58 protein-coding genes, 6 tRNA genes and 1 other RNA gene (2 of these 65 running past the window's edge) are annotated in these 57,671 nt (G+C 43.1%); 50 read left to right on the forward strand and 15 right to left on the reverse strand.

Translation table 11 applies throughout. The annotated features are described in order from the left end of the window. The 12 genes from IPM44_00560 to IPM44_00615 all read left to right on the forward strand — a co-directional run. Positions 1-601, forward strand: the 3' portion of a protein-coding gene (locus IPM44_00560; protein QQS27062.1) for a PilN domain-containing protein. The gene continues 26 nt to the left of window position 1, outside the view; 601 of the gene's 627 nt are visible here — the last part of the coding sequence; its start codon lies beyond the left edge, outside the window; it ends in the stop codon at positions 599-601. Continuing rightward, the gene (locus IPM44_00565) at positions 601-1,338 is read left to right on the forward strand and encodes a hypothetical protein (GenBank protein ID QQS27063.1); all 738 of its coding nucleotides are present in this window, start codon (positions 601-603) and stop codon (positions 1,336-1,338) included. The genes IPM44_00560 and IPM44_00565 overlap by 1 nt, the downstream gene beginning before the upstream one ends. Further along, complete coding sequence (locus IPM44_00570) at positions 1,335-1,586, forward strand: hypothetical protein (GenBank protein QQS27064.1); 252 nt, start codon at positions 1,335-1,337, stop codon at positions 1,584-1,586. The genes IPM44_00565 and IPM44_00570 overlap by 4 nt, the downstream gene beginning before the upstream one ends. Positions 1,587-1,610: 24 nt before the next feature. Further along, entirely contained in the window at positions 1,611-3,404 is a 1,794-nt protein-coding gene (locus tag IPM44_00575; GenBank protein QQS27065.1) for a type II/IV secretion system protein, read from the forward strand. Positions 3,405-3,611: 207 nt separating this feature from the next. After that, entirely contained in the window at positions 3,612-4,694 is a 1,083-nt protein-coding gene (locus IPM44_00580; protein QQS27362.1) for a type IV pilus twitching motility protein PilT, read from the forward strand. A 17-nt stretch (positions 4,695-4,711) separates the two neighbouring features. Further along, entirely contained in the window at positions 4,712-5,956 is a 1,245-nt protein-coding gene (locus tag IPM44_00585) for a type II secretion system F family protein (GenBank protein ID QQS27066.1), read from the forward strand. Between the two features lie 74 nt (positions 5,957-6,030). Then, positions 6,031-6,435 carry a type II secretion system protein gene (locus IPM44_00590; GenBank protein QQS27067.1) on the forward strand — a complete coding sequence of 135 codons (405 nt, stop codon included), beginning with the start codon at positions 6,031-6,033 and terminating at the stop codon, positions 6,433-6,435. A 79-nt stretch (positions 6,436-6,514) separates the two neighbouring features. Then, the gene (locus tag IPM44_00595) at positions 6,515-7,315 is read left to right on the forward strand and encodes a prepilin peptidase (protein ID QQS27068.1); all 801 of its coding nucleotides are present in this window, start codon (positions 6,515-6,517) and stop codon (positions 7,313-7,315) included. A gap of 53 nt (positions 7,316-7,368) precedes the next feature. Then, the gene (locus IPM44_00600) at positions 7,369-8,316 is read left to right on the forward strand and encodes a hypothetical protein (protein ID QQS27069.1); all 948 of its coding nucleotides are present in this window, start codon (positions 7,369-7,371) and stop codon (positions 8,314-8,316) included. 11 nt (positions 8,317-8,327) lie between these two features. After that, positions 8,328-8,924: a prepilin-type N-terminal cleavage/methylation domain-containing protein gene (locus tag IPM44_00605; protein QQS27070.1), complete on the forward strand. Its 597-nt coding sequence runs from the start codon at positions 8,328-8,330 to the stop codon at positions 8,922-8,924. Continuing rightward, the gene (locus tag IPM44_00610; protein ID QQS27071.1) at positions 8,925-9,578 is read left to right on the forward strand and encodes a hypothetical protein; all 654 of its coding nucleotides are present in this window, start codon (positions 8,925-8,927) and stop codon (positions 9,576-9,578) included. Between the two features lie 42 nt (positions 9,579-9,620). Beyond that, a complete protein-coding gene (locus IPM44_00615) occupies positions 9,621-10,949 on the forward strand; it encodes a hypothetical protein (GenBank protein ID QQS27072.1) in 1,329 nt (442 codons plus the stop codon). Positions 10,950-10,991: 42 nt separating this feature from the next. Here the strand turns inward: IPM44_00615 and IPM44_00620 are convergent, their stop codons facing one another. Next, positions 10,992-11,903, reverse strand: coding sequence for a tyrosine-type recombinase/integrase (locus tag IPM44_00620; protein QQS27073.1), 912 nt, complete (start codon positions 11,901-11,903; stop codon positions 10,992-10,994). Between the two features lie 81 nt (positions 11,904-11,984). On the opposite strand from IPM44_00620, the gene IPM44_00625 reads away from it, so the two are divergent. From IPM44_00625 to IPM44_00640, 4 genes are read left to right on the forward strand one after another with little or no spacing between them, the layout of a single operon-like run. Continuing rightward, positions 11,985-13,913, forward strand: a complete 1,929-nt coding sequence (locus tag IPM44_00625) for an O-antigen ligase family protein (protein ID QQS27074.1) — start codon at positions 11,985-11,987, stop codon at positions 13,911-13,913. Positions 13,914-13,959: 46 nt separating this feature from the next. Beyond that, positions 13,960-14,601 carry a DedA family protein gene (locus IPM44_00630; GenBank protein ID QQS27075.1) on the forward strand — a complete coding sequence of 214 codons (642 nt, stop codon included), beginning with the start codon at positions 13,960-13,962 and terminating at the stop codon, positions 14,599-14,601. After that, on the forward strand, positions 14,598-15,872 hold the full coding sequence (locus IPM44_00635; GenBank protein QQS27076.1) for an insulinase family protein: 1,275 nt from the start codon (positions 14,598-14,600) through the stop codon (positions 15,870-15,872). The genes IPM44_00630 and IPM44_00635 overlap by 4 nt, the downstream gene beginning before the upstream one ends. Before the next feature lie 8 nt (positions 15,873-15,880). Further along, entirely contained in the window at positions 15,881-16,498 is a 618-nt protein-coding gene (locus tag IPM44_00640) for a nucleoside-diphosphate kinase (protein QQS27077.1), read from the forward strand. A gap of 268 nt (positions 16,499-16,766) precedes the next feature. Here the strand turns inward: IPM44_00640 and IPM44_00645 are convergent. Continuing rightward, positions 16,767-16,842 (reverse strand) — tRNA-Arg (locus IPM44_00645). A 240-nt stretch (positions 16,843-17,082) separates the two neighbouring features. Between IPM44_00645 and IPM44_00650 the strand changes: the two genes are divergently transcribed. From IPM44_00650 to IPM44_00675, 6 genes are all read left to right on the forward strand, one after another. Beyond that, positions 17,083-17,418, forward strand: a complete 336-nt coding sequence (locus IPM44_00650) for a hypothetical protein (GenBank protein QQS27078.1) — start codon at positions 17,083-17,085, stop codon at positions 17,416-17,418. A gap of 71 nt (positions 17,419-17,489) precedes the next feature. Continuing rightward, entirely contained in the window at positions 17,490-18,029 is a 540-nt protein-coding gene (locus IPM44_00655) for a PH domain-containing protein (protein ID QQS27079.1), read from the forward strand. 54 nt (positions 18,030-18,083) lie between these two features. Continuing rightward, positions 18,084-19,223 carry a peptidylprolyl isomerase gene (locus IPM44_00660; GenBank protein QQS27080.1) on the forward strand — a complete coding sequence of 380 codons (1,140 nt, stop codon included), beginning with the start codon at positions 18,084-18,086 and terminating at the stop codon, positions 19,221-19,223. Positions 19,224-19,233: 10 nt separating this feature from the next. Continuing rightward, a complete protein-coding gene (locus tag IPM44_00665; GenBank protein ID QQS27081.1) occupies positions 19,234-20,019 on the forward strand; it encodes a hypothetical protein in 786 nt (261 codons plus the stop codon). Then, the gene (locus tag IPM44_00670) at positions 20,016-20,654 is read left to right on the forward strand and encodes a hypothetical protein (protein QQS27082.1); all 639 of its coding nucleotides are present in this window, start codon (positions 20,016-20,018) and stop codon (positions 20,652-20,654) included. Before IPM44_00665 ends, IPM44_00670 begins: the two co-directional genes overlap by 4 nt. Positions 20,655-20,964: 310 nt before the next feature. Further along, positions 20,965-21,711, forward strand: coding sequence for a hypothetical protein (locus tag IPM44_00675; protein QQS27083.1), 747 nt, complete (start codon positions 20,965-20,967; stop codon positions 21,709-21,711). A 114-nt stretch (positions 21,712-21,825) separates the two neighbouring features. Here IPM44_00675 and IPM44_00680 read toward each other — a convergent pair whose 3' ends face one another. The 3 genes from IPM44_00680 to IPM44_00690 all read right to left on the reverse strand — a co-directional run bounded on the left by IPM44_00680 (position 21,826) and on the right by IPM44_00690 (position 23,259). Next, positions 21,826-22,122 carry a hypothetical protein gene (locus IPM44_00680; protein QQS27084.1) on the reverse strand — a complete coding sequence of 99 codons (297 nt, stop codon included), beginning with the start codon at positions 22,120-22,122 and terminating at the stop codon, positions 21,826-21,828. Positions 22,123-22,366: 244 nt separating this feature from the next. After that, entirely contained in the window at positions 22,367-22,780 is a 414-nt protein-coding gene (locus tag IPM44_00685) for a hypothetical protein (GenBank protein QQS27085.1), read from the reverse strand. Between the two features lie 402 nt (positions 22,781-23,182). Then, positions 23,183-23,259 (reverse strand) — tRNA-Asp (locus tag IPM44_00690). Positions 23,260-23,605: 346 nt separating this feature from the next. On the opposite strand from IPM44_00690, the gene IPM44_00695 reads away from it, so the two are divergent. The 7 genes from IPM44_00695 to IPM44_00725 all read left to right on the forward strand — a co-directional run bounded on the left by IPM44_00695 (position 23,606) and on the right by IPM44_00725 (position 28,096). Then, positions 23,606-23,679 (forward strand) — tRNA-Gly (locus IPM44_00695). A 14-nt stretch (positions 23,680-23,693) separates the two neighbouring features. After that, positions 23,694-23,770 (forward strand) — tRNA-Thr (locus IPM44_00700). A gap of 82 nt (positions 23,771-23,852) precedes the next feature. Beyond that, positions 23,853-24,239 (forward strand): hypothetical protein, encoded by a 387-nt coding sequence (locus IPM44_00705; GenBank protein ID QQS27086.1) that lies wholly within the window; start codon positions 23,853-23,855, stop codon positions 24,237-24,239. Then, a complete protein-coding gene (locus IPM44_00710; GenBank protein ID QQS27087.1) occupies positions 24,223-25,914 on the forward strand; it encodes a hypothetical protein in 1,692 nt (563 codons plus the stop codon). Before IPM44_00705 ends, IPM44_00710 begins: the two co-directional genes overlap by 17 nt. After that, on the forward strand, positions 25,911-26,963 hold the full coding sequence (locus IPM44_00715) for an undecaprenyl/decaprenyl-phosphate alpha-N-acetylglucosaminyl 1-phosphate transferase (GenBank protein ID QQS27088.1): 1,053 nt from the start codon (positions 25,911-25,913) through the stop codon (positions 26,961-26,963). Before IPM44_00710 ends, IPM44_00715 begins: the two co-directional genes overlap by 4 nt. A 70-nt stretch (positions 26,964-27,033) precedes the next feature. Beyond that, positions 27,034-27,378 (forward strand): hypothetical protein, encoded by a 345-nt coding sequence (locus IPM44_00720; protein ID QQS27089.1) that lies wholly within the window; start codon positions 27,034-27,036, stop codon positions 27,376-27,378. 58 nt (positions 27,379-27,436) lie between these two features. Further along, positions 27,437-28,096 carry a 50S ribosomal protein L25 gene (locus IPM44_00725; protein ID QQS27090.1) on the forward strand — a complete coding sequence of 220 codons (660 nt, stop codon included), beginning with the start codon at positions 27,437-27,439 and terminating at the stop codon, positions 28,094-28,096. A gap of 112 nt (positions 28,097-28,208) precedes the next feature. On the opposite strand, the gene nrdR is transcribed toward IPM44_00725, so the two are convergent. Continuing rightward, complete coding sequence (gene nrdR / locus IPM44_00730; protein ID QQS27091.1) at positions 28,209-28,649, reverse strand: transcriptional repressor NrdR; 441 nt, start codon at positions 28,647-28,649, stop codon at positions 28,209-28,211. Positions 28,650-28,818: 169 nt separating this feature from the next. Here nrdR and IPM44_00735 point away from each other — a divergent pair, with 169 nt between their 5' ends. The 11 genes from IPM44_00735 (at position 28,819) to IPM44_00785 (ending at position 44,895) form a co-directional block, all read left to right on the forward strand. Further along, on the forward strand, positions 28,819-35,073 hold the full coding sequence (locus tag IPM44_00735; protein ID QQS27092.1) for a hypothetical protein: 6,255 nt from the start codon (positions 28,819-28,821) through the stop codon (positions 35,071-35,073). A 1-nt stretch (position 35,074) separates the two neighbouring features. Then, complete coding sequence (locus IPM44_00740) at positions 35,075-36,022, forward strand: ABC transporter ATP-binding protein (protein ID QQS27093.1); 948 nt, start codon at positions 35,075-35,077, stop codon at positions 36,020-36,022. Then, positions 36,019-37,284, forward strand: coding sequence for an ABC transporter permease (locus IPM44_00745; protein ID QQS27094.1), 1,266 nt, complete (start codon positions 36,019-36,021; stop codon positions 37,282-37,284). The genes IPM44_00740 and IPM44_00745 overlap by 4 nt, the downstream gene beginning before the upstream one ends. 117 nt (positions 37,285-37,401) lie before the next feature. Continuing rightward, positions 37,402-37,478 (forward strand) — tRNA-Val (locus IPM44_00750). A gap of 204 nt (positions 37,479-37,682) precedes the next feature. Then, on the forward strand, positions 37,683-39,485 hold the full coding sequence (gene thrS, locus IPM44_00755) for a threonine--tRNA ligase (GenBank protein ID QQS27095.1): 1,803 nt from the start codon (positions 37,683-37,685) through the stop codon (positions 39,483-39,485). Continuing rightward, positions 39,451-40,347: a tRNA (adenosine(37)-N6)-dimethylallyltransferase MiaA gene (gene miaA / locus IPM44_00760; GenBank protein ID QQS27096.1), complete on the forward strand. Its 897-nt coding sequence runs from the start codon at positions 39,451-39,453 to the stop codon at positions 40,345-40,347. The genes thrS and miaA overlap by 35 nt, the downstream gene beginning before the upstream one ends. A gap of 17 nt (positions 40,348-40,364) precedes the next feature. After that, a complete protein-coding gene (locus tag IPM44_00765) occupies positions 40,365-41,720 on the forward strand; it encodes a DUF1727 domain-containing protein (GenBank protein QQS27097.1) in 1,356 nt (451 codons plus the stop codon). Beyond that, on the forward strand, positions 41,717-42,427 hold the full coding sequence (locus tag IPM44_00770; protein ID QQS27098.1) for a glutamine amidotransferase: 711 nt from the start codon (positions 41,717-41,719) through the stop codon (positions 42,425-42,427). The genes IPM44_00765 and IPM44_00770 overlap by 4 nt, the downstream gene beginning before the upstream one ends. 129 nt (positions 42,428-42,556) lie before the next feature. Then, positions 42,557-43,267 (forward strand): winged helix-turn-helix transcriptional regulator, encoded by a 711-nt coding sequence (locus IPM44_00775; protein ID QQS27099.1) that lies wholly within the window; start codon positions 42,557-42,559, stop codon positions 43,265-43,267. Positions 43,268-43,269: 2 nt separating this feature from the next. Then, positions 43,270-44,337, forward strand: a complete 1,068-nt coding sequence (locus tag IPM44_00780) for an AI-2E family transporter (protein ID QQS27100.1) — start codon at positions 43,270-43,272, stop codon at positions 44,335-44,337. 18 nt (positions 44,338-44,355) lie between these two features. After that, positions 44,356-44,895 carry a hypothetical protein gene (locus IPM44_00785; protein ID QQS27101.1) on the forward strand — a complete coding sequence of 180 codons (540 nt, stop codon included), beginning with the start codon at positions 44,356-44,358 and terminating at the stop codon, positions 44,893-44,895. Between the two features lie 86 nt (positions 44,896-44,981). Here IPM44_00785 and rpmB read toward each other — a convergent pair whose 3' ends face one another. Beyond that, positions 44,982-45,185, reverse strand: coding sequence for a 50S ribosomal protein L28 (gene rpmB / locus IPM44_00790; protein ID QQS27102.1), 204 nt, complete (start codon positions 45,183-45,185; stop codon positions 44,982-44,984). An 84-nt stretch (positions 45,186-45,269) separates the two neighbouring features. Here rpmB and IPM44_00795 point away from each other — a divergent pair, with 84 nt between their 5' ends. After that, positions 45,270-45,890 carry a site-2 protease family protein gene (locus IPM44_00795; protein ID QQS27103.1) on the forward strand — a complete coding sequence of 207 codons (621 nt, stop codon included), beginning with the start codon at positions 45,270-45,272 and terminating at the stop codon, positions 45,888-45,890. 195 nt (positions 45,891-46,085) lie between these two features. On the opposite strand, the gene IPM44_00800 is transcribed toward IPM44_00795, so the two are convergent. After that, complete coding sequence (locus tag IPM44_00800) at positions 46,086-46,634, reverse strand: hypothetical protein (protein QQS27104.1); 549 nt, start codon at positions 46,632-46,634, stop codon at positions 46,086-46,088. Between the two features lie 75 nt (positions 46,635-46,709). Here IPM44_00800 and IPM44_00805 point away from each other — a divergent pair. The 8 genes from IPM44_00805 (at position 46,710) to IPM44_00840 (ending at position 52,962) form a co-directional block, all read left to right on the forward strand. Further along, positions 46,710-46,786, forward strand: a tRNA-Pro gene (locus IPM44_00805). Positions 46,787-46,945: 159 nt separating this feature from the next. Further along, on the forward strand, positions 46,946-47,359 hold the full coding sequence (locus IPM44_00810) for an HIT family protein (protein ID QQS27105.1): 414 nt from the start codon (positions 46,946-46,948) through the stop codon (positions 47,357-47,359). Further along, positions 47,356-48,135, forward strand: coding sequence for an undecaprenyl-diphosphate phosphatase (locus tag IPM44_00815; GenBank protein QQS27106.1), 780 nt, complete (start codon positions 47,356-47,358; stop codon positions 48,133-48,135). The genes IPM44_00810 and IPM44_00815 overlap by 4 nt, the downstream gene beginning before the upstream one ends. Continuing rightward, positions 48,132-48,536: a ribonuclease HI family protein gene (locus IPM44_00820; GenBank protein QQS27107.1), complete on the forward strand. Its 405-nt coding sequence runs from the start codon at positions 48,132-48,134 to the stop codon at positions 48,534-48,536. Before IPM44_00815 ends, IPM44_00820 begins: the two co-directional genes overlap by 4 nt. Positions 48,537-48,575: 39 nt before the next feature. Further along, an RNA gene (rnpB, locus tag IPM44_00825) (RNase P RNA component class A) lies at positions 48,576-48,964 on the forward strand. Between the two features lie 57 nt (positions 48,965-49,021). Next, positions 49,022-50,434 carry a sugar transferase gene (locus IPM44_00830; GenBank protein ID QQS27108.1) on the forward strand — a complete coding sequence of 471 codons (1,413 nt, stop codon included), beginning with the start codon at positions 49,022-49,024 and terminating at the stop codon, positions 50,432-50,434. A 1-nt stretch (position 50,435) separates the two neighbouring features. Then, positions 50,436-51,584, forward strand: a complete 1,149-nt coding sequence (locus tag IPM44_00835; GenBank protein QQS27109.1) for a glycosyltransferase — start codon at positions 50,436-50,438, stop codon at positions 51,582-51,584. Continuing rightward, positions 51,538-52,962 (forward strand): DUF4012 domain-containing protein, encoded by a 1,425-nt coding sequence (locus IPM44_00840; GenBank protein ID QQS27110.1) that lies wholly within the window; start codon positions 51,538-51,540, stop codon positions 52,960-52,962. The genes IPM44_00835 and IPM44_00840 overlap by 47 nt, the downstream gene beginning before the upstream one ends. Before the next feature lie 43 nt (positions 52,963-53,005). Here the strand turns inward: IPM44_00840 and rplT are convergent, their stop codons facing one another. From rplT to IPM44_00870, 6 genes are read right to left on the reverse strand one after another with little or no spacing between them, the layout of a single operon-like run. Further along, entirely contained in the window at positions 53,006-53,359 is a 354-nt protein-coding gene (gene rplT, locus IPM44_00845; protein QQS27363.1) for a 50S ribosomal protein L20, read from the reverse strand. Further along, on the reverse strand, positions 53,356-53,553 hold the full coding sequence (rpmI, locus tag IPM44_00850; protein ID QQS27111.1) for a 50S ribosomal protein L35: 198 nt from the start codon (positions 53,551-53,553) through the stop codon (positions 53,356-53,358). The genes rplT and rpmI overlap by 4 nt, the downstream gene beginning before the upstream one ends. Next, positions 53,540-54,064 (reverse strand): translation initiation factor IF-3, encoded by a 525-nt coding sequence (locus IPM44_00855; protein ID QQS27364.1) that lies wholly within the window; start codon positions 54,062-54,064, stop codon positions 53,540-53,542. Before IPM44_00855 ends, rpmI begins: the two co-directional genes overlap by 14 nt. 57 nt (positions 54,065-54,121) lie before the next feature. Continuing rightward, positions 54,122-54,970, reverse strand: a complete 849-nt coding sequence (locus IPM44_00860) for a hypothetical protein (GenBank protein QQS27112.1) — start codon at positions 54,968-54,970, stop codon at positions 54,122-54,124. Beyond that, positions 54,963-55,337, reverse strand: coding sequence for a polymer-forming cytoskeletal protein (locus IPM44_00865; GenBank protein ID QQS27113.1), 375 nt, complete (start codon positions 55,335-55,337; stop codon positions 54,963-54,965). The genes IPM44_00860 and IPM44_00865 overlap by 8 nt, the downstream gene beginning before the upstream one ends. Then, a complete protein-coding gene (locus IPM44_00870; protein QQS27114.1) occupies positions 55,327-55,806 on the reverse strand; it encodes a DUF4446 family protein in 480 nt (159 codons plus the stop codon). The genes IPM44_00865 and IPM44_00870 overlap by 11 nt, the downstream gene beginning before the upstream one ends. A 105-nt stretch (positions 55,807-55,911) precedes the next feature. Here IPM44_00870 and IPM44_00875 point away from each other — a divergent pair, with 105 nt between their 5' ends. Beyond that, positions 55,912-56,244, forward strand: a complete 333-nt coding sequence (locus IPM44_00875) for a hypothetical protein (GenBank protein ID QQS27115.1) — start codon at positions 55,912-55,914, stop codon at positions 56,242-56,244. Here IPM44_00875 and IPM44_00880 read toward each other — a convergent pair. Further along, on the reverse strand, positions 56,225-57,671 hold the 3' portion of the coding sequence (locus tag IPM44_00880; protein ID QQS27116.1) for a YifB family Mg chelatase-like AAA ATPase. The gene runs 92 nt beyond the window's last position; only the last 1,447 of its 1,539 coding nucleotides appear in the window; the start codon falls outside the window, past its right edge; the stop codon is at positions 56,225-56,227. The genes IPM44_00875 and IPM44_00880 overlap by 20 nt on opposite strands.

Genomic DNA, 57,671 nt, shown 5'->3' on the forward strand with positions numbered 1-57,671 from the left:
CGAAGCCCGTATGATAAAGCTGAAAAATCAGCAAACCAAACGCTTGGTTACGGTGGTTTGCTTGGTTCTTTGCAGTAGTGTAGGGATTGTCTTAGTGGTATTACTCCTGCTTTTGGGTGCACGCAATATTCAGTTTGCTACTAACAAGGGAAATATCGAAGAGCTGAATAAAAAGATTGCTGCTAAAGCTGGTGTAGAGCAAGATGTGGCATGGTTTAATGGAGCTCTTACCGAAGCTGATTCACTTTCTAATAATCGAATTCTCATCTCGCAGCTTTTTGGTCAACTAGCTAATGCTGCACCTCCTGGCATTAAGATTGCAAGTCTATCGGTGGATCCAGAGTATAAGGTCAAAGCATCGGTTGAGGCGACTGACTTTAATAATGTGGCACTCTTTATGAATGCCTTAAAGACTTATAATGTTGAGTTTAATCCGATTGCTGGTTTTGATAGGGTGCCAGTTTTTACCGATGTTGATGTTCAGGCTGTTACCAAGCGTAAGCAGACTGATAATGCCAACTTTGAAGTAAGCTTTAAAGTTGATGAGAAGCTAGTAAAGAAATTCCGTGAAGACAGTAAGGCGAATGAGGAGAATAAATAATGGCACCCACTAAGAAGCCAGCCACTCCTGTTGCTAGCAAAAAAAAGCTGGTTCCACCGCAAACTCCAGGTACGGAGGCTGCCATGCAGGGAATTCGCAATTATCTTATCATTGCGATTGGTGTTACGGTGCTGGTTGTTTTAGTTGGGGGTTATTTTATATATACTCTGGCGCAATCTAATGTTAAGAAAGCCCTGGAAGTTCGAGCTCAGGAATATCAAATTAAGCTTTCGGAGAATAAAATTGCCAAACTCGATGAAGCTGAACCTGAGATCCTAAAACTTAAACAAGCAGATGGCGATAAGCCATCAAGATTTGATTTTATTACTCAACGCACATTGCCAGAAAATGAAGATTTTGAAGCTATTTTAACTATCTTTAACCGTCTCCAAAAAGACTATCAAGTAGATATTGAGTCTATTACTAAACCGGGCACCGCTACTGCTGGAGTTGCAACTACAGCAAGGAGCACACCAAACACAACTGGTGCTGGCAAATCTCAGTCTAGTTTAATTGCAATTAAGGCCACTGGATCGCAAGAAGCAGTAATTAGCTTCTTACAAGCGCTAGAATCATCATCACGTATCTTTGACTTTTCAACAATGAAGATTTCGAGTGAACAGGGTAGCTTTTCATTGGATATGCAGTACAAAATTTATGCCATGCCAAAACCTTCAATCAATAGCACAGATGTAAAAATTGATGAATACGAAGCTGATAAAGGAAAATACGAATGAAAAAACGAGATATTATAGGGCTGGTAATAGCGGTTGCGCTAATTGCGATTACTGGAGTACTACTATATACACAATTAGCCCCCGCTCCAAAAGATACTGGTATATCGGTTAGCGTACCAGCTAAGGTGGCTGTGCCATTATCCGATCCAAAAGATCAAGAAAAATTAACTGAGTTGGAGCGTTACGAGGACTTCTCAAAGCCACAGCAGTGTACGAACGAGACTTGTGGACGAGAGAACCCATTGTAGCCCTAGCGAGGTAGATACTATAAAATGCTGACGTTAGAAAATCAAAAGATCATCGAAAATATGATTGTGCAGGGCGATATTGTCCCGCACGATGTGTTGGAGATTGCAAAATTGCGGTCCGCCAAAGAGAGCAAAGGACTTTTACAGGTATTATTAGATATGAAGGCTTTATCTGAGGATGATTCAGTTAAGCTAATTGCTATTTCAAAAAAGATTCCCTTTGTTGATTTGATGCATCTGGATCGCCCTGTTGATCAAAAGGTTCTGGAGATGGTACCACTTGAAATTGCCAAAACCTACATGGCCGTACCGTTTGGGGTGTCTAATAGCTCGTTAAATGTTGCATTGCTTGACCCAACTAATTTGCAGGCGATCGATTTTATATCGCGTAAAACTGGCTACACTATTAATCCATATATTGCTTCTCAGGCCGGTATTGATTTTGTGCTGGGGATGTATAAAGAGAAGTTTTCTCAAGAAGTATCAGAGGTTTTAAAGAATATTGCTTCGGCTCAAAAAGAAGAAGTTGAGGCTGAAAAAAAGACTGTTCAAGATCAGAAAAAGATCAACGACATTGTTCAGGATGCACCAATTACTCGAGCCCTCAATACTATTTTAGAGTATGCAATTAACTCACGAGCATCAGATATTCATGTTGAACCCCGTCAAAAAGAGCTGAAGATTCGGTTTCGTGTCGATGGTATTTTGCAGGAAGTGATGACGTTACCAAAAACCACCGAAGCAGCCCTTATCTCTCGTATTAAAATTATGTCTAATCTCAAGATTGATGAGCACCGTATTCCTCAAGACGGGCAAGCGGTATATATTTTTGCTGGTCGCGAAGTTGATTTGCGTATTGCGATTGCGCCAATTAGCTATGGGGAACAAGTGGTAATTCGTATTTTGGATAAGAACGCCCAAAATATTACTCTGGATACGCTAGGCTTTAGGGGGCGTAGTTTACGCCTTATTACATCTGGTATGCATAAGCCACACGGTATGATTCTATCAACTGGCCCAACTGGTTCAGGTAAATCCACTACTCTGTATGCGGTGGTGGGGGCAATTAAATCGGTGGCAATCAATATTGTGACGCTTGAAGACCCGGTGGAATATAAAATGGAGGGTATTAACCAAATTCAGGTTAATACGGCGGTGGGGCTAACCTTTGCTAATGGTTTACGGTCTATTTTGCGTCAGGACCCTAATGTGGTGCTAGTGGGGGAGATTCGTGATGCCGAAACGGCCGATCTAGCCGTGCAGGCAGCGTTGACTGGACACACAGTACTTTCCACACTCCACACCAACTCCGCAGCTGGTGTTTTACCACGTATGCTAGATATGAAGATTGAGCCATTTTTGATTGCCTCAACCGTCAACACTGTAATTGGCCAGCGCCTAGTGCGTCGCGTTTGTCAAAAGTGTAAGCAAGCTTATGCGGCGCCGGGCACAGCGGTGGAGCTAATTAATAAGATTATAGGTTCATTTTTACCTAAAACTCAGGCCGAAGTGCAGGCTAAAGAGCAAGAATATGGATACGAGGGTTTGCCACTCTATAGTCAAAACGCTTATACTTTATATAGGGGGGTAGGCTGCGACGAATGTAAAGATGGTTACTCTGGTCGTATTGGTATCTTTGAGGTGTTTGAGATGAATCCAGCGATGGAAAAGCTCTTGCTCAGTAGGGCAACCACCAACGATATTCAGAACCAGGCAATCAAAGATGGCATGCTGACTATGCAACAAGATGGCTATCTAAAGGCATTAACAGGTGTGACCACCGTAGAAGAAGTGGCACGTGTGGCAACCGATCATTAGTAATTATATTTAAGAGGAATTATTATGCAGCCAACAGATCCAAACAGCCCAGCCCAGCCCAGCGGAATTCCTATTGATGGAGTAAGTGGGGTAGTTTCTAGTGTACCGCCAGCAGCCCAAACTCAAACTCCGGCTCCGGTAGCTCCAAGCCAAAGCCCCGCACCGGCTCCAGCTGCAGAAGTAAGTGCGGCCGATCAAGTGCACCAGATGGATTCGAGTCAACATGCCGGCAAGCTTTCCATCGAGCCGTATTTGGAGGAAGTTATCCGTCGAGATGCTTCAGATATCCATATTCAGGTTGGCTTACCACCAATGTTGCGCGTTGACGGGGCATTGGAACCAATTAAAGATGTGGAACCACTGACTGCCGAAGGTATTGATGATATTATTTTTAGCCTCCTCGATGATGATCAACGCGAAGTGTACCTGAAAGATAAAGAAATTGACTTTTCTTTTGCGTATGGCGATTTGGGTCGTTTTCGTGTTAATGCCTTCCACGAAAAGGGTAACCCAGCTGGTGCGTTTCGACTTATTCCAAACAAAATTCGGACCGTAGAAGATCTTGGTTTACCGCCGATTATGAATAAGCTAACCGAATTTCCGCGTGGCTTGGTGCTGGTTACTGGCCCAACTGGTTCGGGTAAATCTACTACCTTGGCTGGTATGCTCGATAAAGTGAATCGTGAGCGGGCGGTGCATATCATCACCATTGAAGATCCTATCGAATATCAGCATCATCATAAGAAATCTATTGTGGTTCAGCGCGAAGTACACTTTGATACCAAGAGCTTCTCCTCCGCACTTCGCTCCAGCTTGCGGGAAGATCCCAACGTAGTGCTTATCGGTGAGATGCGCGACCTAGAAACTATCTCCACCGCCATTACGGTGGCAGAAACTGGCCACTTGGTGTTTGCCACACTTCACACTAACTCGGCAGCTCAGTCGATTGACCGTATGGTAGATGTTTTCCCACCCCACCAACAGCAGCAAATCCGTATTCAGTTATCTAGCGTATTGCAAGGGATTGTGGCGCAACGACTCATTCCGATGATTGGTGGTGGCCGTATGGCGGTGGCAGAAATTCTAGTGGTTACTCCAGCTGTACGTAATATTATTCGTGAAGGCAAAACCCACCAGCTCGATGCTGTTATTCAAACTGGTGCCGAATACGGCATGCAGTCCATGGACGCTACACTTGCACATCACATTCACGAGGGTAAGATTAGCTATGAAGAGGCCAAGAATTATGCTGTTAACTTAGAGGAGTTAGATCGCTTAATGCGACACTAAGTGGGCAATAAAAAACGATGCTAGATTTTCAATATAAAGCTAAAGACAAATCGACAGGCCGAATCATAGTTGGTTCTATTCAGGCCGATAATGAAATGGCTGCCGGTAAATTGCTTTTAAAGCAAGAGCTTTATCCGATCGAGATGAAGCCCAAAAAAGCCTCAGCTTTCTCGACTAGCAATGCTCACGCTAAAGCTAAAACCAAGCATAAGGTTGTATTTACTCGCCAGCTAGCTACACTCATTAAGGCTGGTCTACCGGTAGCGGCAGCTCTAAACTCTTCAATGAGCCAGGTGGATGACAAGACTATGAAGTCGGTCATCTTCAAGCTGACTAAATCAGTGGAAGGTGGTACCCAGCTCTCCCAAGCTCTAGCCGAGTATCCAGAAAACTTTAATACCATCTACATTTCTATGGTGCAGGCTGGTGAGGCCAGTGGTAATCTAGAAATTACCCTAGAGCGCCTAGCCACCCAATTGGAAAAAGAGGCTGAAATTACTGCCAAAATTCGTGGCGCGATGATTTATCCGGCTATCGTACTGGTGGTAATTCTTTTGGTGATGGGCTTTATGATGACCAGCGTGGTACCACAAATTGCCGAGTTGTATAAGAGTTTTAATAAGTCTCTGCCTTGGATAACTCAAATAATGATGTTTGGTTCGGATATGATTACCAAGTGGTGGTTTATTACATTTCCATTTATTGGAGCGGTTATTTTTGGTATCTTTAAATACCTCAAAACTCCTATGGGTCAGCATAATATGGCTCGGACAAAGCTCACTATGCCACCGTTTAATCAGCTCTTTTTAAAGATGTATATGGCTCGGTTTTCACGTACGCTAGGAAGCTTGGTAGCTAGTGGCATACCAATTTTAGAATCACTCAAGCTGGTTTCAGAAAGCTTAAATAATGATATTTTAAAAGCCGAAGTTGAGATAATGGCGGATGAAGTAAAATCTGGCCGAGCCCTGTCTGAAGCTCTGCATAAATCTGAGTATTTTTTACCGCTAGTGAGTCAGATGATAAAAGTTGGGGAAGATTCTGGGACAATGAGCGATATGCTCGACCGCCTTGCCACTTTTTATGAAAATGAAGTAGATCAGGCTGTAAAAAATATTTCTACCATTATTGAGCCAGTACTGATAGTGGTTATGGGTGGGTTAGTCGTACTGATGATAATTGGCGTCCTGTATCCAGTTTATAATTTAGTAGGGCAAGATTTAAGTGGCGGCGGTGGTGCTACTACAACTAGCGGGCAGTAGTTGACGCCAGCTCACAGTTTGCTATTATAAGCATAAGCGTTATAAAAATACGTGAATATTATAAGGAGGTCTTTATGACAGATAAAAAAATGAAAAAAGGGTTTACCCTGATTGAAATTGTAATTGTACTGGCAATTGCGGCTTTGATTATGGTGGTTGTATTCTTTGCCGTGCAGGGTGCTCAGCGCGAACAACGTAATACTACTCGCAAGGATGTAGCTAACCGTGTTAAAGCCGCTATGGTGACTGCACGCGGTAATAATAATGGCGGTACTGTCACTGATGCAGTATTAGCAACCTATGTACCTGCTGCAGAGCGTGCTATGGGGGCAACAACTATCGGTGTTGCTACTGGTGTTGTCTTTGCGGCCGGCTGTACTGTTAATAATACAGTTAATGTGCAGTGGGCTACTCCAGATACGGCATCTATTTGTCTCGAAACAGGTGGTGCTACAGGTGTACCATATTTAGCTCGTTAGTGAATCTACCAACACCAAACGAGCCCCCGCATGGGGGCTTTTTGGTTATTGGTAATGCTTTCGCATATAATAAGCTTATATGAATGGTGAGTGGTCAGGATTTCTTATATTTTTAGTTGGTATTTATGGCCTGCTCGTCGGCTCATTTCTAAATGCCTGGGTGTGGCGGGTGCATACGCATCGCAAGGTGTCTAAGGGGCGCAGTATGTGCCCCCATTGCAAGACAACGCTACATTGGTATGAGCTTTTACCAGTTCTATCCTGGTTGGGCCTAAAAGGCAAATGTCGAACCTGCCACAAGCTAATATCTTGGCAGTATCCAGCCGTGGAGCTCGCTAATGCCGGCTTGTGGGTGGCACTTCTACTATTTTTTGCTCCGGCTAGCCCACTGGCTTGGTTACAGCTTGGGCTATGGTGTGTGTTGGCCTCCTTGCTGTTGGCAGCCCTAGTTTACGATACCCGCTGGATGCTCTTACCAGATGCTTTTGTAATGCCAGCTACGGCCGTAGCACTGGTGCTGGCTGGCTTGTCGGCCATGCAGGCTGGATCGCTGGCTGAGCTGTGGCCTAAATTGCTAGCTGCCACTATCTTTGCCGGAGTATTTTTCCTTATCTGGCTTGTTTCTGGCGGTAGCTGGATAGGAGATGGTGATATTTGGCTAGCTGGCATTATGGGCTTGGTTCTTTCTGGTACGCAACTGGTGGTGGCGATATTTGTAGCATTTAATTTGGGCGCAATTGTTGGGCTGGCGCTAATTGTAATTCATAAAAAAACACGCAAAAGCATGATTGCGTTTGGGCCGTTTTTAATAATTGGCTTATTTGCTGGGCTGTTTTTTGGCGAGGCATTATTAAATTGGTACATGGGGATATTCGTCTAGCCAACCATAAGTGGTATACTTGAGACTAAGCATGCTAAAGTTTTTATCCTTGTATGAAGAAAATCTCTAAAAGAAATTTACGTTTTAAGTATCTGCTACGGAGCAGGCCTGGTATTTCTTTGGTGGAAGTCATTATGGTGCTGGGGATTTCCAGTATGTTGATTGCTGGCTCGTTTGCTTGGTTTGATTCACGTAAGAGTAGTGATTTTTATGACCAGGTGCGTCAAATAGAGTCAAAAATTCGTGAAGTTCAGAGTGAGAATACCTCGAGCTTGGTGCCTGGTTTTACCAGTGATAGTAGATGTTCGCCGGTTGTGACTACAACTTGCCCACTACTTGCCCGTGGTGAAGAGGTATTTGGCACGGCTGTATCAATGGCTGTACCAAATACTGGTGATACGACAAAACTCAGGATTGGCTATTTTAAGAGAGGCCCTAAACTTGGATCACCACCAGTTCAGGCTTTGTCTGTGCAGGATTATGAACGTAGCGAAATTGAGTTGCCAGCTACAATTAAGCTGGAGGGTTTTACGGTGTTTGGAGATGCTACCTGTACATCTGGTGCATACAATAATTGGCGCGAACTACCGAATACCGGAGGTAGTGATGCTGGCTATCAGGATTTTAATAGTCCGGGAAATAAATCGATGATTGTGTTTAGGCGTACTACTGGTGGGTATAATGCTTTTTGGCCAAGCTGGCCGGCAGGTGGTAGCACAGACATTTTGCCCGTCAATGTAAATGGTATTAGGCCGGCTTGGGGTAGCCCGGCATCATCTAGCGCACCGGGTTGGTTGGGTAGTTATGATGATAGCTCATTTATATACCAGACTACCCCTACTGGACCGGCGGCAACCAACCGTTTGCAGAGTCAACCCTGTGCCGTACTGTGGCGACTTGGCTCGGTGGAGCGCAGTGCCACCGATAACACCAAACCGAGATTTACAGCTGAGATAAACTTTAATCTGGTGGATGGCACCACAACCATACAGACGAGGTAAAGATGAAGCGCATGAAAAGAACATCACACGGCATGACTCTAATAGAAATAATCTTTGCGCTTGCAATTGTGGGTACGCTATTAACTCTATCTTATGCGGCTGCTTTAGGGGCCTGGCGTAATGCTACGGCCGCTAACCAGCGCACCCAGGCTCAATATATGATTCAGCAGACTATGGAAGCCCTTAAGGCTTATCGGGAAAGTGATGATTTTGACTGGGGTGCGTTTAGGGATGAGGTAAATTTAGCTGGTGCTCTGATGTATATTGGGTTACAACAGGCTGATGGATCGATAACTACAAATAATTTCTCTTGCCAACCAGCTCCAATCCCACCAGCTACGTGTAAATTCGAATTGCAGTCTGGAGTAGCAACGATAACTCCGGTAGGGTCGAATGTGAATGTGGCGAGCAGTACTCCATTTACAGTAGAGATTAAGCCAATTCGATACTTTACCGAGAATACACTTGACGGGACAGAGATCACTGCACCACCAAGTCTGCCAAATAATACTACGGCTATTACTTTCTTAGTTACGGCTCGCTGGGATGATGCAAATGGCATAGCTAGTAACGCTGCGGCTAGTACAATAATTACGGAGCCACGTTAGATGAAGCGATTATTACCAATGCGGAGCAAGCGGGGTTATACATTGCTGGAATTAACACTGTCGATTGCTTTTTTTACAGTGATAATTACCATTGCCTTAGTTGGGTTTATTGGTATTTTTGGAATTTATAATAAAGCCCAGAGCTTAACGCGTACACAGGAAGAGGCTAGAAAGGCCATGGATCAGCTAACTCGTGATTTACGCCAAACTAAGCGCCTACAAGATCCGGGGTTACCATCTGGAGTTGATTATGGTGGTCGGACGGTGCTAGCACGCCACTGTCTAGACACCGGTGGGCAGAATGTGGCCTATGGCTTGGTGTTTATAACGAGCCGTAATCATTATGTGCTAGCCCGCTCGACTGAATGTCGAAACTTTGCTAATGCTGAGCTCGTTACAAGCTCGGATGTGTGGTCGGAAAAGGACCCACCATGGCCCGATACAAACGGAGATGATGGCACTGCCCCGGATACGGCTCCATTTAAGATAGTTCCTGTGGCCACCACCGGTGGAGTAGGCCCAATTGTATGGCAGGCTCGGATTGGAGTATTTCGTGGTCAAACTGCTCCGTCTAAAAATGCCGCCGCTGCTATTTCTGATCAATTTGGCGCGGGTACAATGTTGCAATCAATTATAATTTCGCGTAGTCGGTAGATGTTGCATTTATTAGCATAAGCGGGTAGCATAAAAATAGTTATGGTTTATCGGGTGAGAAAAATCTGGCAACGTCAACAGCAGGGCTCGGCCGCTCTGATTACTACCATTGCGGTTTCGGCAATACTGGTGGTGTTGTTTGTTGGTATTACTACGATTGCTACCAGGGAAATTCGCCAGTCAATTAACTCTGATAATGCCAATAGAGCGCTATATGCAGCCGAGGCTGGTGTGGAGGACGCTGTCCGGCGACTGGGGGATGACCCCAAGTTTAGAGAGCCAACCTGTAACTCTACAAGTGGTAGCGCAGAAGTAGCGGTTTCGGCAGGTTCTAATGATATTGGTGTGGCTTGGACGTGCCGTACGGTAACGGTGGTGCAAGAAGAGCTGACCGGGCAACTAGATAAGGATGAGAGCTTGAGCCTGAACCTTGGCCGTGGTCGGTCTGGCCCTGAAGAGACTGATCCATATCTTCAGGCTCGCTACATGTCGATTGAATGGAACGACCCACGTGACTCAGCTGATGCACCAGCAGCTAATGTGGTGATGAATAAGGTGTCAAGTTGGTTGCCGGCCTATGATGTAGCAACTCCCGTTTGGACCGGACCCGCCGCCCTGGAGCTAACTAGTACGTGGTTTGGGGCTACTGGTGGAGCAACGGCTACAGTTACAAGTAATACTATTAATAAGTCTGGACTGGAGGGTGTTTTCCCGGTTCGAACAGTAATAGCTTCGCCAGCCTGTACAGGTGGTGGTTGTTCGTACACGGATTTTTCACCGTGGAATAGTGCAGGTTATCCAGACTCAGCTTATCTAGACACTAGTGGCATACCTGCCGGCACACTGCAGAGCTTTGTCCAAACTGATTGTACGAATAGCCCTACCGTGGAGTATAGCTGTCAACTTCATAGGCAGGGTGGCACGCGATATGATTTGGCTGATCTAACAAAAACTGAAATAAATAATGGCACAAGTAATGTGCTCTATGATAGCTCTGTTAGTTTTAGCAATACTACAATGTTTTTACGCATTCGCCCGCGTTATAACTCGGCCAGTTATCGGATTAAGTTTTATGCTTCTGATGGAGTTACACAGGTCTTTATGCCAGATGGTAATGCCACAATCGACGTAACGGCTCGATCTGGTAACTATTTCCGCCGAGTGTTAGCTAAAAAGCAACTAATTCCAACAGTCTATGATGGAGTATTTGATAATGCTATCTTTTCGGGAGCAGATATTTGTAAGAACATGCGTGTCTACCGTGATTATCGTGGCGCACCAGATTATAATTGGGATACTGTAACATCTACTAAAACACCCAATACAGCGGCTGGGCGCAATAGCTGTAGTCCTGGCGACCCAAATGTTTAATAAGCTGTAAATGTATTAAAAAATAGCTCTTTAAAAAAGGAGCTATTTTTGGTTATCAGAGTGGAATTTTTGATGAACTTCTTTAAGTTTTGGGTTGGTGATGTGAGTGTAAACCTGAGTGGTGGCGACATTAGCGTGCCCCAGTAGCTCTTGTACGCTACGTAAGTCAGCTCCGTGCGAGAGGAGATCGGTGGCAAAAGAATGCCGGAGGGTGTGAGGTGTGACACGCTTGGTGATACCGGCCGATATTCGACCGCGCTCGATGATGCGCTGAACACTGCGTGGTGTTAGGCGGGCGGTAGCGGGGGATTCCTCGGCTTTTTTATGGGCTAGGTGGATAAATAGGGCATCATCTTTGTCGGTGCGGGCAGACAGATAGTCGTTTAAGGCCGCCGCCGCTAACTCAGATAGAAAAACTGGCCGATCTTTCTGACCTTTACCACGAATAGTAAACTCACCCCGGGCGGTGTTAACGTCATCACGATTTAAATTAACTAGTTCCGAAACTCGCAAACCACCCGAAAAGAGGAGTAGAACGATTGCTCGATCGCGTTTACCAGCTAAATCCTTATTAGATACGGCCTCCACTAGTCGAGCTACTTCTTCGGCATCTAAGAAGGCTACTTGAGGCCGAACGGCTTTTGCTAGCTCAATCCGCTCGGGTGGGAGGGACTCAATATCTTGGCGAGCTAGGTACTTTAAAAATGACCGCATAGCGATGAGGTGGTAGTTAATAGTGGTAATGCTAACACTCCGGCCGTCATCGAGCTGGAGTCGATTAAGCCACTTACGCCAGCCAGCAATAGTTTTATCGGTAATTTTTGCTACCTGAATATCGCCAGCATACTCATAGAAGCGATTGAGATAGTGACTATAATTTTCGATAGTCTTTAAGCTACGGCCCCGCTCGAGCTCCATGGCATCAAGAAATTCAGCAAGATAATCAGAAAACATAACACTAGCATAAGGTTTTATGGGTTGACTGCCAAGTTTTTAAGAGTGGACAAGTCTGTCTTAAAGAGTAGAATAATAAGCATGTTTGGGGGATTAGCTAAAAAACGGCTAGAATTATCGCGTGAGTTGGTGCTACCGGTGATATTTTTATCACTTCTGATGGTGCCATGGTTCTTGGGGGGTCGCGATCCTTTTGCTCTGGTGGTTCAGTCTGGTTTGAGTCTATTGCTATTGGTGAGCTGGGTGTTGCTATCGAGAGATCGGGCACTATCGGTTAGCTTGCATCCACGCGGTGTGTTGGTTCCAGGGCTAGTTTTAATCGGGACGGCTTTTTTAAGTTTGATTTGGTCGGTTAGTCGGTTTGAGTCATTGGTGACACTCACAACTCTCTTGAGTGCCGCGGTTGTGTTTGTGGTGGCGCGTGATGTGTTTCGGAACGCTAGGGCGCGGGGATTTTTAGTAAAAATCTTTTTATTAACCGCTGCCATTGTTAGCGCAATTGGTCTTGGGATGTATGTGACGGGTGATTATGAGCGCGCCACCTCATTATTTTTCTGGCCCAACCCATTTGCAACTTTCCTTTTAGCAACTCTACCATTTAGTTTAGATTTGGCTATTCGTACTAGTAAAGATCGTCCCAGTGTGTGGGTGTATCTTTCTTTATTGTTGGGGACGGCATTTGTAGTAACTTATTCACGGGCAGCTTGGTTGATTGCTTTGGTATTACTGGGGTTAGTCTGGTGGCGGGCTCAGGATAAAAAGAAAGCTAATGTGGTTATCTTGGGGGTTGCCGCTGCTTCGATAGCTTTTGGTTTGGCTGTAACAGGGATGCGGACTAATCTGGCAAAGCCAGTGGTTGGTGTGGCTGGTAGATTAACTGAATCGGTTAATTCGCAAAGCGTAGTTGATCGGCTAGATTTTTGGCGTGAGGGTAGTGCGATGTTTGCTGAGAAGCCCCTGTTGGGCTGGGGAGTGGGAACTTATAAGGAAGTGCATCCAGCCTTCCAGAAGAGTGCTATTACTGCTACCAATAACCCCCATTCTTTGCCAGTCCAGATAATGGTGGAGCTTGGTGTGGTTGGCCTTGTGGCGTTTATTGTTATGGCCTTGGGGCTTGTGGCGTATCTATGGAAAGAACGACGCGTCAAGCGCTCACCAACTGTATGGTCGGCTAGAATCGCCCTTATTGCAGTTGTGCTACATAGCTTTGTCGACCTAGTGACAAACTATCCAACATTAATTCTGATATTATTTGTTCTTTTAGCACTTTCACTACCAATAACGCAAGAGCATGGCGAATTTCGGCTAAGAAATCGACAGGCAATGCTTGGTTTTGGTTTGGCAGTACTAGCAACACTGTTTGCCACATGGTTTAATTATCAACTATATTTAGCGCGGATTGATCAAGCTTTTATAGACGCAATAGCACCTTTGGATATGAGAGATGCTGGAGAGCGCTACGATGCTTTGGTGCAGGAGTCTGTGGTGCCTCCAGATACCCTTTCGCAGGCGGCTCTCTTCTGGATAGATATGTATGACATGCAAGAAACACCACAAATTAAGTATGCCCAGCGGGCTGCACAATTGGCTACAGAGGCTACCGCGCGAGAGCCACGTGATGCCAAACATTGGTATGCGCTCGGTAATGCCAATGAACGACTCGGTAAGACCACTGAGGCCTTATCAGCGTATCGTCGGGCGGTAGAACTAGATCCACATAATAACCCACAATACCAGGTGAGTTATGCCCAGGCTTTGGCACGAGAAGGCTTCACCCGGGAAGCACTTGTAGTATTGCAGTCTATCACGCAGGAATACACCGATGCAGTGATTGCTAATCGAAATTTTGTACGGATCGCTGATCGTATTGCTATTGCCCTGACGCTACAGGCTAAGTTGCAGCTTGAAGCAGGGGATAAGGTGTCGGCAGCTCAGTCTCTAGCTCGAGCTCGATTGCTTTCGCCAGATTATCAGCCAGCCATAGAGTTTCAAAAGCAGTTGCAGGACTAAAACTATCGGCAGTAGCCATAAGAGTACGGTACAATAGTAGCTACGTATGAGTATTTCAGCCTATTTTCTTGAGCTTGCTATAAGTATTATTAATCAGATCGGCTATTTAGGGATTAGTATTATCTTAATTTTAGATAATGCCGGCGCGCCAATTCCATCGGAGGCTGTATTGGCATTATCTGGAGCAGCGGCAAAGTCTGGTGATTTAAATATTGTTTTTGTATTCATCCTGGGGGTTGTCATGCAGACAATTGGCTCCAGCCTAGCTTATTGGGTGGGGGCTACTGGTGGAGAAACGGTTGTGCGTAAATATGGTAAATATCTTTTTATATCCATGCATGACTATCAAAAAACTCAAGCTTGGTTTGATAAAAATGGTGCAAAAGCCATATTTATTTCGCGTATTACGCCAGTGGTTCGAACCTATATGGGGTTTGTAGCGGGGGCAGCTAAAATGTCATTTTCAAGCTTTCTCACCCAAACTCTCATTGGTTCTTTTGTGTGGACAATAATTTGGGTTGGATTTGGCTATTGGGTGGGTGAAGAGTGGCGTAAATACTACGAATATTTGCATTACCTAGACTATATTATTGTGGCGGTAATACTATTTTTAGGCTGGCGATTTGTGCATAAAAAATTAGTACAACGTAAGGATCAGAGGCAGACTTTAGAGGGTAAGTCTAAGTGACAAATCCTGAGTATATACGTGAGTTAGATAATGGTCTGCGTTTGGTGCATCGCCATATGCCAGATACAGATAGCGTAACTTTGCAGATTTTTTTTGGGGCAGGGGGTCGATATGAGGATATGCAACGCGAATATGGGGTGTCGCATTTTCTGGAGCATCTACTTTTTCAGGGGAGTAAAAAATATCCATCTGCAAAAATATTATCCGAGACTGTGGATGGCGTGGGAGGATATATGAACGCCTACACGACCGCTGAACTAACTTCGTATTACGCTAAAATTCCATCAGAAAAATTTAATGATATTGCTGATTTATTGGCTGACTTAACGATGCATCCGCTGTTTGATCCAACACAAATAGATAGAGAGCGAGGCGTGATCATTGAGGAGATGAATGTCTATCGAGATGATCCGGGTCAGTATATTTTTGATCTGATTGGTGATGTGTTGTGGCCTCAGGATGTTTTGCGTAGTAATATTCTTGGTACTGAAGAAACTATCCGCTCTCTGCCACGCGAGATAATCACTGGCTACCATGCCTCACAATACATACCGTCTAATGCGGTGATGGCGATTGCTGGCAATGTTACGCTAGCGGAGGCGGAAGATGTTATTGCGCCGTTATTTCAGGCGCCACATATGGCTGCTCCACGCCCGTTTGCTCCGGCTTATGGACCATTGGCCACGGAAAAAGTTCGCATTTTCCATCAAAACACCAGTCAAACCCACTTGGTTTTAGCTGGTCGTGGTTTGCCTTTGCGTCACCATAATGAAGCAGCTTTTCGAGTTCTTGGTGCATTGATGGGCGGGGGGCCGAGCTCACGTTTATATCACACAATTCGAGAAGAAAAGGGCCTTGCTTATGTGGTTTATATGGGTATGACGGGCTATGCCGACACTGGTAAATGGGAAGTCTATGCTGGGGTTAGTAACGACAAGGTAGAGGAAGCTGTTGAAGCTATTGTGCAGGAGTTGGAGCTGATTCGGACTCGTGTTGCAAGCGTGGAAGAGCTTAGTCGAGTAAAGCAACAGCTGAGAGGGCGGATTATTATGAGTCAAGAGACTAATGGTGCGGTGGCCGACCGGCTAGGAGCTGAATTGCTCTTAACTGGTGAAGTACGGTCGGTGGATGATATGCTACAAAGTATTGAGGCAGTACAGGCTGACGAGATCATGGCACTTGCCCAGAAGTATTTAGATCCAAATAGCATGCGTATGGCGCTGATCGGTCCACATGATAATGCGCCGCAGCTAGCAAAAATAATAAGTTAGGGGAGAGTATGGTAAAAACATTAGCTGATGATAAGAAACTAAAAGAGTTGCGCAATAGTAGGACTTTAGTGCTTTTAAAGCCAGATGCGGTAAAGCGACAGATTGTTGGTGAGCTAATAACACGCTTTGAACGTAAGGGGCTTAAGCTGTGCGGCTTAAAAATGGTGATGCCTACAGAAGATTTGGCTGGCCAGCATTATACTGATAGCGAAGAGTGGCTGAAGGAAAGCGGTGAGCGGACTTATAACTCATATTTAGAAAAAGGCTTGGAGCCGCCAATGAGTGCTCGTGATCTAGCACTGAATACTCGCCGTAAGCTTATGAGTGGCCTAACGGCTGGACCATTAGTGGCTTTGGTTTTGCAGGGAGCACATGTAATTGAAATTGTCCGTAAAATGCGTGGAGCAACTAGTCCTCAGTCGGCGGATGTGGGCACGATTGGTTTTGATTATTCAGTCGATTCGTATGAATTGGCAGATGCTGGTGACTGGCCAATTCGCAATATTATCCATGCTAGTGATAGTGCCGAAAATGCCGAACGAGAAATAAAAATATGGTTTGATAAAGATGAAGTACTCGAGTATACAAGTGCAGTTGAGCATATTTTGTACTCAAAAGAATGGTAGTTATAAACTGCTGACTATGAGGTTGATCAGCCATAGACACCCACTTAGTGCAAGGTAGATGAGGCCAGATTTTAAAAGCATAATGCCTAAACCCAGTAAGCCACTCACCTTGGTTCTACGTTGTTTGTAGTCTTCAATAAGAATTTGTCGGAGCTTTATTGTCTGGAAAGACCAATACACACAACATAAACCCTACCAATACGAGCTGGAATAAGCCAATATATAAGAAGAAATTAGAGATTATTGTAGACATTATATTTCTGATACATGGTACCCCCGGAGAGAATCGAACTCCCGACGCCCTCCTTAGGACGGAGGCGCTCTATCCACTGAGCTACGGGGGCAGAGATAGCGCTTTTAATTATAGCAGTAGCTAGAGGCAGAATAGATAGAGCGCCTTAGGTTTTATAGCTCGCTGACGTTCAACATCCACTTGAGCTACGGGGTAGATCAGTGTCTTTTTCTAGAATAAGCCCATTCATACCAAAAAGCATAAATACTATTGCTTACCATAAACAAAAATACATATACTAGAAAATGTCCTTGTACCCCAAAAACAAAGGTGTTTTATGGAACCCTCAGGCATGAAACCGCACCAGCAGTCAACCATCTGCATTGATATCACAGATAAGAATACTGGCCACACACTGCCAGTAGAGGTACCAGCCGAGATGCTTGTGGCAGCGTTGCAAAGGGACAATTCGGCTGCTCGTCATACGGCCTGTGGCGAAATCTGTCGTGCCTTCGGGAGTCAGCTCCAGGCTGTACACGGTGAAGACCCGCATTTGTTGATTTGGTCCGATATTCAGGGCTCGATCACGACCGATCTCTCACTGCGCCAACTATCACTCAATCTGGCATTTGGTGAGCCGGTCGAGGAGCATCCCAGCCTCTTTGATCACTTGCCATCGACAGCCTAGAGTGTTACCAGCCGCCTTCTTTATATGGAGGGCGGATTTTTTTATTCTGATTATGTTAATATACTAAGTATATGCGTAAGAGAGAGCGCTCAGAATCTCGAGCCCCCGAGCATCACATAGATGAGTATGTGGAGCCAGAGGTTATATTTGTAGAGCGACAGTTTCCAATTGTATTGCGTTGGCCACTAATTTGGGGGATGGTGTTTATCCTGGTTGGTATGGTGCCATGGTCTATTTCGACTGCAAATGTTTATGACTGGCAACCGCTGGCGGTTAATTGGATGGCTATTGTCGGCGTAGCATTACTAGTTTATTGGGGATATAACTTTATTGGTTGGTATTTTACTGTAGTGATTCTAACAGATCAGGATATTACGCTAGTGCACCAAAGAGGCCTTTTTCACAGGAAAGTCTCAAGTTTAACCCTTAATAATATACAGAGCGTGAATTATAAAATTCCCGGCATGCAAGCGGCCCTATTTAAGTTTGGCGATATTTACATAGAGACACTTTCTGGTACGGGCAATATGCGCTTAAAGACTTATCATAAGCCGGCACGTCTACAAGAGGAGATTTTAGACGCCATGGAAAACTATGCCGGAGAGGCTTAAGTAGTGTATGATATGTCTAAGAATTAAGAATACAGTGAGATTATAAGGAGAAATATGGCCGACACTGATAAGGATAAGAAAAAAACTGCTAAGCCAGTTGCAAAAAAGACATCCACCCACTCCGATCGTCTGAAGAAAATAGCCAGCAAGAAGCCTGCCGATGATAAGGCTACAGAGCCTAAGAAGGTTGCGGATAAGGCAGATAAGAAAGCTGATGCTAAGTCGACTGGAAAAGACAAGAAAGATTCTAAATTCCAGAACAAGCTATCAAAGCTAGGTGTTAAGACCAAGCCCAATCGTAAATTATTTGTAATAGCTGGAGTGTCGGCGCTGGTTGCAATATTAGTGACATTAATTACGTTTGGTGTGCTTATTTATAAGTATAAGAGTGACTCTAAGCCAGTGCAGGTAGTAGCAAAGATTGTGCCATATCCAGTTTTGAGCGTGAATGGTAACCCACTATGGAATACTGCAACATATAGCGAGTATCTATTTGAGCTAGCTAGTATTAAGAAATTCTATCAATCACAGGGTCAAGATTTGAATTCCGATGAGGGTAAGCAGCGTCTAGCTGATCTTAAGCAGGAATTGATGAAGCAGCTGGAAGATAATCAGCTTATTAAGCAGGAAGCTGCAAAGGAGCGTATTGTAGTTTCATCAAAAGAAGTTGATGAAGAATACAATAAGCTTGTTGAAAATGCTGGTGGGCCAGATAAAGTGAAAGAAACCTTGCAGAATCTTTATGGCTGGACAATTGCCGATTTTAAAGAAAAAGTACGATTTAGCTTAGTACAGAAAAAACTAGCCGATAAGATTACAAATGATCCTAATCGCAATGGTACTGCCAAGGCCAAGGCTGAAGATTTACTAAATCAAATTAAGAATGGCTCTGACTTTGCCGAAATTGCAAAGGCAAACAGTGAGGATAGTTCAGCCTCAAACGGTGGTGATCTAGGATTTATCGAGAAGGGCCAGACAGTACCGGAGTTTGAAGAAGCCGCCTTTGCGCTAGAAGCAGGACAGGTTAGCGGAATTGTAAAAACTCAGTATGGATTTCATATTATTAAGGCCACAGAAAAGCAGGATGACAAAGTTAAAGTTTCGCATATTCTAATTAAGGGGGTAGATCTGGAGAGTTGGTTAACTGAGCAACGAGAAAAAGCCAAACTATCACGTTATTTAAAACTTAACTGAAGGATTTAAGATGCCAGAATCAACATCGGAACAGCCAGGGGGAAATGCATTACATCAACCTGGTAGTGATGGTGTGACATCTGCGCCCCACGTGGATCCAGTCGATCGTAAGGTGGTTCAGCCATCTAAGGCCATTCAAGAAGAAGTAAGAATGAATGCTGAGCAAGCATCTGCTTCAGCACCAGCACCATCAAAACCGCTAGGCCCAGAAGTACCAGAGGTTTTTAAGAATCCTCCTACAGCAGAACAGGAGCCAGTTGTGTTGCCTGCTCAGACCGCTGTGGCTGGAGCTGTAGACACTGTTCCGTCGCGTCCTAGTGGGCGCTGGCAGGCTTTCTGGTTTGCCATCAGCGCGCTTACACTATGGATGGCTACAACTGCTACAAGCCTTGTGACGCGTCAGGGGACTTTGCGTAAAATGCTGATTGGCATTACTGACAAGGCTAATACCGAGCTTTTTGGTACACAAATTGATATATTTTTTGCTCAGGCCGGCCTTGCTTTAATGTTGGTGGCAGTACCTCTGTTTATTATTTCAACAATTTTTGTAGATCGCTACAGAAGCGTCCACCCCGATGTTGATACGACTGGTATGAAGAAAATAGCCTACTTCTTTATGGTTTTGGCTGTCTTGAGTGTTATTGGTTCCTTATCAACAGAGATTTACCTACTAATTACTAATAATATGTATAAAGAGAATGCCTTAGTAATCGCCGCCCCAATAGCGGAATTATTCTTTGCTGGGGCCTATATATTTTGGCTCTACACTACTGTTTCGGAGGATAGGAAATCATGAAGATGGTGCGCTCGACCCACACGATTATTACACTTATAATTGCCAGTATTCTGTCTGTACTATTTATGGTTGGCTATGCTAACTTAATCAATCCCAATGAAAAGCAAGCTCTCAAATATGACCAGCAGAGAGAGGATGATTTTGAGAAGCTCAAGACGGCCATTCAGGGGTATCATACGAAAAAGTCTAAACTACCCGAGACCCTGGAAGACCTTCAAGAAGAATATGAACGAAACTCTGAGGATAAGGATAGTCTCGATTCTTTGGGTGGACTCTTGTCTTATCAGTCAGTACCACAGCGTGACCCATATTCTAATCGGCCATACACTTTGAAAGTTGAAAATTCATCTTTAACAAAATATCAGCTTTGTACCAAATTCTTTAAGGAAAATAAAGGCGACGATGAGGCGGTTGACAAGGGGAGTAGTAAAAGCATTAAGCATGGCTCTGGTGAGCAGTGTATTGATGGTGAAGTAAAAAAGAAAGCTAGCACAAAATCTTTCACACCTTCTATGTATCAGTATAATTCTCGTTCAAATAGCGGGTTGTCGGATGAAGAAGAGCAACAAATGCTAGACGAGCTAGAGCAACAGCAGAATAAGTCTACATCTGGCGATAAATCTAGCTATAATTAGAGTAGTATTTACATAGCAGATCTTATGGTTCTATTGATAACTAAACCAATGCTAACCTTATTTTAATTCACTTATTATATTTATAGCGGTAAAGATTTAGATTATAGATGGTCTTGATTGGTCAACTGCTTACTCTATAAAGAGTAATTGTCGATAGCTGGCCTTATAAATTAGGTGTAGCTTCTAGTATTTTTTAAAAAGAGTAAGTGGCTTTAAAAGCCGCACTATCTATATCTTAGCCATATAACAGAAGTAGTTAAATGTGTATAATAATGATTAGACTACTAGATTAGAATAGGAAATTGAGACTATGCTAGATGCTCGTGCGATGCTTGCAAAATTAGATCTTACTGAGGCTGAAATTGATGTATACCTAATGGTATTAAAAGGCGTACAGTCTGCGCGGGAGATAATTAGCGCTACTACTCGAAGTCGACCAACTGTCTATTATGCTTTGACTGCACTAGAGAGAAGGGGGCTAATCACCAGATCTGGTAATTCCGAGGAGTATCGTTATCAGGCAGAGCCACTAACTAGGCTCAAGGCTATCTTGCAAGCCCAAGAAGACACACTGGCGATTACAAGAACTCAACTCGAGGAGTTTATGGCCATACAGCAGGAAGGCGATAGGCAGCCACAGGTAGTATTTTATGAAGGCTTACAAGCTGTCAGGGGTGTTATTTTAGAATCTTTATATTGTCGTTCAGGTAAAATAGATTCCATTGTTCCGTCTGATAATTTTTTTTGGCAACTTGGATCAGACTTCGTCGATCAATATACTGAGCTGAACTACACGCTCGGCATATCAACACGTAATCTTTGGGATAAGAGCATAAAAAAGGGTGGCTCAGAAGAGTATTATCGGAAAACAGAGACACGTATATTGCCAGATAGCATGAGAGATAAATTTAATACTACAGTATTCATCTATGATGATTTAGTGCTCAATATTTTACCCAGGGCAAGTGGCTATGCATTTGTGGTGCGCTCTCGCGAGCACAGTGAGATGATGCGGGTGTTTTATGAGACTCTCTGGGGTTTAGGGAAGAGTTATTGAGTTATAAAAAGTCTCGAGACGTGTATCTCGAGTGAATGGCCAGCAAGTGGTCGACTTTAAGTGTCTGCATCGCGTAGTACGCTGTCATCAGTGCTGGTGAAAGGCTTGTCCATATTACCTGAAAGGGTCAATGGTTTCGACGAAGCCCATGTTTTCTAGCTCATACAGGCAGTCCAGTAAACCTGGGAGAATCTCTTCGCCCACTAGTTCGATGACTACATTCCCGTTTATTGGGTGAAATGTTACAGACTTTATAGGGACATCCACCTCTGTAAAGATGTCTGCTGCAAGGCCAAGATCAATGGTTTCACCCTTATTGGGGAGGCGAGGCCAGGGGCACGTCTCGTAGTGGCGTACAAAGTCTCTGTCGTCTCCACCCTGGATATGGAGAGTAACGAGTAATGTGATCATGTCAGGTACCTCTACTTCCTTGGGAGTAGGTCTGTTGAAATATAATCTCTATAAGAGGTCAATAATTTCATACTAATCACTATGATTTGGTGATTATATATTACGGTCTTAGTAAGTAAAGATAGGACTTATTTTTGATTAGTATACAAAAAAGGCCCCGGAGGCTCTTCCGGCATACTCAAAGTATGTTTGATAGGAAGAAGCTACCAGGACGTAGCGAGCGTAGAGCTCTATGGAGTTAAGCCTAGATATCTTGAATTGGTGATACACGTAGCCTCCCGTCACCAAATTCGAATCTCAATCGGCAGAGTTGTTCTATGGTGTCCCGCGCTTCATGGCTAATACCTCTCTCTGCCAAGTGTTGGGTATAGAACTTGATCTGACCGTATGGGGTGGTTGCGTAATATTTATGTCCTTGCTTGGCGACTGCCCAGGTTGCTCGGTCATCTATTGGCATACCTGCAAGGTCTTCAGGGTGGACTCCACCACAGTAGGAGCACTGTCGATATGGCTTGTTATCTCGAATCTGCCACTGCCAGTCTTCGATGTGTACCGGTTGATCCACGGTGGACGGATAGTAGGTGCTGTACCATTCGCTCCAGCTCATGTCATCTCCTTTCGGGAGTGATGGTTTGTTGAGTAGGATCTGAAAAAGCATTAGATACAATAACATCATTCTAATATATAGTCAATAAAAGAGATTCCTCACGAAGGATCAAAGATTAGTTATATGGCGGGCGAAGGCTGGATAGTAGCAGATCCTTTTCGAGCTTAAGCTTACTTTAAGTAAACTGCCACAATGGCTTTGGCTACCCTGTACCAAATCTCTGGCTTCATCCTTTGAGTAATCTCATTAGGCATAAAACAAAACCACCCATAGCAGGTGGCTTTCCTATACTGTTGGCGGGCCCGACCGGATGAACGCTTTACTACTATCTGCGCACCATGCTCGGAGCGAGCTCCTGTGCGTGGTGCTTGCTATCGAACCGCGGTTTCGAATCACGAGTTGAAACTCGTCCAATAATAAAAATAACCACCTAAAGGTGGCAATCTTTATTATTGGCGGGCCCGACCGGATTCGAACCGGCGATCTCCTCCGTGACAGGGAGGCATGTTAGGCCTCTACACCACGGGCCCACAGGGCAACTCGGATATTTTAGCATTTTTATGGTATAAGTTCAATGTTTTAAGTAAGCCAAGAGTTAATGTAAGGGGTCAGATAAATATGTGTCGCACATTTTTGTGAGAAGGATATATTGAACACAATTTGCCAAACATTGAATCATAAATAGTATGAATAAATATAGAAATAAAAATGACTACATAATTTATACAAAAGTCTGGATAGTTATTCCATTCAGACATAGTTCCCTTGAAGTAGGAGTCTGGATATGGAGTGAATTACTCTTATTGTCTATATCATTTAATTGAGGTTGATAGTTTTGTGTGCTACAATTTTGGCGTTCTTATATCTGGGCAGCAGGCGGGTATCGTTTAATGGCAGGATGCGACCTTCCCAAGGTTGAGACACGGGTTCGATTCCCGTTACCCGCTCCATAAACTATAGTTTTGCCGATGTAGCTCAGCTGGCCAGAGCAATGCTTTCGTAAAGCAGAGGTCGGCGGTTCAAATCCGCCCATCGGCTCCAGATATGCAGTCTGTCTAATTATTTTTATCAGATTTAAAGGTCGTTTTCTTTAGGTAGGATTGGTATACTACAAAGTATATTTATGGTGCGTGAATTACAAAAGAAGCAACTCCTCAAGGGTGAGTTCTGGCAGAATAACTGGCTAGTTGCCATGGTTGTACTATTAGTATTATTAAATCTTGCAATGACTATTATGGTTATATATCAAGTTAGACAGGTAAATTCGCCGGTTCCTATCAGGTTTACTAGCTTTGTAAATTTTGATAAGCTTGGGGGCTGGACCACTTTTTATTTAATGCCAGCTACAAGTTGGCTCGTGACGTTAATAAATGTTTATTTAGCCCAAATAGTATATAAACGTAGCCGTATTACAAGTGTAGTGATGATGGTGGCAACATTGGTTATGGTGTTGTTGGTATTTCAGACTACAGCTTATTTTATTGGAGTGAGCTATGGCTCGGGTCAATAGTCTTTCTGGGTCTAACATAGAAGTATCGCATAGGTTGGTACGGATTTTTGAAATATTACCAGGCTTGGCAACATGGATAACCATTTTTTTACCAATCGTTCTTTCGATTTATGCCCCCGTGGTGGTTGCATACTTTATTATTGCCTTTGATCTTTTTTGGTTGATGAAATCATTTCGTATGAGCTCAGCTTTATTGGTGGGGCATAGGAGGCTACGAATTGCTACTCAGCTAGATTGGGTGGCACGATTAAAGCACCTGGAAACTATGATGGATGGAGGTGGAGTTCAGGAGGTGGAGCAGGCCATTGTTGAAGGTAAGCGAGAACAGAGTTTTTTCTGGTATTTTTCTCGAGTAGGTAGACGAAAACATGAGAAACTACAACAGCTTCAGGTAGAGCTGGATAATCTACGCAATACGGGAGTATTTCAAAAGACAATAAAGCCTTCAGATGTTATACATGTAGTAATTTTAGCAACGTATAATGAAACATTAGAAACATTAAGGCCGTCACTTGAGGCGCTTGCTCAGGTTAATTATGATTTAAGTAAGATTTGGTTGGTTATTGCACACGAAGAACGGGGTGGTGATGTGGATCGTGAGCGTATTGCGACTTTAAAACAAGAATTTGATGGTAAATTTGCCCGACTCATGAGCTTTGAACATCCAGATGGTATTGTTGGTGAAGAAAAGGGTAAGGGGGCTAACATTACCTATGCTGGACGACAGGTCTTAAAAGCTATAAGAAAAGATAAAATCAATATAAAGAGTGTAGTTATTACAACACTAGATGCAGATCATCGTCCTGATCCAGAATATTTTAATCATCTTACTTATTCATTTGTCACATCGGAAACACCTAAGCATTATTCATATCAACCAATTCCAATGTTCTTTAATAATATTTGGCATGTACCAGCACCAATGAGAGTGATTGCAACTGGTAATTCTTTCTGGGTAATAATCAATTCGGTGCGCCCACATCTTTTGCGTAATTTCGCCAGCCATTCACAGCCCTTGGAGGCACTTGTAGATACGGACTTTTGGGCAACTTGGTCGGTGGTGGAAGATGGGCATCAATATTGGCGGAGTTACTATCGTTATAATGGACAATATCGAGTTGAGCCAATATATGCTCCAATTTATCAGGATGCAACATTGGCATCGGGTTATTTTAAGACTTTTAAAAATCAATACTTACAGATGAGGCGTTGGGCTTATGGAGTGTCGGACGTACCATATGTGGCCATTCAAAATATGCGACACCCTAAAATACCAAAAAGCTCACGGACTGTTCATTTTTGGCGCCTTTTTGAAGGGCACTTCTCCTGGGCAACCGCTCCATTAATATTAACCTTCGTTGCTTGGATGCCACTATTTTTGAATGCCAGCTTTAAATACAGCGTATTAGCGCATCAGTTGCCAATTATTGCCTCGCAGATTATGACAATTGCCATGGTTGGCTTATTCCTTACTATCTGGCTTTCAATTATTTCACTACCGCAGAGACCTAAGAGTAAGAAAAAAATTCACGGTTTATTCATGATCTTACAGTGGGCACTGCTACCAATCGTGGCGCTTGGGTTTGGAGCTTTGGCTGCAATTGATGCGCAAACACGCTTGATGCTTGGTAAGTATCTTGGCTTTCGTGTTACCGAAAAGGCGGTTAAAGAATGACTTGGACTTATATAGTTGTGTTTTTACTGAGTCTTTTTTCTGCCCTTGTTCTTACACCTTTGGTAATTAGGCTGGCGATACGTATTGGTGCAGTTGATAACCCTAGTGAGGCTACTCGCAAGATCCACGAGAGAATAATGCCACGTGCAGGTGGGATTGTAATTGCTGGTATCTTTGTAGTGTTGAGCTTAATATTTACTCCTGGTTCGCCAACGGCAGCTTACTGGGGTGCATTGCTGGCGAGTGTAGTAGTTTTTGTTGTTGGTCTTATAGATGATGTTAGGCGTCTTAGCCCTTGGGTTAAGCTTGTTGCTCAAATTACAGCATCTTTGATTGCGATTTTTATGTTTGGAGTAGGGGTTGAGGTAATCTCTAATCCACTAGGGCAGCAGTTTGATTTAGGTAAGACCATAGTCGAGATAGGCAATGTAGCCATACCGATTATTTCAGTAATGTTTAGTCTGGTTTGGATGGTTGGAATGACAAATACTATGAACTTTTTAGATGGCCTAGACGGTCTAGCTACAGGAGTTGGAGGGATTGCAGCACTTATTTTGTTCTTAGTTTCGATAAACCCTCGGATTGATCAGCCAGCAACTGCCGTGATGGCATTGATTTTGCTCGGTGCTTGCTTGGGCTTCTTACGATATAATTTTTATCCTGCTAAGATTTTTCTTGGAGACAGTGGGGCGTATTTTCTAGGTATGATGCTGGGTAGTCTGGCGATTATCTCGGGGGCTAAGTTAGCTACAGCACTTTTGGTGCTTGGAGTGCCGGTCATTGATGCGCTTTGGTCTGTAGTGCGACGCTTAGCTCATGGTAAATCACCTTTTTCAGCGGATCGTGGTCATTTTCACTACATATTATTAGACGCGGGGCTTAGTCAACGTCAAGCGGTACTCTTAATCTATGCACTTTCATTAGCCTTTGGTTTATTCGCATTATTGGGCAGTGGCCTAGAAAAATTATTGGCACTTATTGTCTTAATTTTTGTAGTAGCGCTACTGATGATAACATTTACGTTAACTCGTAAGCGCCATAAAGCGTAGGGTATATCTGGTAACAGATTGACTAATTGGGGTTATTTTAAGTAGAATAAGGGGCGAAGAGGGAGTACCATTGAATCCAAAGGCATTAAATGAACTGATTAATAACTTGCGTGTGTTTTATCACTGCCCTTCGTGCAGTGCTGAATATCAGGCAGATGATATCAGGTTTCTTGGCAAGGTAGATCAGCATTGTTTTATGCAGCTAAATTGCCAAAAGTGTTCTTTGCCAGTTTTGGCGACTGTCCTAATGGGGCATACAGTCAATTCTAAAAATAAGCGTAATCGTCGTAAGGTTGGAAAGTCTTCACTAGGTATGGACACTTCACGTCGTGAGAGGGCACAGTTTCAGCAGCGAGGCGCTATCACGGCATCTGAAATAGCTGATTTTTATAGCTTTTTGAACTCACAGGATTAAGTTTTAGTCAGTAGATTAAGTGGTACTCTTATTCAAGCGAGAAAGTTAAGGAGAAAATATGGATATTATAAAGCTTCAAGTAGATAGTCGAACGGATCTTGGCAAAAAGGCTAAGCAGGTTCGTGCTACAGGTCAAGTACCAGGGGTAGTCTACGGCCGCAGTCAAGAGAGCCAGTCGATTGCTGTTGATGGGCTAGTTTTTAGTAAGATATATCATCAAGCCGGTCATTCAGGATTGATTGAATTGTCGGTTGGGGAGGCTAAGCCAGTTAATGTCTTAATTCATGATGTCCAGACTAATCATTTGGGGCGTCCCATCCACGTTGATTTTTATCAGGTAAAGATGGATGAACTAATTCGGACGGAAGTACCATTACGGCTGGTTGGCGATGCTCCAGGTGCCTTTAACTTAGGTGGTTCGCTTGTACAGGCATTGGAAGAGGTTGAAGTGGAGGCTTTGCCGGCTAATTTACCAAGTGCCATCGAGATAGATGTATCAGTACTCGAAGAGTTAGAAAGTAGTTTAAGCGTAGCCGATCTTAAGGCTCCAGATAAAGTGACTATTTTGACAGATGGGCATGAAATGGTGTGTAAGATTGAATCACCGCGCTCCGAAGAAGAGATGGCTGAGCTAGATGCCGAAATGGGTGAAGAAGTAGCGCCTGAAGATGCTGAAGCTGACAGTGCAGATAGTGTGGAAGAGCAAACGGCAGAATAAACATAAAAGAGCCTCAACTCTATAAAAAGACCCCGTACTGGGGTCTTTTTTAGTTATATAGATACTTATTAATATACACATAACTTATGCTATAACATGAGTTATGTGTATATTAATATTTTTTAATCTCCGCCTTCAAATCTGATTTATTACGAAAATTCATATGAAGGGCCATATAGCGCATAAAGGCGTTCATATCGATTGACTTAAGAGTCTCTAAGCAAAGGCGACGAATAAGGTCGGCTTCAATTTCATCTTGTCCACGAATAATAATCTTTTGCTCGATAGTATCCACAAGATTATCAACATCTATATCAGTAAGATGTTCGGCATCGAGTACTCGGAGAATTGAAATAAATAAAACCGAGCGGCGATAGGGGGAGGTTTTACTGCTGCTCACCACCTGAATGAATGATAAATCTTGCCGCTCGTAAGTCGTTATGACCTTGCCACAGTCCGCACATCGACGTCTGCGCCATATCTGGCTACCACCTCGTGTCGAGCGCGTGTTTACCACCTCACTGTGGGGTGACCTGCATTTCATGCAAATCATGTCTATATATTGTCATATCTCTGGTGGTTAGGGCAAGTGGATAACTAAAAAAAGTTGTGGATAACTAGGATTTCTTGAATTAGTAAAGAGCTGTCGATAGGTGATATCAGGTATAATAAGCACAAGTAGTTTTATGGTGCTCTTACAAGAGGCTGTTACCAAGAATTTTATGAAGAAAAATACAATTGAACATCTGGGGCAAGCCTCAAAAAAAGTCTTAGCTACACCTGGCAGGTGCTATGTTGCGGCATCTTCTACGCGAAGTCGCACAATTATTCCAGTTCATCAGAAGCTATCTAAAAAATTTGGCTGGTATGAGAAGTGGCACAAGCATCCTCATCACAAGAAGGTGCATGGGGCGGTGTTGGGTGCTTATCTGATTGCTTTAATTGTATCCTTTAGTATTTTTCAGATGGCAAAGGCTGGAGACCTTAATGATGTTTGGGATTTTTCGAATGATACCGGCCTTACGCTATCAGATTCTAACCTGATTGAAGTAAGTAATGGGGTGGTTCGCTTGAAAGCCCAGAACTACGCTAGCGACGGAAATACAGTGGGTTTGTGGCATAGTGATGAAAATAGTGGATCAACCATGGCTGATAGTTCGGCAAACGGCAATACAGCTACTTTGGTAGGTTCTCCAACTTGGTCGGTAGGTAATTTAGTAAATGCTATTAATTTTAACGGCACCAGTCAGTATGCTAGCGCGAATGATTCGGCCTCACTCTCCATAACTGGAAATAATACGCTGGAAAGTTGGGTAAAATTCTCTAACCCATTTAGTGCTGGTTCGTCGCAATATCGACAAACCATACTGGATAAAGGTAGTTATCAACTTTATTATGATAGCGAGACAGGTCGAGTAACTTATGAGCTCGAAAATAGTGGGGCAAACTCTTGGACTCAGCAAGCTGGGTACGACATGTTAAATAATAACGGTGCAAAAATAAAGAAGAGTTGGGATCAAAACGGCAAACAAAATGCACAAGCAACCGTTAAGATGGGCGATAAAATTTATGCAGCTTTGGGTGGAAGCACGAATGATGCAGAAATATGGGAGTATGATACTTTAACCAATGACTGGAGTCAGGTTGCTGGAGATGGCATCAACTCCAGTTGGAATAACGAAATAAGCACCAATGCATATGAATCTGTTTTGTCGTTGGCAACAAATGGTACAGACACTTTGTATGCAGGTCTAGGCACTGGGACTAACGACGGAGATGTTTGGCGTTTTAAAAGCGGTTCGTGGTTAAAAATAGGTGGTGATGGCATCAATTCAAGTTGGCCAGGTAACTCTTTTAACGGTGTATATTCATTAGCCGTAAATGGCTCCACCGTTTGGGCAGGACTTGGCAGCGGTGGTAACGCAGCTCAAGCGTGGGTATGTAATGATTGTGAAAATAATCCTAATTGGGGCGGAAGCCGATTAGGTGGCTTTAATGGAACTGCTCGTGGTTGGCCAGCTAACTATGAAATTGTATATGCAATGACGTTGGTTGGAGGCAATCCAGTGGTTGGGTTAGGAGCAAGTGCGGGTGATGGCGAAGTTTGGCAGTGTACGGCTAATTGTTCTACTCCAGGATCGGCTACGTGGGTTAAACTGGGTGGTGACGGGAGTGGATCTGGAGGTCAGAGTTGGGGGTCGGCTGCCGAATATGTGCTTACACTTGCATCCAATGGTAATACTATCTATGTTGGCACCGGTGTTACAGCTAATGCAGACACTGAAGTCTGGTCGTGTGATGTGACGGTTAATTGCACGCCAACTGGTACTGGCTGGACAAGACTTGGTACTAATGCTACTTTTGGTTCGACTAAACTCGGGGTTTATAGTATCTCGAACAATGGCAGTACATTGTATGTGGGGGTCGGTGGCTCAACTGGAGACGATGAAGTTTGGCGTTATGATGGGTCTTGGACAAAAGTTGGTGGCGATAATCTTAATAGCGGTTGGAGCTCTACTCATCAATATGCAAGGTCAGTTTTAGTGGATGGCACAACTGTTTATGCAGGCCTGCAAAATACCACAGAAGCATATATGTGGAAGTGCTCTAACTGTGATAGTTCACCTAACTGGGGCGGTATACGTATCGGCGGTAAATACGTTAATAAAAGTTGGGGTCAATATAATTTACAAAGTATTGAATCATCGTCAACGGCTGGTGGAAAATTGTATGTTGGTACGGGCAGCACGGTTGCTGGAAATGCAACGGTATGGGAACAAGATCCATCTTCTGGAAATTGGACTATGGTTGGGGGTCAAGGTATAAATTCAAGCTGGAGTCCGGATACTTACGAGGCGGTCTGGTCGATGACCAATTATAAAAATAAACTATATGTGGGCTTGGGAAGTACAGTTGGTGAGGCAGAAGTTTGGCGTTATGATAACCCTGGTTGGACTAAAGTAGCCGATGGTAATCCATCGGTTGGTAGTGCATGGGGCAATAACTATGAGCAGGTGTTGTCTTTAGGGGTTGCGAACGACAAACTTTATGCTGGGCTAGGTGCAAGTTCTGGTGACGGAGAAGTTTGGGTTTGTAATGGATGTGATGGAGCAAGTCCAAATTGGGGTGGTGCAGCAATCGGTGGAACAGCAACTGGCAATTGGGGCACAACGCCACATTCTGCGGTTAGCTCAATGGTTACATATAAAGGATCTTTATATGTGGGCCTGGGTAATTATACTACTGGGCTTGCAGAAGTTTGGCGTTACAGCGGTGCTGGCACAAACTGGACAAAAGTTGGCGGAGATGCCATTAACTCTAGTTGGGCAAATAGCCAGTATGAAGATGTGCCAAACTTAGTTGTTTGGAATGACAAGATCATTGCTGGACTTGGATCTAGTGGAGTTGGAGCTCCAAATAATGACGCAGAGGTGTGGTCATGTACGGATTGCGACGGAGGTTCACCAACCTGGGCTAAAATCGGTGGTGATAGTAATGGGTCTGATAATTTGGGCTGGTTGGATGCGAGCAATTATGATAGGGTAAAATCTTTAGCGGTTTATAACGGTGATTTATATGCTGGGCTCGGACTGAGTACTGGTGACGGAGAAGTTTGGCGGTTTAACGGATCTGCCTGGTCGCAAGTTGGTGGTGACGGTACAAATAACGGCTGGATAGATTCTGTTGTCGAAGAAGTCTCGGCAATGATTGTTTATCGTGGAAAGCTGTATGTAGGTACTGGCAACAGCGCAAATAGCGATGCTATGGTCTGGTCATATGGAGATAACGGCTATTTACAATCTTCGACCACCAGCCAAGATACTAGTTGGCACCACGTGGCAGCTCGCTATAACGGTACCACTATGGAGCTTTTGATAGACGGCACCAGTGTTGGTACAGCTACTAAAACAGTTACCATGCCGGATGGCAATTTGCCACTTTTGCTTGGTAAATCTTATGGTGGTTTTGACAACGGTCGCTCACAAGGGTTTTTTGAAGGAACTTTAGATGAAGTCCGTATTTCAAATATTAATAGAAATTCATTTACTACAAGTCCCTATACGAGCAGTGTGGTTACAGTAGAGCTAACAGATGCTATACGTAAAAATGGTGTTTGGAATTGGGATTCGCTTATGGCTACAGAAAATCCAGCCGGTGGAACCATTGCTTATCGACTGAGTGATGATGATGGAGTGAGCTGGAAGTATTGGGATGGTTCGAGTTGGGCAAATTCAGCGTCGGTCACTCAGGTGAATGCTATATCTGTAATTGATACAAATATTGATTCATTTCCAGTGAGCTTTTCGGGTATTAAATGGCAGGCAGTTTTGCAGGGGAACGGCAATCAGCAAGTTTCGGTTGGTGATATATCATTATCTTCGGTTTCAGATAGTGATGATCCTAGTGTAAATGCATCATCTATTCAGATGCAGAAATCAAACGGTGGTCCTGCGGTAATCAGTAATGGCTGGACTAATGGCTCAGCGCCATATTTTAGCTGGACGGCAGCCAATGACGCAAAATCCGGGATTAAAGGGTACTGTTTAAGCTTGAGTCAGACACCTTCAGATAATCCAATTACAACAAAGGGGATCTTAGGTACTAGCCCAGCTAACACGGGTGGCAATTGTCAATTTGTTGTGACTACTACATCAATTGATCTAGCAACTGCTGGCTATCTAGCAACACCCCTAACATCATCAAGCTCCCCATATTATCTAAGTATTAAGGCAATAGATAATGCAGGTAATGTTTATAGTACCACTGAACAGTTCCAATTTAGGTTTGACAATACCAATCCTGCAAATCCGGGCTATATAACTGCTCCATCTGGCTTTATTAACACTAAACAGGCAACATTGACTTGGCCGAGTTCTGGTGGGACTGCGGCCCAAGATACTAACTCGGGTGTAGCCGGCCTACAATATCGCATTAATGGCGGCACTTGGTATGGAGATAACCATAATGGTAGTCAGGATGCTACTGATCTACTATCAAATGATGGTAATTATGCGACAGTTGATCCAATAGATTTTAATGTGCTTGTTGATGGAATTAATACTTTTGAATTTAGGACATGGGATAATGCCGGTAATTATACGACAAGCTTTGTTACAGCGGATTTAAAGATAAATACAAATGGTGCACCATCGCAGCCTCAAAATGTTACTGCGAGCCCGAGTACTAATACGGCCAATGCTTTTGCTTTTAGCTGGGATGCACCCACAACTTTTGTAGGGGACGAGAATAACCTAACTTATTGCTATACGATTAATACGGTACCAAATGCAAGTAATTGTACATTTACACCACCAGGTATCACGTCTCTTGGATCGAATGCCTATGCGACTCAACCTGGTGCAAATATTTTCTATGTAGTCGCTAAAGATGAATCAAACAATATAAATTACACAACATATTCACAGGTGACTTTTACTGCTAATACTGTTGCTCCGGGTATCCCACTAAACTCAGATATAGTCGATGTTTCTATTAAGTCGACGAGCAATTGGCGCCTTGCTCTCACCTGGGATCCACCGACCAATATTGGTTCAGGTGTTGCTTCATATAAGATCTACCGGTCAACAAATAATGCCACATTTGTTTATATTGGATCCAGTACGAGTACAACGTATATTGATGCGGGACTTTCCCAGGTTGAATATTATTATCGTGTAAAGGCATGTGACTCTACTAATAATTGTGGCGCTGAGAGCTCATCAGTTTCAATGATCCCAACGGGTAAATTTACCTCACCAGCTAATCTTACAACAGACCCTAGTGTAGCTAATATTACAACACGTAGGGCTAGTATTGATTGGTCCACGGATAGACCAAGTGATTCAAAAATTGCAATCGGTACCAAAACTGGTGAGTATAGTCCTTCTGAGCTCGCTAACTCCGATCAAGTTACCAGTCATATGATTGACTTAACAAATCTCCAAGCTGGTACGACGTATTATTATGTTGCTAAATGGACCGATGAGGATGGTAATACAGGTATGAGTTCAGAGCTGTCGTTTACGACCTCTCCAGCTCCAATAGTTAAAGAGGTACAAGCAACTAGGATCGGTTTAAGCTCTGCTACGATTCAGTTTTCAGTGCGACAAGCCACACAGGCTAAGATTTATTATGGCCAAAGTGAAGGGTTTGGTGGCCTAAAGTTGGTTAATACATCCACGGCTGAATCTAGTTATACTGTTGATTTAGCAGATCTATCGGATGGGGTAAAATATTTTTACAAAGTTAACAGTGTAGATAGTGAAGGCAATGAATATGAGGGTAGTGTTCTAACTTTTACAACACCACAAAGGCCAAAGATATCAAATGTTACGCTTCAACCTGTAGAAGGCGAGCCAACAAGCACCCAGCGTGTTGGTTGGATAACTAATGTGCCTACCACTTCTCAGGTAGTGTACGGTCGTACAGGCGGAGTGACTCAAGAGATTAGTGATTCACAATTGGTTACAGAGCATGAAGTAGTAATGCGTGACTTGCAGGATGATAGTCAGTATTCACTAATAGTCCAGTCGCGAGATGATGGTGGTAATCTTGCGACAAGTGAGCGTCAGGTTTTTAAGACAGCATTAGACACTAGGCCACCAAAAGTGTCTGATGTAAGTGTAGAAACTACAATTCGTGGAGTGGGTAGCGAGGCTCGTGGTCAATTAGTAATAACCTGGAAGACGGATGAGCCCTCAACCAGTCAAGTTGCTTTTGGAGAGGGTGCTAGCACTGCATCATTCTCCAGTATGACAACTGAAGATGCTATTTTAACCACTGAGCACATTGTTATTGTCTCGGATCTATCAACAGCAAAGGTTTACAATGTACAGGCGCTATCAAAGGATAGGTCGGGTAATCAGGTTAAATCTGACCCCCAGTCTACAATAGTGGGGCGTGCTTCTGACTCTGTACTATCCATTATCTTTAATACTTTACAGAAGATGTTTGGTTTTTTGGGTAAGGAAAGTTAATATGGCAATTCAAACACCACAAGCACTGATTAGCCTTGAGCAAGTTGATAAGAAGTTTGTCTTGAGCACAGAGACGGTTCACGCATTAAAGAGTGTAAGTTTTAGTATTCCTAAAGAATCCTTCTCAATTATTTATGGGCCATCTGGTTCTGGTAAGTCTACTCTACTAAATACTATGGTTGGGCTTGAACCACCGACTGCAGGACGAGTGGTAATTGAAGGTCAAGATTTATACAGTCTAAATTCAGATCAACGGGCTAATTTTCGGGCTCGTACGTTAGGGATGGTATATCAAACAAATTATTGGGTAAATAGTCTTACTGTGCTTGAAAATGTTTGCATGCCTTTATTTCTTGCGGGATATTCAAAACGACAAGCAATATCGGTAGCGTTGGACAGCTTAACAATGGTAGGAATGGCGGATTTCACCAAGAAGCGCCCAACGGTATTGTCAGGCGGTCAACAGCAACGTGTTTCGATGGCTCGGGCTATCGTAGCTAATCCTGAGCTGATAGTAGCCGATGAGCCAACTGGTAACCTGGATACTAAAAATGGTGATATGATTATGAACTTGTTATCAGATCTCAACCATAAGCTTCATAAAACAATTATTTTAGTAACACATAATTTAGAATATCTATCCTTAAGCACTCATCGAGTTCAGATTAAAGATGGTACTGTTGTAGAAGATGCCGGTATATATGGCCTTACTCCAAAACAAAAGAAAGAAAGAATAAAACGCCTCCAGGAGAGTTTTACGCAGAAGGGTGGACCAGCTAAAAGCAATATGACTATTGCTGAAATGCAAAATCAATTGGCCGGAGGAGATGCAGATGAAGTGGATTCGAATGAATCGGGCTCAAAAATATCTAAGGTGAATGAAGAAAAATTACAGTCAAAAAAAGGATTAGTTGATGGTGTGTCTAAGAAAAAAGGACATAAATCATGAACTTAGAGCATCATAACCAGCTGAATAGCCCTAAAAAGAAAAACAAAACAAAGTATATTCGTATGCGTATTTTGCTATCGATGGCTTATAGAAATTTACTATTTAAAAAGTTACGTACCTTTTTAACGGTACTGGGTGTTGTTATTGGGATTGGTGCAATTGTATTCTTGGTTTCACTTGGACTGGGGCTACAGCAGGTTGTGACAAATGAGATTGTAGGTTCTAAGTCGGTTAAAGCAATTGATGTTTCTTCACCTAAACCAAAAACCATTAAGCTCAATAAAGATGCAGTTAATAAATTCATTAAGTATCCTAAAGTTGATAGTGTGGCACCAACCTTCTCATTTGCGGGTAAAGTGGTATTTCAGAGTTCAAATACAGATAGTGTCATAAACGGATCTGACCAAAATTATTTTGATCTGAGTTCATTTAAGTTAGTTGAAGGCAAGAAGATTGCCTTGGAATCTGATGATCAAGTAGTAGTTAACACATCGCTTTTAAAGACCATTGGTATTTCAGATAGCTCTAAAATTATGAATCAGAAGATCAAGCTAGTTATACCAAAAGAGAAGCGTCAAGAAGCCAGCGGTAATAATGAGGTCAAAGATGATTTTGAAAGAATTATGACTGTTGTGGGGGTGGTTGATTCTGGGTCTGGTGCTGAGGTATTTACAACAGATACGCTACTTTTGAGTTCTGGTTTTCAGGACTATAATCAAGTAAAGGTGGTTGTCGAAACAAAAGAAGATGTTGCAATGGTACGAAAACAAATCGAGGGCCTTGGATTTATCACCGCTTCACCAGTTGATACTTTAGATCAAATTAATCAAGTATTTACTATCCTGAATATTCTCTTAGCCGGATTTGGTGGTATTGGTATGGTGATTGCCGTATTGGGGATGTTTAATACGCTCACTATCTCGCTTTTAGAGCGTACCAAAGAAATCGGATTGTTAGTTTCTTTAGGGGCTCGCCGAAAAGATGTGCGGAGATTATTCATTATTGAGGCATTAGCATTATCATTTATGGGCGCATCATTTGGCATTATGGCATCGTGGGGATTAGGCGGATTAATTAATACGGCTTTATTTAGCCTTGCTAGATCTAGAGGGGTATCAGAAACTTTTTCAGTATTCTATATACCAATATGGTTAATTTTGGTTATTCTGGTCTTTACTACTATCGTGGGATTGCTAGTAGTAGCATATCCTGCGCACAGGGCTTCACGTATTAGTCCGATAGATGCATTACGGCATGAGTAGATCGATTGGCTCTAAACTAATTTTATAAATTTAATTATTAATAGTATTTTCTGTTAGCAATATTGCATGAAGTAATTTATTGCGGTATGATATCTGCGCTCTTTAGAATAGTGTTAAGGGTCCTTAGCTCAGTTGGCTAGAGCGCTTCCTTGACGTGGAAGAGGTCAGAGGTTCGAGTCCCCTAGGACCCACCATAGAAATAGATTATACTTAACTTATATAATGAATAGGGCGTATGTAGCTTAACCAACTATTAGTCCCGTAGCTGCGGGCGTAACACGTAGCAAAACAGTGATTCACCTTATCTCGATAGTGAATAAGCCTGGTGGAACCCCCCAATAACTTGGGGCCAGGCAACGAGATAGGTGTATTTTAATATTAATCGGAGAGAATTAGTTATGAATAGCGAAATCCATGCCATGCGACACAGCTCAGCTCATGTGTTAGCTGCCGCATTATATAAGATATATCCAGGTATTATGTTTGGGGTTGGTCCAGTTATTGATAACGGTTTCTACTACGATGTATGCACTGAAGAAGCAATATCAGATAAGGAATTGAAGCGTATTACAAAAGAAATGCGCAGTATTATAGAGCAAGACTTACCAATTGAAAGAGAAGAGTGGACATTACAACAGGCTCTAGAATACTTTAAAAAGCACAACCAGAAATATAAGGTTGAATTATTGCAAGATTTACAACAGTATGGTACGACAAGTATAAAAAATATAGATTCCTCAGACCTTGGTATAGATGATACTAATGTAAAAATCACTACAGTGTCGGTATATAGGATTGGTGATTTTGTCGATTTGTGTCGAGGCCCTCATATTGCTTCAACTGGTCAGATTAAAGCATTTGAGTTAACCAGATTAGCTGGGGCTTACTGGCGGGGTGATGAAGCTCGGGATCAGTTACAGCGTATCTATGGAATAGCTTTTGATTCACAAGACGAGTTGGACAGCTATAAGGCAATGTTAGAGTTAGCTAAAGAGCGAGATCACCGTAAGCTGGGACGTGAACTAGATTTATTTACCTTTTCAGATTTGGTTGGACCAGGACTCCCATTGTGGACACCGCGTGGAACGGTTGTGCGTAATGAACTAGATCATTTTATACAAGAACTTCGAACTCAGTATGGATTTGAGGAAGTTACAATTCCACATATCACCAAAAAAGAGTTATATGAGCGGAGTGGTCATTGGAATAAATTTAAAGATGAGCTATTTAAGATTAAGTCACGCGATGGGCATGAGTTTGCGATTAAACCCATGAATTGCCCGCATCATACTCAAATATTTGATTCAAAACCTCGTAGCTATCGAGAGATGCCGGTTCGCTATCGTGAGACCACTATGGTTTATCGCGATGAGCAGAGCGGAGAATTACATGGTCTTTCTCGTGTTCGGTCGATTACCCAGGATGATGCACATATCTTCTGTCGCCCTAGTCAGGTTGAGCAGGAAGTATTGAATGTGTGGAGTGTTATCGAGCGATACTGGAAGACTTTTGGTGTGGATTTACGAGTTCGTCTGTCAACTCATGATCCAAAAAATATGAAGGCCTATTTGGGAGACGAAAAGCAGTGGAGGTTTGCCGTTGATCAGCTCAAGGCGGTTATTGTGGGGCAGGGAGTAGAATATGTTTTGGGTGAAGGCGAGGCTGCATTTTATGGCCCTAAGATTGACTTTATTGGCTCGGATGCTTTGGGTCGAGAATTCCAAGCCTCAACTATTCAGCTAGATTTTAATATGCCAGAACGGTTTGATTTGGCTAGTATTGATGAAGGTGGGAATAGAGAGACTGTCGTAATGATTCATTGTGCTATAGCGGGTTCATTAGAGCGAAGTATTGTATTGTTGCTAGAGCATTTTGGTGGTAGTTTTCCAACCTGGCTGGCACCACAGCAAGTTGCGGTACTGCCAATATCAGAAAAGTTTGTAGGCTATGCTGATGATATTACAACAAAACTACAAGGTAGAGGAGTGCGAGCTGAGTTAAGTGCCGAAAATGAATCACTAGGTAAGCGTATTCGCTTAGCAGAGATTAAGAAAGTCCCGTATATAATTATAGCTGGTGAGCGTGAAGTTGAAGATAATACAGTAGCGGTACGAAAATTTGGTGAAGGTGATATTGGGGTTATTCAATTTGAAGAATTTATAGAAAATGTCACAAGTGAGATTGAACAACGCAAACTCTAGCGAAAATAAGTTAGTTGCTTTTGTTGGTCCGACGGCTTCTGGTAAAACGCAGGCAGCACTAGATTTAGCTAAGATAATACCTTCGGAGATTATATGTGCTGATTCGCGTACGGTTTATAAAGAGCTTGATATAGGTACAGCAAAGCCTACGGCAGAAGACCAGTCTCGAATTCCTCATTATGGGCTAGATTTAGTTTCACCAGGTGAAAAATATTCGGTTGCTGATTTTGTGATATGCGCAGAGGGTGCCTTACGCGATATTTGGGCACGAAATAAAACGGCAATTCTGGTCGGTGGAAGTGGCTTATATATAGATGCAATTTTGTTTGGTTATAAATTTCGTAATCAGGCTCGAGACATAAAAGACTGGGAAAAATATAGTAATGACGAACTTATGCAGTTAGCTAAAAAGCTTTATCCGGGCGCCATAAACACAATTGATGTAAAAAATACTAGGAGATTACAGCAACTTATACTTAGAGGCCCTACAAATACCTCAGATCGTGAGTCATTAAAATATGAAGTAAAGATTATTGGAATTGACCCAGGTTTAGAAAATCTACAGATAAGAATTGAAAAGCGGACGGACAATATGTTGGGCCAAGGATTTGTTCAAGAATGTGATAACCTTATAAAAAAGTATGGTAAGGACTGTCCGACACTACAAACAACTGGTTACTCGGCAGTGGCTGAATATCTAACTGGTAAGCAAGACTTAGATACGATGCGGAGGCAAATTATTACTGATACAAAAAGATTAGCCAAGAAGCAGCGTACTTGGTTTAGGCGTAATTCATTGATAACTTGGGTGCGAGACGAGAATACGGCAATCGATATGGCAGTCTCCTACTTATCGAAATAACAGGGTACAATAATAGTATGAAGCGTTTACGTAACACAATTGGGGTTGGAGCAGGTAAGGCTACCGGCTGGACGATGAGAGCTCTGGGTAGGTCAAGCACTGCCTTGCCGGGATATGTTGCAGAACGGATTGGTCGGAATCCGCTACAGCACTATTTGCGTAACCGTCACTATGCTAAGACAATCTTAATAACGGGTACGAACGGTAAGACAACTACAACTATGCTGATAGCTGAAGTAATGAAGCTAGCCGGGTTGAGGGTTGTTAACAATAGATCTGGGTCAAACTTAACTCGAGGAGTATTAACGGCCCTACTTGCAGATACTAGAAGGGGCGACGATACAGTACTTTTACTGGAGGTAGATGAGGCTAGCATGTCGGCTGTTTGTCAGGCAACTAATCCAGATATAATTGTGGTTTCAAATATTTTTCGTGATCAGTTGGATCGATATGGTGAAGTTGATACTACGCGGAGACTTTTGCGCCAGGCAATTGAGTTGGCGCCAAATGCTGAGTTGGTACTGTGTGCTGATGATCCACATGTTGCTAGTCTAGCCTTGGATCTGAAGAGAAAAGTCCATTATTTTGGTATGAATACTAATGGTATTAAAGCTTTAGAACATGATCACGCTAGTGATATACCACTTAGCCCTATTACTGGTGTGCCACTGAAATATAGTCGGCGATATTTTGGTCACGTTGGAGTATATAGGGCAACGGATGGAAGCTTCTCACGACCTACACCAGATGTATCGGTTGAAGATATTGGCCTGCATGATTCAGTGCAGGTGGTTACTTTTAAGCTTAAAAATCAATCCAGTAAGATGGTTGTGAAGAGCCCGTTATTAGGGGTATATAATGGCTATAATCTGGCCTCTGCAATTACGGTGGCACTTGCTTGCAATCTAGGTAATGATGTAATAATTTCTGCATTGCAGAATAATAGCAGGGCTTTTGGTAGGCAGGAATCAATCACATATCAGGGGCGACAATGCACATTTTTACTAGTTAAAAATCCTACCGGCTTTAATCAGGTGATTCAATCATTCTTTACTAAGCCCACGAACTCACCAATATTAATTGTAATTAATGACAATTTTGCTGATGGTCGGGATGTATCCTGGCTGTGGGATGTGTCCATTGAGGACATTTCAACGGATGGCCCAATTATTGTTTCTGGTTTGCGCGCATACGACATGGCATTGCGGCTAAAATATGCCGATAAGAATTGTCGAGTTATTGAAGATCCGATGCAAGCCATCTCGGAGCTGGTGCAAGTTGGAGGGGATGAAACGATATATATTTTGCCGACCTATACAGCTCTACTAGATATACGTAAGCAGTTATCGCTTAAACTGGAGCACAGTTCATGACGGCAAAGAGAGTCTCAATTTTATATCTATATCCATACGAGATGAATACTTATGGTGACTGGGGCAATGTGTGTGTCTTGCAGAAGCGTTTAGAATGGCGCGGATGTCAGGTAGACGTTATCAAGCACCATCCAGGCTCCAGGTTATCAAGGCGTCCTGATATTATATTTTTTGGAGGCGGTCAGGATAGTGGACAGAGTCTTATTCTGGATGATTTACATAAGCAGGCGCCAAGATTGCGCGAGTGGATAGAGGATGGAGTGGCTACACTGGCAATATGTGGTGGTTATCAACTGCTTGGACGAGAGTTTATTACGGCAACTGGAGAGAATTTGGAAGGTGTTGGGGTGTTTAATATTACAACTCAAGCTCAACCTGGTCGGTTAATTGGTAATGTCGTACTGACGAGTGATAGATTTGGGTCTATTGTTGGTTTTGAGAATCATTCCGGTAGAACCTTTTTAGATGGCGATACGGAGCCATTTGGGGTGGTAGATAAGGGTAGTGGTAATAATGGTGAAGATAAAAAAGAGGGGATTATTACTAACTCTGCGATTGGTACATATCTACATGGCCCACTACTGCCGAAAAACCCTCAAGTAGCGGACTGGTTGATTGCTCATGCCCTAGGCGTTTCGCATAAAGAATTAGTTCAATTGCCGGATCAGTTTGTTATACAGGCTAGGTTAGTTGCTACTAGACGATAGCAAATGTACTCATTTGAGAACTAAACCAGTTCAATCTAATTAAAGTAGAAAGTTCTCGATATATATTGAGAACTTGAACCTATTTCGTGTACACTAATGAGTAAGAAAAATATATAAGGAAATTGGCCTATGCAAATCGAATCGCTTTTTGGTTCAAAGACCCGGGTAAAATTATTGAGCCTTTTTTATAACAATCCCGAACGGCCTTTTTATGTCCGAGAGATTACTCGTAAAATAAATGAGCAAATTAACTCTGTTAGGCGCGAGCTGCAGAATCTGTTAAATATTGGTATCGTAAAGTCGGTCAACCAGTCTAATAGATTATATTATGAGATTGATCCATCCTTTAAGTTTCATTCTGAGCTGATGTCAATTTTTCAGAGGATTCCCGCTAAATCAAAAGAGATTCGGGAGACTAAAGAAGAAGATCAGATTTTAAAGAAGATCCAAAAAGCTGGCAATGTAAAAGTTTTATTCCTGTCGGGAGCATTTGTGCGCGGTAGCCTGCAGAATGTTGATATCTTTATAGTTGGCGATATGAATAAGGCCAAGCTGGCCCAGGTGATTGGCGATATGGAATCAGCCATGAATCGAGAGTTGAACTATACTGCCTTCCGATTGGAGGACTTTGATTATCGCCGTAACCTCAATGATAGATTTTTACTAGATATGTTGGATGCCCGTAAGATTGTTTTGCGAGATGACCTGAAGCTTTTTGGCGATACTCAGAAGCAACCAGCCGGTGAAGAGGGCACGTCCGCCTCAGTTCAGGTGAATGTATCGGCCCCGCATCCAGAGATCACTACTGAAGAGGCTATCCGTATGGCAGAAATGAGCTAGGTATGGCAAATGGCCGACCATCAACTGTAACCATTCAGGTATCCTGGAAGACTATTCTGGCTATTCTCGGGTTAATTCTTGGTATTTGGGTGGTATATATGGTTGGTGATTTCTTAATCTTACTATTTGCCAGTATTGTTGTGGCAGCTGCCCTGGCTCCCTATGTGCGAAAACTAGAGAGGAAAGGATTGCCACGTTGGGCTGCAACAACGGCAATTTATTTAACTATTTTTTTAGTACTTGGGTTAATTCTGGTTCTAGTGGTGCCAACAATTACCAAGCAAGTTGCCGACTTAGTTCGTGATTGGCCAAATATTAATAGCTCACTACAGGCAACTATCAGCCAGAATGAAACATTACGCGGATTATATAGCTCGTTAACACAGGGGCCGGCGAATGGTAGTGGCTCACTTGTCTCTCAAGTGGTGAATATTACATCTGTATTTGTAAATGGGGTAGCTACGACGGTCTTATTTTTTGTACTAACCTTCTATATTTTAATGAATGGACGTAAGATAGCTCACTTTATGATTGGATTAGTGCCAGCTGGGAGGGATCGTGAACGGTACGGTAGGCTCGTAACAAAGATGTCGGAGCGTATGGGATTTTGGTTTAGGGGGCAGTTTATTATTTCTACTATGACTTTTCTGGTGGTTTGGGCAGTGCTTTCTCTTCTGCATGTAGAGTATGCTCTAACCCTGGCGTTGATTGCTGGTGTGGCAGAGTTTATTCCGTTGGTTGGGTCATGGGTTGGTGGAGCACCGGCCGTGATAGTAGCCTTTGGGCAGTCGCCGGTATTAGCGCTATTTGTCATTATATTCTTCTTTGCTTGGCAGTCATTTCAAGGCTACATCATTAGCCCTCAGGTGATGCGCCGAGCCATTGGGGTGCCTTCAATCTTTATACTTATATCAGTATTGATTCTGGCAAAGCTAATTGGGTTTGTGGGGGTGTTTTTAGCAGCTCCGATTGCCGCCGCTGTTGCCGTATTGGTGGAGGAGTATGCTGATGGAGTGCATAGTCAGCTCAAGAAGGGCTTTGCTGCGCGGACTGGGCAACGGAGGGGCTAATCTGGTATACTGGTAGAAATGGATATTTCACTCGGAAAAGATAATGCATTGCACTTGCAGGGTCGGGGCGTGTCGATGGCTATTGGTCCATCGTTATTGACTAAGGCAGATGTATTTTTTACTACAAATGGTATTGAGCCAAAGATCGAGGTAGATAAATACTTCCAAGGTGCAGGTGAATATGAGGTTCAGGGTGTGATGGTTGATGGTGTTGCAACTGGAAAGGGGGTAACTTCTTATCATGTTATAGCCGAGAGTATTAGTTTGGCAGCGGTAACCTTAAATAAGGCCGAGGATTTAACTGATGATATGCTTGAGAGCCTGCAGCCGTCTAAGGTGCTTGTCTTGTGGCTAGCAGAAGGTTCTGTCCAGGATGTTGCGCAGTTAATGTCGCGCTTTGATGTTGGTCGGCTAATTCCAGCTAAAATACCTTGCGATATTGATAGTTTAGAAAAAGAGCTCCAACTTAAGGCTGAAACAGTATCGAGATTAAAGCTCACGCCAAAGGATAATATAGAGGAAATACGCTTACTTACGGTATTGGACGAAGTGCAGTAGATATTGCAAATTGCAAGCGATATTAAAAACCACCCTAACGAGTGGTTTTTAATATCTTAAGTGTTTAATCCAAGTAGCAAACTAGGTTAGTTTACCTCGGTATTTTTAGCGTATTTTTTGAGAGTACGAATTGTTGAGGCAGCAAGCTTAACTCGGACCTTCTCACCATTTATGATGAGGGTTTTCTTCTGGAGGTTTGGTTTCCAGACCTTTGGCGTTGCGCGCATAGAGTGGCTGACATTATGGCCAAACTGCTTACCTTTACCTGTGATGTCGCATTTATAAGACATAGTGAATTCCTAACCCAAGAATAATAACAGATATAGACTTACTTGACAAGACCTGCGCTGGCCATAAACTGGTATACTAAGTTTATGAGTTTGTTAGAGATTGTTAATCTTATTTTTATTTATGTGGTGGCTATCACTATTCATGAGTATAGCCATGCGTTTGCAGCCCATCAGCTCGGTGACCCAACCGCTAAGGAAGAGGGACGTTTAACATTAAACCCGATGGCTCATATTGATCCGCTAACCACGCTAGCGCTACCGGTGCTGTTAATTTTAGCGGGTAGCCCGGTGATTTTTGGGGCAGCTCGGCCAGTTCCTTTTACGCCCTATATGGTTCGCGGTGGGAAGAAGGGGGCAGCTCTGATTGCTCTAGCCGGCCCAGCAAGTAATCTGGTATTGGCTGCTATTATCGCCCTGGTAATTCGTTTAGTTCCAAGCTTGGCCTTAGCTGGTAGCGGACTGCTGATATCGATGATGACGGTGAATATTGCACTAGCTTTATTTAACCTGTTACCAATTCCACCACTTGATGGCTCTCGTATATTGTATGCTTTTGTGCCATCTAATATGCAGGATGTGATGGAGCGTTTTGAGCGTACGGGACCAATCATTATACTGGTACTATTCTTAGTGGGCTATCCTTTTATTGCGCCGTATCTAGGTACTGCAACTCAAGTCATTACACGCTTTTTACTTGGTATGTAGAGCTCTGCTATACTTGTAGATGACCCTCGGGCGCTCGATATGGGCTAATATCTTTTCTGCTTAAAGAATAAAATGGGAGACCTAGATTGTGTTCAGTATGACCTCTTTATGAAGTGTGCTGGATGACTGCGGACACCCACCTGGATTTTGTGCCAGGGAAGATATTTTGCTAATCGGCGTCAAAGGGGATTTTATTTAGAGCTTAAATCGGCGTTTCCAGGTGGCAGCTTGAGATATAGAATCGGCTCGCAGGATATCAATATGGCCTTCAATGCCTAGATGAGTGGCAATTTTATTGATCTGTAGGCTAACATCGTAGGGGAAAATCCAGAGTGCGGAGCTAAAACGTAGGAAGCCGATTCGTTTTAGTTCGATAAGAAATTGGTTACGCTGAATTTTGTGTGATTCGGGTATTTGGTAAGTGACAAAAAGCCAGCGTTTATTCCAGCTTTTAGGTGAATGTAAGGTGGTTGATTCAGATTTACGAAGCTCGCCGCGTTTGAGCTGAGCGGTACCACGGGCTGTAATTTTATAGAGTTTTTCGGTGTCGATACGGCCTTGAGTAATTGATCCCTGGCGCGAGAGGATTGCTAGGGTGTCTTTGATGCGAGCACGTGGAGAGCGACCAGTGTTCCAACTAAAAAGCTCCAAGAGGGCTTTATCTCCGAGAAGGAAATCTTCAGTTGCCACACCTTTTTGAGCAATTTTTTTGAGCAATTCTTGTGATTTAAAAACTTTCTTCATACTTTTCATGCTTAAGCATGATTATCGTGTATAAACTACTACTAAGTCAACTAGATTTGATACAATTATAGGAGGCGGGGTGTGGCGCAGTTGGCTAGCGCGTACGGCTGGGGGCCGTGAGGTCGCAGGTTCAAGTCCTGTCACCCCGACCAGATTAAGGGATATATTAGATATGAGTATTGAATCTGCATTCTCGCAAAAACCCGCATACCAGCATGGTAAGACGGAATTACAGGAGCAACTTCTATCTCCAGAACTACAGAGGCCAGAGCATTTATAGTTATCACTGAGATTCCTGTACAATTAAAGTCATGATAAAAAGTATTTTTACAAAAATTCGTGAGGGTGAGGTGTCAGGTGGTGAGATTATTTACCAGGATGAATTGGTGTTTGTGTTAATGACTATTGCGCCACACAACCCGGGGCACTGCTTAGTTATCCCAGTTGAAGAGATTACAAATTTTGAAGATGTTCCCGAGGAGACATATTTGCATATGATGCGGATCGCTCGGGCGCTGGCTCGTTTGGAGCGCAAGCTGTATGGTAGTCCAAAGGTCGCGATGATTGCAGCCGGCATGGAGGTGGAGCACACGCATATTCATATATTCCCCCTATACTCAGAAGCTGATATCGCATTTACGAGTGCTAAGCACCCAGATTTTTCAGAGGTACGAGTAGAGGCGCAAAAACTACGGCGGGCAATTAAGGAGAGTCCACTTATATGATTTGGGCTATTTTACTCGGTACCATTCAGGCAATTACGGAGTTTCTACCAATTTCTTCCAGTGCACATCTTTTAATATTGCCGTGGTTGTTTGGTTTTCCAACTCAAGGCTTGGCATTTGATGCAGCATTACATATCGGTACTTCTGTAGCATTGCTATTTTTCTTCTGGAAAGATTTTTGGGTGATGTTTAAAAAGCGCGATAAATTTCTGTGGCTCATTATAATTGCTTCTGTACCTGGTGCTACCATTGGATTCTTTGGCGATAAGATTATTGAGCAATATCTACATGAAGGGAGTATGGCGGTCTTAATTGCTGCGGTTGGGATGATCTTAATGACGGGTGTTATATGGTATATCGATGCAACGGCTAAGTTAAAAAAAGACCTTTCTGCGATGGGTCGTAAGGAAGCATTTTGGGTTGGCTTAGCTCAGGCTCTGGCACTTATACCAGGTATGTCGCGATCTGGCGCAACGATTGCCGCCGGCTTGGCTGCTGGCTATACGCGCGAGGCAGCGGCTCGATTTAGTTTTTTAATCGGCACGCCCATCGCATTGGGGGCGGGTCTATATAAGGCAACGAATATTGTCCAAGCTCAGCCAAGTAATACGGAGCTATTGCAGTTGCTTGTTGGTGTTATAACAGCAGCTTTGTTGGGCTTTGTGGTGATTCGCTGGCTACTAGAGTATGTACAAAAACATAGCCTCAAAGTATTTCTAATTTATCGTCTAATATTTGCGTCTGTCGTAATAATTGTTTGGCTGGTGCGTCAATGAGTGGGCGAATACGCGTTCATGGTGATGGTGGTTCGCGCGGTAATCCCGGTCCAGCTGCTGCCGCCGCGGTATTACTTACGGCAAGTGGTGAGATAATTGAGAAGCGAAGTGAGTTCATGGGGGTGGCCACCAATAATCAGGCTGAGTATTTGGCAGTGGAGCTGGGTTTACGAGCCTTGCATGAGCTGGGTCATACTCAGGCCGATTTCTTCTTAGACAGTCAGCTGGTTGTGCGACAACTAAATGGACAATATAAGGTAAAGCACCCAGATATGAAATTGGCTTTTGACCGTATTCAAAAACTAAAAAAAGGCCTAGATGTGACTTTTACACATGTATTGCGAGCAGATAATGCCATTGCTGATACGGTAGTGAATGAGTGCTTAGATGCTCATTTATAAAATTATAGACATTTTATAAAAATCTGGTAAAATAATATTGCAAGTAAGCAGGTGACCGCTCCATATTTTTGGAGAGGAAAGTCCGAACAGCTTGAGTACAGGATGGTTGCTAACGGCAACCCGGGGTAACCCGAGGGAAAGTGCCACAGAGACAATACCGCCAGATGCATGTCTGGCAATGGTGAAAAGAGGGCGGTAAGAGCGCCCAGCTTGTATCGGTGACGATACAAGGAGGTAAACCCCATCCGCTGCAAGGCTTATGGATCCCGATTTTATCAAAGTGTACTCACTTTTCTCGGCTCGAGAGGGATATGTCGCATGATTGCGGGAGAACTGCAACACTGTATTTTTTACAAGAGATAGATGGTCATCACCCTATAAGATAGGCTTATAGGGGACAGAATTCGGCTTATCGCTTGCTTGTCCGCAAAAGTTACTATGCTAGTAGTTTTTGCGGAAGCTTTTAACCTGATACAATAGAGGAAATGCGCAAACGTAGCGAGCTATTTTTTAACCTTCTCCTAGTACCACTTGATGTATTGGCGGTGCTGGTGGGCTTTGTTGTGGCCTATATTATTCGTGTTGAGTACAGTTTAAAGCCAACGGTTTATCAGGTTCCGGGGTGGGAATATCTGTCAGCATTAGTGGTATTAACGCCATTTATAGTGCTATTTTTTGCATTAGCTGGTCTATATCGCTATGAGTCTATGAGGAGTCGGTGGCGAGAGTACTTACAGGCTATAATTGCTGTTTCTGCTAGTACTATGTTTCTTATTATTGTAGACTTTTTTGCAACAAAGCCGTTATTTCCATCCAAGGCGGTGGTGTTTTATGGTTTTATTTTTGCAATAGTTTTTGTTGTTGTAGAGCGATTTATCATAAATCTGTTTCAGCGTTGGCTTTTCCATTTCGGTATTGGTGTTCGTCAGGTTGTCATAGTTGGAGTGGGGCGTATTGCCGATGATGTGACCTATTCATTACAGCGTAACCCGGGTTTTCGTTTAGTAAAAACTTTAGAGCGCAAGCAAGATACACTAGCCAGACTTGAGAAATTAACCAAGAAGAATCATATTGATGAGCTTTTTATAGCCGATAGAACACCAGCAGAGGCCGATCAGTTGGAATACATTCGATTTGCACATAAAAATCACATTGTATACAAATTTATTCCAAGTTTGGCTGGAATATACCAAACTCGTAGTCAGCCCTCTCTTTATGCAGATTATCCTGTATTAGAGATTGTGCGTACACCACTCGATGGTTGGTGGCGAGTGTATAAAACAGTATTTGATTATTTGGGTGCTCTTTTGGGCGTGCTACTATTGAGTCCGGTATTTTTAATTATTGCTATTATTATTAAGCTAACCGATGGTGGTAGTGTCTTTTATGGGCATAATCGGATTGGTCGGCACGGCCATGTGATTCGAGTATGGAAGTTTCGCTCGATGTATGCGCAGTATTCCACTGGTGGAGCATATAGTGGTAAGACTGATCTTGAGATTATCCGTGAGATTGGTAATGATGCTATGGTTGAAGAGTTTAAGCTCAATCAGAAATTAAAGAAAGATCCACGCGTAACACCAGTTGGGCGCTTTATTAGGGCAACTAGTATTGATGAATTGCCACAATTATTTAACGTCTTAAAGGGGGAGTTGAGCTTAATTGGTCCAAGGCCGGTTACTGAGGTAGAATTAGTGCGCTATAAAGATAAGGCGCCAACTTTTCTATTGATTAAGCCTGGTATCACTGGTTTATGGCAGGTTTCTGGGCGCAATGATATAAGCTATGACGAGAGAGTAAAGCTGGATGTATACTATGTTGAAAACTGGAGAGCCTCCATGGATTTACGAATTTTATTACGTACATTGGGAGTAATTTTTAAGCGTAGGGGGTACTGAGATGACCGAGCAAGATTTATCGAAGCTAAAGGTGGCAGTTGTGCATGACTGGCTAACAAATCTAGCGGGTGCTGAAAAAGTTGTCATCGAAATACTCAAGCTGTTTCCGCAGGCTGATATCTATACCAGCGTGTATAAGCCCAGTGCCTTCAAGCAGGTTTTTAGTGGCCACAAGGTATATACTTCATTTTTGCAGAAAGTTCCACTAGCAAAAACCAAACATCAACTTTTTCCTGTTTTGAGACGATATGCTTTTGAATTGTTTGATTTTTCTGACTATGATCTAGTGATAAGCTCATCGACAGCCGAGGGTAAGGGTGTCATTACTAATGAGTCAACCATACATATTTCATACGTACATACCCCTACGCGCTACTTTTGGAGCCACTATCAGCAATACCTTAAAGATCCGGGTTTTGGTGCGCTAGATCCTATTGTGCGGTTTCAGTTAAAACGTACCATTAAAGCATCACGTCGATGGGACTATGCTGCAGCTCAACGTCCAGATAGATTATTAGCTAACTCTAAAACGGTGCAGGAAAGGATTGAAAAATATTATAAGAGACCAGCTCAAGTGGTTTACCCCCCAGTAGATATTGAGCGGTTTGCTACAATTCAGGTGCGTCCACAAGATGTGCCAGATAAGTATTTTATTGTAGCATCACGACTAATTCCGTATAAGCGCTTCGATATTGCAGTTAAGGCCTGTGAAAAAGCTAACACTCAACTGGTTGTAGTGGGTGATGGTAGCGAACTCGCTAAATTAAAAGACTTGGCTGGTGATAAGGTAATTTTTAAAGGGCGCGCATCAAATAGTGAATTGACAGCCTATATTCAGCATGCTGAAGCCCTCCTATTCCCTGGAGAGGAAGATTTTGGCATTGTGCCAGTAGAAGCTATGGCGGCTGGTACGCCAGTTATAGCTTATGCGGAGGGAGGAGTAACCGAAACTATCATTCCATCTGTTACGGGGGAGTTGATTGATTCCCAGTCAGTGGGGGCGTTTGCGGAAGTTATTGGTAGCTTTGATGCACAGCAATATGATAAAAAAGATCTCGCAAGACAGGCGGAAAAATTTAGCCAGAGAGCATTTAGGACTGGTTTTGAAGAGGTTGTACGGACAGGATTACGTGCCACGTCTACTACATAAAAAGACTATCCTTATATCTGTTGTAATTTTTAGTATTTTCTTGATTGTTACACAGCCTCTATACCGATTCTTGATGCCTGTCACGCAGCTTAATGAAATAACATCAAAGCCAGCCTTTCAGGTTTATAGAGCCCTTACTGGGGGTAGTCATCCTACGCGAACATTACTAGTGTTCGCCAATAATGCAGAACAGCGTATTGGTGGAGGGTTTGTTGGTAGCGTGGGTATCTTAAATGGCGCTCACAACCGACTTCAGATTGAGTCTGTTAGGAGTATTTACTACTACGATCATAGACTGGAGGAAAAAGGAGCATTCTTAAGTGCTCCGGAGTATTTACAGAATCTAACTGCTAAGATCTACGCCAGGGATTCACTGCTTACAACATCTAATAGTGAAAATTCTCAAAAATTTAGAGACTTATATGCTCGTGAAACAGGTGAATATATAGATAATGTAGTAATAATTACACCAAAAGTACTTTCATTACTTATAAAATATATTGGCCCAATTGATCTACCGGGCTACAACTTAACAATTACAAGCGATAACATCTTAACTACATTACAGCAAGAGGTTGAGTCGGGCCAAGATAAAGCCGACGGTAGAGATCCAAAAGCTATATTAAAAGTTCTTGCCGAACAGTTAGTTATTAGAGTCCCCAATCTTACATCTATACAGCTGACACAGCTCAGTGACGATATTATAGGGCTGATGCAGACCCAGCAGATGTATGTTTATTTGCAGGATCACTCAGTAATGGAGAAGTTATCGATGTATCAAGAGCCTATAGCTCAGGCTGGCGATCCAAATACCATCAATATAGCAGTGGCAAATCATGCCGCCAATAAGTCGTCACAAGCTATTGAGCAGGAGGTACGGGTTACTATGCATATCTCACAAGATGGTATGGCGCGACTGAGTGCACAGATTAGTCGTATGCATACCTCTGATTATGCTGGTTATTATATTGATCCTAAAACTGGACAGGGTAATTTCTTAATTGGCGATGATTTAAGCTGGGTTCAGTTAACGTTACCTCGAGATACTAAGATGATTACGGGGGGACCCATGAAGGCCCAGAAAGAACCAGGGGTCTTTGGTGCGGATGTTAGTACTAAGCCACTTACTACCAGCAAGGTAATTGCAGAGTTTGTTCTTCCAACACGTTATGCAATGCTTGAACAGATTACAATTGATGAGACTTTTCTAGCCCAGTTTGGTTGGCTTGGTCAGAAAGTTCAATTTAAAGTTGAGGTTCCGGACAACTATAGGTTTATGTATGGCTCTGATGGGGTGCAAGGCAATTTTAATATGGCCAGTCGTAGTTTTTTCCAGATTGATGATGAGAAGATGCACTTTGTATTTAGTAAGCAATAACACCACGGCAGTGTGGTGTTATTGAGTAATCTTGGCTTTATGGCTACTTTGCTTTGGTAGTGGCACGTACTATTGCGCTAAAAGCTTGAGGTTCACGGGCAGCAATTTCTGCTAGCATCTTGCGGTTGAGAGTAATATCAGATTTTTGAAGGCTAGCAATCAATTGAGAGTAGGTAGTACCTTCTTGGCGAGCCGCAGCATTAATTCGGGCAATCCAGAGTGATCGAAAGTCACGTTTTTTATTGCGACGATCTCGGTAGGCATAGCTTAATGATTTAAGTACAGCTTCATGCGCCTTACGATATGAAGCACGACGAGTGTGCCCCATACCCTTGGTCATCTTAAGAATCTTTTTATGTCGACGACGAGCGGTGACTGAACGTTTAACGCGCATTATTTGGCTCCCAGCATTTTTTTAATTGCTTTTACGTTAGCTGCTTCAATTGCGTGTTCCTTGGAGTACATACGCTTACGTGCGCCACTTTTAGCAATTAGCTTGTGGGTGCGGTATGCGCGACGTCGAAGTAGATTACCTTTGGCGGTAATCTTAAAGCGCTTTGCAGCGGTCTTGCGGGTCTTAACTTTTGGCATCTTTTTTCCTTGCTAATACTGTCGACATTTCTCGTCCGCTCAGAGCGATTTGTTGCTCAACGGTAGCTTCATCCGTAAGCTGCTCTACAAAACGTTCGAGAACACCACGACCCAGATCGGGGTGGGTGATCTCGCGGCCTCGAAAACGCAAATTGATGCGTACTTTATGACCTTGATCGAGAAACTTGCGGGCTGCCTTGACCTTAGTTTCGATATCATGCTTATCGGTTTTAAGTCCAAGACGAACCTGCTTTATGTCGGCTTGTTTTTGATTGCGTCGACTCTTCTGCAGGTGCTTATCCTGCTCGTAACGATACTTACCCCAATCGATGACGCGAACGACGGGTGGAGTTGACTGAGGAGCTACCTCAACTAGGTCGAGGCCCGCATTTTCGGCTTCCTGGAGGGCTTTCCCCAGAGAGACGATTCCGAGCTGTTCGGATTCCGCACCGATCAGACGCACCTCACGGGCTGTAATCTGACGATTGATGCGGATACGCTTCTTATTAATGCTTTCAGTACTCCTGTTCGTTTGTATGCATCATCATACCACTGAATAGCAGGAAAATCAATATTTTAGGATGTCGTTTTTACCAGTTATCATCTTGATTGAGAATTTTGATGGCTCAATTTGGAAATTTTTGATTGGATCCACTGAAAAAACGGAGCTTGAAAAGCTATAAGGAGCTTGAGTGAGTATCTTGGTGGCATGGATATGGAATATATCTTCACTGGCTTTCTGAATATTTTTAGTTCTCAACTGTTGTTCAAGAATATTGTCTTTGGTTTTATTAGCATTTAACACGGCTGTAGAAGAACTATATTTTTTTTCGGCTAAAACTGTTACCAGGTTCTGATCCTGATTGGTTATATCCTCGTGTACAGATATGGTGATTGCATCTACTGGAGCATCAATGCGCAGATTGCTACCTTGAGGGGTAGCTATGGTGAAGCGAGCTGGGGCACTGCTAATACCGGTATCGTTGACCAGCTTTAAAGTATGGGTGAACCATATCATGTCAGCGCATACAAAAGCTTTCTTCTCGATAATTTTACGTGCAGCAATAGCTTGCAAGGGGCGTTTAAGGCTATGCTCCATGTAGGGGGTTATGCGCCACGTTGCTGTTAGTTTTTCTGGCGGAGATATGTGGGCAAAAATTGGTATTGGTTTTTTATGTATCTGAGTAAGGCGGCATGATTCTGAGATGATTATGTCTAGCCAGTTAAAACTTCCGAGTGCGATGATGGTATCTGCTGAACTGGCTAGTATTTTCTCTAGATGTTCAGGTAGATTTGCACGATTTTGGATGGGGTGAATATCGATATCTAATCTGGTTGAGAGGGCGATTTTCTGGAGGAGGGGGGTAAGCTTTTGATTGTTGAAGGGGAGATCTGGCTCAATAAGTAGGCTATTCACTATGCTCGATCACTTTCTTATTGAGATTTTTAATACGAGCATCTACCTGGGCGCCAGCATCAACGCTAATTCGAGGTGTAATGATTATTCCGTGAACTTTTGCAGATTTTTTTACAACAACTGTATCTTCTCCATGGATTTCACCGTCAGAGTTACCCAAGATCGTTATACTTTTGGCTTTGAGATCTCCTTGAAAGTTACCATTTTCACTAATCTCGCAAAAGCCACCCGTTTGGATTCGACCAATAAATTCCCCATCTATTACGATATCTTCTTGCTCATTTAGTTGACCTTCGACTTTAGCTAGTGCAGAAAAGTAGAAACTAGCAGTTTGCCGATAATCAAAGGGTGATCTTTTAGTGGGCATGTGGATCACGTGGGTTTTGCTTAGTGGCCTTAGTCAGGGCAGCAGATTCTTCTTCGGATAGGTTATGTGAACTATGACCTTGTTGTACCGGCTTAGCATAGACACGCGTTCCGGTCCGAGCATGAATGCTTGAGAGAATATAGCCATTTCCCAAGCTATCAATAATTGCTAAGCAAAAGCTTTGATCTCCACCGGTGTCGTTGAAGGGATTAAAGCGTACAAAGCCCAGTCTTGTTCCGGCTTTTTCGGCTAGTATTGTAGTTTCTGTGAGGCTGGATTGAATTTGATCTATATCTTTTGCTTGTTTTTGAATTTTTTCAGCATATTGATTGAGGGCTCGCATAATTGGCTGTGGTTGAGTGTGTGAAAAAAAAATTCCAAATTCCTTCTCTATTTTCCGTACTTTAATACCAAGCCAGATACATGCACTGGCTAGTACTAATACGCAGATAAGTAAGATAATTTCCAACACCTTCCCCTTTAAAAAGTTAATCTATATTATAGTCTTTCAGGTGAGAACTTGGCAAGATAAGGAGGAGGACGTAGAATAGGGGAAGTATGAATGGAGGCAGATGTGGCTCGAAAAAAACAACATCTACGATATCAGGCTAAGAAAGGTCGTTCACAATCTATTAAAAGTGAATCGACTAAGCTTAGGAAACCAGATGTTAAAAGTGATAATGATGTAGTGAATACATCAAAAAACCTAAAGAAGAAGCATGATAATAGTGTACCTGCAGAAGTAACAAAATTATCGGATACTGAGACGAAATTTATTCGGAAGGAGATTATCTACATTGGGTTTATTAGTTTAGTATTGGTGATTTTTTATGTCATAATTTTTCTAGTTTTTAAATATACTTCAATCGACGAGTGGTTAAGTAGTTTTATTCAATTGGGGCAGTGATAGTCTGCGCCCTGTAGAGACTGTTCTTAAATTGGAGTGCTTCAGAAAGATGGGTGGCTTCAATAAGGGTAGAATCTTCCAGATCGGCAATGGTGCGTGCAACTTTTAGCGTGCGTGCGGCGCTACGTTGAGAAATGCCAAAGTGATTGAGGGCGGTTTCAATAAGTTTTTTAGCATCTGGGCTAACATTACAGATAGTGGAGAGTTTTTGTGGAGGAATATTATTATTTGTTTTGTATGGTTCATTGGTGAAGCGCTTACTCTGAATAACCCGAGCTTTTTCTATTCTTGTGCGTAGGTATTGAGAGTTAATAGTTTCCTCTACTGTCTCTAGTGGGCTGGATACAGAGGGGCTTGATATAAAGCAATGCATATCGAAACGGTCTAGTAGTGGGCCCGATATTCTACCTTGATAACGAGAGATTGCCGATGGACTACAGGTGCAACTCTGTTGTACGGAACCAAAGTAGCCACATGGGCAAGGATTCATGGCGCCCAGCAAGATAAAATTTGCAGGATAAGTAAGTGCAGTTTGGGCACGGGCAATATGAACTACATTATCTTCAATTGGTTGTCGGAGGGCTTCTAGGACGGAGCGTCTAAATTCTGGTAGTTCATCTAAGAAGAGGACTCCATGATGAGATAGTGTTACTTCGCCTGGCTTTGGTATTTGCCCACCACCAACGAGTGCCACATCACTGGCGGTATGGTGTGGTGAGCGCATGGGGCGCGCTAAAGAATACTGGTAGCTTTCATTGTATATACCATGTAGATAAGTGACTTCTGCTAGTTCTTCGGTATCAAGATCGGGAAGGATAGATGTGAAAGCATGAGCCAATAGGGTTTTTCCGCTTCCCGGCGGACCAATAAGGAGCACATTGTGTTCACCGGCGGCTGCAATTTCTAAGGCTCGCTTAGGCATCTGTAGGCCTTTAACACTCGAGAAGTCGGTGTAGGATGGCTGTTTGTTAGCCTGTGGTTTTGGAGCTGGATAATTAGGTTGGTTGTCTTCACTTGCGAGCCAGCGATATATTTCACGTAGGGTTTTTGCTCGTACAACTTGAATACCAGGGTTAATTTTGGCTGGTAGTGCTGGTGTGTCGTGGGCGATTACGATAGTTTCACAATCCAGCTTATTTGCCGTAATGATACTAGCGATAGTATCTCTTGTGGTGCGTAGCTCGCCATTCAGCGACAGCTCTGCAGCAAAAAAGATGCTATTTGGCTGTTCAGGGATCTGTTTGGAGGCTATCAGGATGCCGATGGCCATGGCTAGCTCAAAACCAGTGCCATGCTTGGCGGTATCGGCTGGTGCTAGATTGAGAACAATTTTTCGAGCCGGGAATTCAAGGCCACTGTTACGAATTGCGCTACGCAATCGTTCGCGTGACTCCTCTACACTTTTTGAAGGCAATCCAACCAGTGAT

Source organism: bacterium, from assembly GCA_016700035.1.
Lineage (GTDB): Bacteria > Patescibacteriota > Saccharimonadia > CAILAD01.

Bases quoted from the DNA above. Each gene is read 5' to 3' on its own strand.
- IPM44_00865 (QQS27113.1), bottom strand. From the start codon at position 55,337: ATGCCCACTAAAAGATCACCCTTTGATTATCGGCAAACTGCTAGTTTC.
- IPM44_00650 (QQS27078.1), top strand. From the start codon at position 17,083: ATGAAACCGCACCAGCAGTCAACCATCTGCATTGATATCACAGATAAG.
- IPM44_00685 (QQS27085.1), bottom strand. From the start codon at position 22,780: ATGCTTTTTCAGATCCTACTCAACAAACCATCACTCCCGAAAGGAGAT.
- IPM44_00830 (QQS27108.1), top strand. From the start codon at position 49,022: ATGCGCAAACGTAGCGAGCTATTTTTTAACCTTCTCCTAGTACCACTT.
- IPM44_00675 (QQS27083.1), top strand. From the start codon at position 20,965: ATGCTAGATGCTCGTGCGATGCTTGCAAAATTAGATCTTACTGAGGCT.
- IPM44_00600 (QQS27069.1), top strand. From the start codon at position 7,369: ATGAAGAAAATCTCTAAAAGAAATTTACGTTTTAAGTATCTGCTACGG.
- IPM44_00810 (QQS27105.1), top strand. From the start codon at position 46,946: ATGATAAAAAGTATTTTTACAAAAATTCGTGAGGGTGAGGTGTCAGGT.
- IPM44_00610 (QQS27071.1), top strand. From the start codon at position 8,925: ATGAAGCGATTATTACCAATGCGGAGCAAGCGGGGTTATACATTGCTG.
- IPM44_00580 (QQS27362.1), top strand. From the start codon at position 3,612: ATGGATTCGAGTCAACATGCCGGCAAGCTTTCCATCGAGCCGTATTTG.
- IPM44_00765 (QQS27097.1), top strand. From the start codon at position 40,365: ATGAAGCGTTTACGTAACACAATTGGGGTTGGAGCAGGTAAGGCTACC.
- IPM44_00630 (QQS27075.1), top strand. From the start codon at position 13,960: ATGAGTATTTCAGCCTATTTTCTTGAGCTTGCTATAAGTATTATTAAT.
- IPM44_00665 (QQS27081.1), top strand. From the start codon at position 19,234: ATGCCAGAATCAACATCGGAACAGCCAGGGGGAAATGCATTACATCAA.
- IPM44_00705 (QQS27086.1), top strand. From the start codon at position 23,853: ATGGTGCGTGAATTACAAAAGAAGCAACTCCTCAAGGGTGAGTTCTGG.
- IPM44_00710 (QQS27087.1), top strand. From the start codon at position 24,223: ATGGCTCGGGTCAATAGTCTTTCTGGGTCTAACATAGAAGTATCGCAT.
- IPM44_00780 (QQS27100.1), top strand. From the start codon at position 43,270: ATGGCAAATGGCCGACCATCAACTGTAACCATTCAGGTATCCTGGAAG.
- IPM44_00680 (QQS27084.1), bottom strand. From the start codon at position 22,122: ATGATCACATTACTCGTTACTCTCCATATCCAGGGTGGAGACGACAGA.
- IPM44_00655 (QQS27079.1), top strand. From the start codon at position 17,490: ATGCGTAAGAGAGAGCGCTCAGAATCTCGAGCCCCCGAGCATCACATA.
- IPM44_00725 (QQS27090.1), top strand. From the start codon at position 27,437: ATGGATATTATAAAGCTTCAAGTAGATAGTCGAACGGATCTTGGCAAA.
- IPM44_00570 (QQS27064.1), top strand. From the start codon at position 1,335: ATGAAAAAACGAGATATTATAGGGCTGGTAATAGCGGTTGCGCTAATT.
- IPM44_00715 (QQS27088.1), top strand. From the start codon at position 25,911: ATGACTTGGACTTATATAGTTGTGTTTTTACTGAGTCTTTTTTCTGCC.
- IPM44_00735 (QQS27092.1), top strand. From the start codon at position 28,819: ATGAAGAAAAATACAATTGAACATCTGGGGCAAGCCTCAAAAAAAGTC.
- miaA (QQS27096.1), top strand. From the start codon at position 39,451: ATGTCACAAGTGAGATTGAACAACGCAAACTCTAGCGAAAATAAGTTA.
- IPM44_00660 (QQS27080.1), top strand. From the start codon at position 18,084: ATGGCCGACACTGATAAGGATAAGAAAAAAACTGCTAAGCCAGTTGCA.
- IPM44_00835 (QQS27109.1), top strand. From the start codon at position 50,436: ATGACCGAGCAAGATTTATCGAAGCTAAAGGTGGCAGTTGTGCATGAC.
- rpmI (QQS27111.1), bottom strand. From the start codon at position 53,553: ATGCCAAAAGTTAAGACCCGCAAGACCGCTGCAAAGCGCTTTAAGATT.
- IPM44_00670 (QQS27082.1), top strand. From the start codon at position 20,016: ATGAAGATGGTGCGCTCGACCCACACGATTATTACACTTATAATTGCC.
- IPM44_00815 (QQS27106.1), top strand. From the start codon at position 47,356: ATGATTTGGGCTATTTTACTCGGTACCATTCAGGCAATTACGGAGTTT.
- IPM44_00640 (QQS27077.1), top strand. From the start codon at position 15,881: ATGGTAAAAACATTAGCTGATGATAAGAAACTAAAAGAGTTGCGCAAT.
- IPM44_00595 (QQS27068.1), top strand. From the start codon at position 6,515: ATGAATGGTGAGTGGTCAGGATTTCTTATATTTTTAGTTGGTATTTAT.
- IPM44_00820 (QQS27107.1), top strand. From the start codon at position 48,132: ATGAGTGGGCGAATACGCGTTCATGGTGATGGTGGTTCGCGCGGTAAT.
- IPM44_00625 (QQS27074.1), top strand. From the start codon at position 11,985: ATGTTTGGGGGATTAGCTAAAAAACGGCTAGAATTATCGCGTGAGTTG.
- IPM44_00775 (QQS27099.1), top strand. From the start codon at position 42,557: ATGCAAATCGAATCGCTTTTTGGTTCAAAGACCCGGGTAAAATTATTG.
- IPM44_00605 (QQS27070.1), top strand. From the start codon at position 8,328: ATGAAAAGAACATCACACGGCATGACTCTAATAGAAATAATCTTTGCG.
- IPM44_00800 (QQS27104.1), bottom strand. From the start codon at position 46,634: ATGAAGAAAGTTTTTAAATCACAAGAATTGCTCAAAAAAATTGCTCAA.
- IPM44_00785 (QQS27101.1), top strand. From the start codon at position 44,356: ATGGATATTTCACTCGGAAAAGATAATGCATTGCACTTGCAGGGTCGG.
- rpmB (QQS27102.1), bottom strand. From the start codon at position 45,185: ATGTCTTATAAATGCGACATCACAGGTAAAGGTAAGCAGTTTGGCCAT.
- IPM44_00620 (QQS27073.1), bottom strand. From the start codon at position 11,903: ATGTTTTCTGATTATCTTGCTGAATTTCTTGATGCCATGGAGCTCGAG.
- IPM44_00745 (QQS27094.1), top strand. From the start codon at position 36,019: ATGAACTTAGAGCATCATAACCAGCTGAATAGCCCTAAAAAGAAAAAC.
- IPM44_00770 (QQS27098.1), top strand. From the start codon at position 41,717: ATGACGGCAAAGAGAGTCTCAATTTTATATCTATATCCATACGAGATG.
- IPM44_00795 (QQS27103.1), top strand. From the start codon at position 45,270: ATGAGTTTGTTAGAGATTGTTAATCTTATTTTTATTTATGTGGTGGCT.
- IPM44_00575 (QQS27065.1), top strand. From the start codon at position 1,611: ATGCTGACGTTAGAAAATCAAAAGATCATCGAAAATATGATTGTGCAG.
- thrS (QQS27095.1), top strand. From the start codon at position 37,683: ATGAATAGCGAAATCCATGCCATGCGACACAGCTCAGCTCATGTGTTA.
- IPM44_00585 (QQS27066.1), top strand. From the start codon at position 4,712: ATGCTAGATTTTCAATATAAAGCTAAAGACAAATCGACAGGCCGAATC.
- IPM44_00740 (QQS27093.1), top strand. From the start codon at position 35,075: ATGGCAATTCAAACACCACAAGCACTGATTAGCCTTGAGCAAGTTGAT.
- nrdR (QQS27091.1), bottom strand. From the start codon at position 28,649: ATGATTTGCATGAAATGCAGGTCACCCCACAGTGAGGTGGTAAACACG.
- IPM44_00615 (QQS27072.1), top strand. From the start codon at position 9,621: ATGGTTTATCGGGTGAGAAAAATCTGGCAACGTCAACAGCAGGGCTCG.
- IPM44_00590 (QQS27067.1), top strand. From the start codon at position 6,031: ATGACAGATAAAAAAATGAAAAAAGGGTTTACCCTGATTGAAATTGTA.
- IPM44_00565 (QQS27063.1), top strand. From the start codon at position 601: ATGGCACCCACTAAGAAGCCAGCCACTCCTGTTGCTAGCAAAAAAAAG.